Origin of the sequence: Mesorhizobium abyssinicae (assembly GCF_049887195.1) — a bacterium.
Lineage (GTDB): Bacteria > Pseudomonadota > Alphaproteobacteria > Rhizobiales > Rhizobiaceae > Mesorhizobium > Mesorhizobium abyssinicae.
On sequence record NZ_JARAKC010000012.1, the window covers coordinates 1 to 56902 of the forward strand.

51 protein-coding genes and 1 tRNA gene (1 of these 52 cut by a window edge) are annotated in these 56902 nt (G+C 66.2%); 26 read left to right on the forward strand and 26 right to left on the reverse strand.

What is annotated here, in order from left to right; all coding sequences use genetic code 11:
* Positions 1-316 precede the first annotated feature (316 nt).
* Together PU724_RS22970 and PU724_RS22975 are read left to right on the forward strand one after the other, a co-directional pair.
* Entirely contained in the window at positions 317-1192 is an 876-nt protein-coding gene (locus tag PU724_RS22970) for an HpcH/HpaI aldolase/citrate lyase family protein (RefSeq protein ID WP_354423822.1), read from the forward strand.
* A gap of 37 nt (positions 1193-1229) precedes the next feature.
* Entirely contained in the window at positions 1230-1436 is a 207-nt protein-coding gene (locus tag PU724_RS22975) for a DUF1737 domain-containing protein (RefSeq protein WP_127286464.1), read from the forward strand.
* Between the two features lie 267 nt (positions 1437-1703).
* Here PU724_RS22975 and PU724_RS22980 read toward each other — a convergent pair whose 3' ends face one another.
* Entirely contained in the window at positions 1704-2135 is a 432-nt protein-coding gene (locus PU724_RS22980) for a metallopeptidase family protein (protein ID WP_127286465.1), read from the reverse strand.
* Between the two features lie 135 nt (positions 2136-2270).
* Between PU724_RS22980 and PU724_RS22985 the strand changes: the two genes are divergently transcribed.
* From PU724_RS22985 to PU724_RS23000, 4 genes are all read left to right on the forward strand, one after another.
* Positions 2271-2903, forward strand: coding sequence for a LysE family translocator (locus PU724_RS22985; protein ID WP_135859456.1), 633 nt, complete (start codon positions 2271-2273; stop codon positions 2901-2903).
* A gap of 164 nt (positions 2904-3067) precedes the next feature.
* Positions 3068-4078: an ImuA family protein gene (locus tag PU724_RS22990; protein ID WP_292351546.1), complete on the forward strand. Its 1011-nt coding sequence runs from the start codon at positions 3068-3070 to the stop codon at positions 4076-4078.
* Complete coding sequence (locus tag PU724_RS22995) at positions 4038-5495, forward strand: DUF6504 family protein (protein WP_354423825.1); 1458 nt, start codon at positions 4038-4040, stop codon at positions 5493-5495. The genes PU724_RS22990 and PU724_RS22995 overlap by 41 nt, the downstream gene beginning before the upstream one ends.
* A complete protein-coding gene (locus PU724_RS23000; RefSeq protein WP_354423826.1) occupies positions 5492-8770 on the forward strand; it encodes an error-prone DNA polymerase in 3279 nt (1092 codons plus the stop codon). The genes PU724_RS22995 and PU724_RS23000 overlap by 4 nt, the downstream gene beginning before the upstream one ends.
* A 251-nt stretch (positions 8771-9021) precedes the next feature.
* Here the strand turns inward: PU724_RS23000 and PU724_RS23005 are convergent, their stop codons facing one another.
* The 4 genes from PU724_RS23005 to PU724_RS23020 form a co-directional block, all read right to left on the reverse strand.
* Positions 9022-9264, reverse strand: a complete 243-nt coding sequence (locus tag PU724_RS23005; protein ID WP_354423828.1) for a Trm112 family protein — start codon at positions 9262-9264, stop codon at positions 9022-9024.
* A gap of 169 nt (positions 9265-9433) precedes the next feature.
* The gene (locus PU724_RS23010; RefSeq protein ID WP_127309153.1) at positions 9434-10105 is read right to left on the reverse strand and encodes an LON peptidase substrate-binding domain-containing protein; all 672 of its coding nucleotides are present in this window, start codon (positions 10103-10105) and stop codon (positions 9434-9436) included.
* Positions 10106-10294: 189 nt separating this feature from the next.
* Positions 10295-11266 carry a thioredoxin gene (gene trxA, locus PU724_RS23015; RefSeq protein ID WP_354423830.1) on the reverse strand — a complete coding sequence of 324 codons (972 nt, stop codon included), beginning with the start codon at positions 11264-11266 and terminating at the stop codon, positions 10295-10297.
* Between the two features lie 85 nt (positions 11267-11351).
* Positions 11352-11849 (reverse strand): prolyl-tRNA synthetase associated domain-containing protein, encoded by a 498-nt coding sequence (locus PU724_RS23020; RefSeq protein ID WP_127309151.1) that lies wholly within the window; start codon positions 11847-11849, stop codon positions 11352-11354.
* Between the two features lie 226 nt (positions 11850-12075).
* Between PU724_RS23020 and PU724_RS23025 the strand changes: the two genes are divergently transcribed.
* Positions 12076-12150: transfer RNA gene (locus tag PU724_RS23025), tRNA-Gly, on the forward strand.
* A 68-nt stretch (positions 12151-12218) separates the two neighbouring features.
* Here the strand turns inward: PU724_RS23025 and PU724_RS23030 are convergent.
* Complete coding sequence (locus PU724_RS23030) at positions 12219-12512, reverse strand: hypothetical protein (RefSeq protein ID WP_127309150.1); 294 nt, start codon at positions 12510-12512, stop codon at positions 12219-12221.
* A gap of 108 nt (positions 12513-12620) precedes the next feature.
* Positions 12621-13061, reverse strand: coding sequence for an Lrp/AsnC family transcriptional regulator (locus PU724_RS23035; protein ID WP_127284788.1), 441 nt, complete (start codon positions 13059-13061; stop codon positions 12621-12623).
* 131 nt (positions 13062-13192) lie between these two features.
* On the opposite strand from PU724_RS23035, the gene rocF reads away from it, so the two are divergent.
* Both rocF and PU724_RS23045 read left to right on the forward strand, forming a co-directional pair.
* Entirely contained in the window at positions 13193-14125 is a 933-nt protein-coding gene (gene rocF, locus PU724_RS23040) for an arginase (protein WP_127284789.1), read from the forward strand.
* 2 nt (positions 14126-14127) lie between these two features.
* The gene (locus PU724_RS23045) at positions 14128-15186 is read left to right on the forward strand and encodes an ornithine cyclodeaminase (RefSeq protein ID WP_354423833.1); all 1059 of its coding nucleotides are present in this window, start codon (positions 14128-14130) and stop codon (positions 15184-15186) included.
* A gap of 169 nt (positions 15187-15355) precedes the next feature.
* Here the strand turns inward: PU724_RS23045 and PU724_RS23050 are convergent, their stop codons facing one another.
* From PU724_RS23050 to PU724_RS23085, 8 genes are all read right to left on the reverse strand, one after another.
* Entirely contained in the window at positions 15356-16357 is a 1002-nt protein-coding gene (locus PU724_RS23050) for a LacI family DNA-binding transcriptional regulator (protein ID WP_354423834.1), read from the reverse strand.
* 52 nt (positions 16358-16409) lie between these two features.
* Positions 16410-17426 (reverse strand): ABC transporter permease, encoded by a 1017-nt coding sequence (locus PU724_RS23055; RefSeq protein WP_354423836.1) that lies wholly within the window; start codon positions 17424-17426, stop codon positions 16410-16412.
* Positions 17423-18925, reverse strand: a complete 1503-nt coding sequence (locus PU724_RS23060; RefSeq protein ID WP_354423838.1) for a sugar ABC transporter ATP-binding protein — start codon at positions 18923-18925, stop codon at positions 17423-17425. The genes PU724_RS23055 and PU724_RS23060 overlap by 4 nt, the downstream gene beginning before the upstream one ends.
* 142 nt (positions 18926-19067) lie before the next feature.
* Positions 19068-20039 carry a sugar ABC transporter substrate-binding protein gene (locus PU724_RS23065; protein WP_354423840.1) on the reverse strand — a complete coding sequence of 324 codons (972 nt, stop codon included), beginning with the start codon at positions 20037-20039 and terminating at the stop codon, positions 19068-19070.
* 194 nt (positions 20040-20233) lie between these two features.
* Positions 20234-21328, reverse strand: coding sequence for an alcohol dehydrogenase family protein (locus PU724_RS23070; RefSeq protein ID WP_127392512.1), 1095 nt, complete (start codon positions 21326-21328; stop codon positions 20234-20236).
* A gap of 165 nt (positions 21329-21493) precedes the next feature.
* On the reverse strand, positions 21494-22873 hold the full coding sequence (locus PU724_RS23075) for an aspartate aminotransferase family protein (protein ID WP_354423842.1): 1380 nt from the start codon (positions 22871-22873) through the stop codon (positions 21494-21496).
* Between the two features lie 179 nt (positions 22874-23052).
* The gene (locus PU724_RS23080; protein ID WP_127284797.1) at positions 23053-24546 is read right to left on the reverse strand and encodes an NAD-dependent succinate-semialdehyde dehydrogenase; all 1494 of its coding nucleotides are present in this window, start codon (positions 24544-24546) and stop codon (positions 23053-23055) included.
* Between the two features lie 246 nt (positions 24547-24792).
* Positions 24793-25284, reverse strand: coding sequence for an Lrp/AsnC family transcriptional regulator (locus PU724_RS23085; protein ID WP_127392355.1), 492 nt, complete (start codon positions 25282-25284; stop codon positions 24793-24795).
* Between the two features lie 82 nt (positions 25285-25366).
* Here PU724_RS23085 and ehuR point away from each other — a divergent pair, with 82 nt between their 5' ends.
* The 10 genes from ehuR to doeB all read left to right on the forward strand — a co-directional run bounded on the left by ehuR (position 25367) and on the right by doeB (position 35208).
* Positions 25367-26752 (forward strand): MocR-like ectoine utilization transcription factor EhuR, encoded by a 1386-nt coding sequence (gene ehuR, locus PU724_RS23090; protein WP_354423844.1) that lies wholly within the window; start codon positions 25367-25369, stop codon positions 26750-26752.
* Between the two features lie 136 nt (positions 26753-26888).
* On the forward strand, positions 26889-27674 hold the full coding sequence (ehuA, locus tag PU724_RS23095; protein WP_135859474.1) for an ectoine/hydroxyectoine ABC transporter ATP-binding protein EhuA: 786 nt from the start codon (positions 26889-26891) through the stop codon (positions 27672-27674).
* A gap of 137 nt (positions 27675-27811) precedes the next feature.
* Positions 27812-28663 carry an ectoine/hydroxyectoine ABC transporter substrate-binding protein EhuB gene (gene ehuB, locus PU724_RS23100; RefSeq protein ID WP_354423846.1) on the forward strand — a complete coding sequence of 284 codons (852 nt, stop codon included), beginning with the start codon at positions 27812-27814 and terminating at the stop codon, positions 28661-28663.
* Between the two features lie 191 nt (positions 28664-28854).
* Entirely contained in the window at positions 28855-29514 is a 660-nt protein-coding gene (gene ehuC / locus PU724_RS23105; protein WP_354423848.1) for an ectoine/hydroxyectoine ABC transporter permease subunit EhuC, read from the forward strand.
* Entirely contained in the window at positions 29514-30173 is a 660-nt protein-coding gene (gene ehuD, locus PU724_RS23110; RefSeq protein WP_127286487.1) for an ectoine/hydroxyectoine ABC transporter permease subunit EhuD, read from the forward strand. The genes ehuC and ehuD overlap by 1 nt, the downstream gene beginning before the upstream one ends.
* A gap of 5 nt (positions 30174-30178) precedes the next feature.
* Positions 30179-30958, forward strand: coding sequence for an ectoine utilization protein EutA (gene eutA / locus PU724_RS23115; RefSeq protein WP_354423850.1), 780 nt, complete (start codon positions 30179-30181; stop codon positions 30956-30958).
* On the forward strand, positions 30955-31950 hold the full coding sequence (gene eutB, locus PU724_RS23120; protein ID WP_354423852.1) for a hydroxyectoine utilization dehydratase EutB: 996 nt from the start codon (positions 30955-30957) through the stop codon (positions 31948-31950). Before eutA ends, eutB begins: the two co-directional genes overlap by 4 nt.
* Positions 31947-32939 carry a cyclodeaminase gene (locus tag PU724_RS23125; RefSeq protein WP_354423854.1) on the forward strand — a complete coding sequence of 331 codons (993 nt, stop codon included), beginning with the start codon at positions 31947-31949 and terminating at the stop codon, positions 32937-32939. Before eutB ends, PU724_RS23125 begins: the two co-directional genes overlap by 4 nt.
* Before the next feature lie 83 nt (positions 32940-33022).
* Positions 33023-34201 carry an ectoine hydrolase DoeA gene (gene doeA / locus PU724_RS23130; protein ID WP_354423856.1) on the forward strand — a complete coding sequence of 393 codons (1179 nt, stop codon included), beginning with the start codon at positions 33023-33025 and terminating at the stop codon, positions 34199-34201.
* Between the two features lie 5 nt (positions 34202-34206).
* Positions 34207-35208, forward strand: a complete 1002-nt coding sequence (doeB, locus tag PU724_RS23135) for a N(2)-acetyl-L-2,4-diaminobutanoate deacetylase DoeB (protein ID WP_354423858.1) — start codon at positions 34207-34209, stop codon at positions 35206-35208.
* Positions 35209-35240: 32 nt separating this feature from the next.
* Here the strand turns inward: doeB and PU724_RS23140 are convergent, their stop codons facing one another.
* The gene (locus PU724_RS23140) at positions 35241-36107 is read right to left on the reverse strand and encodes a helix-turn-helix domain-containing protein (protein WP_126057347.1); all 867 of its coding nucleotides are present in this window, start codon (positions 36105-36107) and stop codon (positions 35241-35243) included.
* Positions 36108-36213: 106 nt separating this feature from the next.
* Here PU724_RS23140 and PU724_RS23145 point away from each other — a divergent pair, with 106 nt between their 5' ends.
* The 5 genes from PU724_RS23145 to PU724_RS23165 all read left to right on the forward strand — a co-directional run bounded on the left by PU724_RS23145 (position 36214) and on the right by PU724_RS23165 (position 42689).
* Positions 36214-37482: an ABC transporter substrate-binding protein gene (locus tag PU724_RS23145; RefSeq protein WP_135859479.1), complete on the forward strand. Its 1269-nt coding sequence runs from the start codon at positions 36214-36216 to the stop codon at positions 37480-37482.
* Positions 37483-37800: 318 nt separating this feature from the next.
* Entirely contained in the window at positions 37801-38661 is an 861-nt protein-coding gene (locus PU724_RS23150; protein ID WP_126057345.1) for a carbohydrate ABC transporter permease, read from the forward strand.
* Positions 38658-39494 (forward strand): carbohydrate ABC transporter permease, encoded by an 837-nt coding sequence (locus PU724_RS23155; protein WP_127286634.1) that lies wholly within the window; start codon positions 38658-38660, stop codon positions 39492-39494. The genes PU724_RS23150 and PU724_RS23155 overlap by 4 nt, the downstream gene beginning before the upstream one ends.
* Before the next feature lie 10 nt (positions 39495-39504).
* Positions 39505-40590: an ABC transporter ATP-binding protein gene (locus tag PU724_RS23160; protein ID WP_354423861.1), complete on the forward strand. Its 1086-nt coding sequence runs from the start codon at positions 39505-39507 to the stop codon at positions 40588-40590.
* Positions 40591-40655: 65 nt separating this feature from the next.
* A complete protein-coding gene (locus tag PU724_RS23165; RefSeq protein WP_354423863.1) occupies positions 40656-42689 on the forward strand; it encodes an aldo/keto reductase in 2034 nt (677 codons plus the stop codon).
* A 431-nt stretch (positions 42690-43120) separates the two neighbouring features.
* On the opposite strand, the gene PU724_RS23170 is transcribed toward PU724_RS23165, so the two are convergent.
* Positions 43121-43549 carry an Lrp/AsnC family transcriptional regulator gene (locus tag PU724_RS23170; RefSeq protein ID WP_292174821.1) on the reverse strand — a complete coding sequence of 143 codons (429 nt, stop codon included), beginning with the start codon at positions 43547-43549 and terminating at the stop codon, positions 43121-43123.
* Positions 43550-43671: 122 nt separating this feature from the next.
* On the opposite strand from PU724_RS23170, the gene PU724_RS23175 reads away from it, so the two are divergent.
* On the forward strand, positions 43672-44778 hold the full coding sequence (locus tag PU724_RS23175; RefSeq protein ID WP_354423865.1) for a saccharopine dehydrogenase family protein: 1107 nt from the start codon (positions 43672-43674) through the stop codon (positions 44776-44778).
* Between the two features lie 168 nt (positions 44779-44946).
* Here the strand turns inward: PU724_RS23175 and lpdA are convergent, their stop codons facing one another.
* The 4 genes from lpdA to PU724_RS23195 form a co-directional block, all read right to left on the reverse strand.
* Entirely contained in the window at positions 44947-46344 is a 1398-nt protein-coding gene (gene lpdA / locus PU724_RS23180; protein ID WP_354423867.1) for a dihydrolipoyl dehydrogenase, read from the reverse strand.
* Positions 46345-46580: 236 nt separating this feature from the next.
* Complete coding sequence (locus PU724_RS23185) at positions 46581-47897, reverse strand: dihydrolipoamide acetyltransferase family protein (RefSeq protein ID WP_354423869.1); 1317 nt, start codon at positions 47895-47897, stop codon at positions 46581-46583.
* 17 nt (positions 47898-47914) lie between these two features.
* On the reverse strand, positions 47915-48928 hold the full coding sequence (locus tag PU724_RS23190) for an alpha-ketoacid dehydrogenase subunit beta (RefSeq protein WP_135859483.1): 1014 nt from the start codon (positions 48926-48928) through the stop codon (positions 47915-47917).
* Positions 48929-48930: 2 nt separating this feature from the next.
* Positions 48931-50163 carry a 3-methyl-2-oxobutanoate dehydrogenase (2-methylpropanoyl-transferring) subunit alpha gene (locus PU724_RS23195; RefSeq protein ID WP_127284088.1) on the reverse strand — a complete coding sequence of 411 codons (1233 nt, stop codon included), beginning with the start codon at positions 50161-50163 and terminating at the stop codon, positions 48931-48933.
* A 554-nt stretch (positions 50164-50717) separates the two neighbouring features.
* Here PU724_RS23195 and holA point away from each other — a divergent pair.
* Positions 50718-51764, forward strand: coding sequence for a DNA polymerase III subunit delta (gene holA, locus PU724_RS23200; protein ID WP_354423871.1), 1047 nt, complete (start codon positions 50718-50720; stop codon positions 51762-51764).
* 419 nt (positions 51765-52183) lie between these two features.
* Here the strand turns inward: holA and PU724_RS23205 are convergent, their stop codons facing one another.
* The 5 genes from PU724_RS23205 to mnmE form a co-directional block, all read right to left on the reverse strand.
* Positions 52184-53068: a ParB/RepB/Spo0J family partition protein gene (locus tag PU724_RS23205; protein ID WP_354423872.1), complete on the reverse strand. Its 885-nt coding sequence runs from the start codon at positions 53066-53068 to the stop codon at positions 52184-52186.
* A 45-nt stretch (positions 53069-53113) separates the two neighbouring features.
* The gene (locus tag PU724_RS23210; protein ID WP_127392197.1) at positions 53114-53911 is read right to left on the reverse strand and encodes a ParA family protein; all 798 of its coding nucleotides are present in this window, start codon (positions 53909-53911) and stop codon (positions 53114-53116) included.
* 17 nt (positions 53912-53928) lie between these two features.
* Positions 53929-54570: a 16S rRNA (guanine(527)-N(7))-methyltransferase RsmG gene (gene rsmG / locus PU724_RS23215; protein WP_354423875.1), complete on the reverse strand. Its 642-nt coding sequence runs from the start codon at positions 54568-54570 to the stop codon at positions 53929-53931.
* A complete protein-coding gene (gene mnmG / locus PU724_RS23220; protein WP_354423877.1) occupies positions 54567-56441 on the reverse strand; it encodes a tRNA uridine-5-carboxymethylaminomethyl(34) synthesis enzyme MnmG in 1875 nt (624 codons plus the stop codon). The genes rsmG and mnmG overlap by 4 nt, the downstream gene beginning before the upstream one ends.
* Before the next feature lie 172 nt (positions 56442-56613).
* A protein-coding gene (mnmE, locus tag PU724_RS23225) for a tRNA uridine-5-carboxymethylaminomethyl(34) synthesis GTPase MnmE (RefSeq protein WP_292351482.1) crosses the window boundary here: on the reverse strand, positions 56614-56902 show its final stretch. 1043 nt of this gene lie beyond the right edge of the window; only the last 289 of its 1332 coding nucleotides appear in the window; the start codon falls outside the window, past its right edge — the gene reads right to left on this strand; it ends in the stop codon at positions 56614-56616.

The window sequence follows — 56902 nt, forward strand, 5'->3', positions numbered from 1 at the left end:
TAGCTTTCAAGGCTCGAAATGGCAGTCTCTCCCTCGTTAAGACTGCCTGCTCACAGAATCCCTTCTCAGCCCAACTTCAAGTCCCAAAAAGCCATATGCGATTCCCCTGCCGTTCACGGGGAGAAGGACGTAGTCACGCGGATCTTCGCCAATCGCCAGCGTTGCAGGAAAAGCGCTGGGGCCGCGGCCAGCCCCTTCTCCCCGTCACTATACGGGGAGAAGTGCCCGGCAGGGCGATGAGGGGCGGCGCCGACTTCCGACGATTGGCTGCGCCGCACGGCTTGCCTCCATTGTCCACAGGCGGCATAGATCGCGGATGCAAACCTACCGCCCGCGCCGTTCGGTGCTCTACATCCCGGCCTCCAATGACAGGGCGCTGGCCAAGATCGCGACGCTTGCCTGCGATGCCGTGATCATCGACCTGGAAGACGCCGTGCCGCCCGCCGACAAGGTCGCGGTGCGCGAAAAACTGGCGGGCATCCTGACCGAACGTCCGAACCGGCGCTGCGAGATGATCGTGCGCGTCAACGCGCTGGGAACCGAATGGGGCATCGACGACGTGCTGGCGGCGGCGAAAGGCGAGGCCGACGGCATCCTTTTGTCCAAGGTCGTCACGCCGCGCGAGGTGCTGGAGGCCGGCGACCTGCTCGACGACAATTTCGCGCCGGACACGGTGAAACTATGGGCGATGGTGGAGACGCCGAAGGCCCTGCTCAACATCGGCGCGCTTGCCGAACTCGGCCGCGACCCGGCCTCGCGGTTTACTTGTTTCGTTGCCGGAACGAACGATCTGGTCAAAGAGACCGGCGTCCTGGCGACGCCGGACCGGCGCTATCTCATGCCCTGGCTGATGCAGTTGGTGCTGGCCGCGCGTGCCGGCGGTCTCGATGTGCTGGACGGTGTCTTCAATGATTTTCGCGATGCCGATGGCTTTGCCCGCGAATGCGTGGAAGCCGCCGCCATGGGCTTCGACGGCAAGTCGCTGATCCATCCGGCGCAGATCGAGGCGGCGAACCGCGCCTTCGTGCCGGCGCCCGAGGCTCTTGCCCAGGCGCGCGCGGTGAAGGCGGCCTTCGCGCTTCCCGAAAATGCCGGCAAGGGCGTCATCGCGCTCGATGGCAAGATGGTCGAGCGGCTGCATCTCGCCCAGGCCGAGAAACTGCTGGCGAAGGCCGCCGCCATCGGCGCATGATGGTCCTAAACGAAATCACCCACCACAGAGACGAACCATGAAACTCTACCGCTTCCTGTCCGCTCCCGACGATTCCAGCTTCTGCCACAAGGTGACGGCGGCGCTGAACAAGGGCTGGCACCTGTTCGGCTCGCCGACCTACGCCTATGACAAGAAGACCAAGTCGATGCGCTGCGGTCAGGCCGTGGTGAAGGATGTCGAGGGCCACGACTACACGCCCGACACCAAGCTGAGCGATTGGTAGACGCGGGATTCCAGCCGGCACCCTTCCTCTCCCTCCGGAGGGGGGAGAGGTGGCGCTGCGAAGCAGCGACGGAGTGGGGGAAGCCGGTCCTCAAAATGCGGCGTCGCCGTCAATTCACCACAGCGCCTCAGTCAAGGCGCGACACCGCCCAGGCTTGAATAGCAACGCTCGGCAGAGTCGACCCCCACTCCGTCGAGCTTCGCTCGACACCTCCTCCCCCGATCGACGGGGGAGAGGAAAGGCGCGATGCGATTTCGCGAAAAGGCTCTAGGCCGTCTGCTCCGCCGCTTCCTCGATCCGCTCCATGTCGTCGTCCGACAGGCCGAAATGGTGGCCGATCTCGTGGATCAGCACATGGGTGACGATGTCTCCCAGCGTCTCCTCGTTCTCGGCCCAGTAGTCGAGGATGGCGCGGCGGTAGAGCGTGATGCGGTTCGGGCCCTCGCCGGTCTGCGGGTTCCAGCGCTCGGCGATGCCGCGCCCCTCGAACAGGCCGAGCAGGTCGAACGGCGTTTCCAGCGACAGATCGTCCATGATCTCGTCGGTCGGGAAGTCGGCGATCTGGATGACGATCTCGCCGGTCAGCTTGCGGAAATCCTCCGGCAAATGAGCGTAAGTCTCCAGCGCCAGGAACTCCATTTCCTCCATCGACGGCGAAAGCTGGTCGTGCCAGGTGCGGGTCTTGTAGATGCGGGCCATTCTTTGTCCTTTGATCCCGGCATATAGGCTTTCGCGCCGGTCGAGGCAAATGATGCGGCAATTCCGTTGCATATCCTTTGCCGCTGCCGGGGAATCGGCTATCCGTCGGTTCCGGCCATGTATCAGGAGCTCCTCATGCCGGACCTTTCCACCCTTGGACTTTTCGCCATTGCCTGCCTCGCTTTGACCGCGACGCCGGGGCCGGACATGCTGTTGATCGCTTCCCGCAGCGCCAGCCAGGGGCGCGCGGCTGGCCTGGCGACCTATGTCGGCATCGCCGCCGGCACCTATTGCCATGCGCTGGCCGCTGCCTTCGGCCTGTCGCAACTGTTTCTTGCCGCGCCCATCGCTTACGACATCGTGCGTTACGCCGGCGCTGCCTATCTGGCCTATCTCGCCTGGAAAGCGTTCCGCTCCGACGGGGCAGCGCTTGCGCCGGTCGCCGGCCTTGCACGCCACTCGCAAGGACGCATCGTCCGGCAGGGGCTGTTGACCAATCTCCTCAACCCGAAGATGGCGCTGTTCGTGCTGGCGCTGTTCCCGCAGTTCGTGCAGCCGCAGGCCGGGTCCGTGGCGGGGCAGATACTGGTGCTGGCAACCGTGCTCAACCTGATCGGGCTGGTCGTCAACGGTCTGGTCATCCTGACCGCCAGCCGGATCGGCGCGGCACTCTCGAGACGGACGCGGTTTCAGCGGGCCCCGCAGCTGTTGCTGGGAACCGTCTTTGCCGGGCTTGCGGCCCGGCTGGCCTTCGGTGGCCAGCGCTAAAGCAATTCCAGGAAAACTGTGAAGCGGTTTTCCATCCGGATTGCGTCAAACGAAAGCGTACAATGACAGAGGAATAAATTCACAATGACTCTGCTTGACTCTTCCGGACCGCTCTGGAATCTATAGGAACATAACAGGAACAATGCTGCTGAGAGTTGACCGTCATGGCGATGACCGCCGTGGCGCGGGAGACTGTTTTTGCCCTGCGCCGCCAGATCGCGAAGATCGAGGGAACGCTGCCCGAGCGCCTGGCGGCGCCGGCCGGCGCGTCGCCTGATGACCGCGACATCGCCGATGTCACGGTGGTCCGGCGCGGCCTTGCCGTTGCCGCGCCGGATGCCTTCCTGCGCACCGGCATCGCGCCGCTCGACGCCGCCCTCGGCGGCGGCCTGCCGAAGGCGGCGCTGAGCGAGATCCATGGCACTGAAACCCGCGACGCCGGAGCCGTCGCCGGCTTTGCCCTGTCGCTTGCCGGCCTGATCCTGACGCGGCAGCCGGGACTGCCGGTGCTGTGGGTCGGCACCTCGGAAATCTTCCGCGAGGCCGGCTTCCCCTATGCCGGCGGACTTCGGAGCCTGTTCGGCATCGCGCCCGAGCAATTGCTGTTTTCCGAGACGCCGAGGCTGCTCGACGCGCTGTGGATCGCCGAGGAAGCCGCCCGCATGACGACGCTCGCCGCCGTCATCCTCGAAATCCGCGGCAGCCCGCGGCCTCTCGACCTCACCGCGACGCGGCGTTTGCACGCCCGCGCCCAGGACGCCGGCCGGCCGGTGTTGCTGCTGCGCCAGGCTGGCGAGGCCGAGCCGACCGCCGCGCCCGTGCGCCTCATCGTGTCGGCCGCGCCCTCGGCAAGCCGCGCGACGATCGCCGGGCCGCTGGCCGGCTCGATCGGCCGTCCCGCCTTCACCGTCAACATCGGCAAGAGCCGCACCGCGCTCCCCGGACAATTCACACTGGAGTGGAACCCCGATGAACATGTTTTCGAGGAAAGAAGGACCCAGGAAGAACGGGCAACGAATCCTGTCGCTGTGGTTTCCGCATCTCGCCGCCGACCGCATCCTGCGCCAGCGACTGGGGCGGTCCTGGCGTTCCCGGCCGTCGCAGCACCTGCCTCTGGTGATAAGCCACCGAGACATGAACGCCCAGCGCATCGCCGCCCTCGACGAGCGGGCTGAGGCGCTCAGGCTGAAGCGCGGCATGGGCATCGCCGACGCGCGCGCCATGCACCCGACGATCGACATCGTCGAGGCCGATCCAGAGGCCGACCGCCGCCTGCTCGAAGGCCTCGCCGACTGGTGCGACCGCTACACGCCTTTGGTGGCGATCGACGGCGCCGACGGCCTGTTCCTCGACGTCACCGGCTGCACCCATCTGTTCGGCGGCGAACGCGCCATGCAGGACGAGATCCTGTCGCGCTTCCTTGAGCAGGGTTTCGATGTCCGCGCCGGGCTCGCCTCGACCCCGGGCGCCGCCTGGGCGGCGGCGCATTTTCACGGCGACCGGATCGTCGCCGGCGGCGAGGAGGAGACGCTGCTGGCGCCCTTGCCGCTCTCGGCGCTGCGCATCGAGCCGGAAACGCGCGCCAGCCTGGAAAGCGTCGGCCTGCGCACGGCGGGCGCGGTGATGGCGGCGCCCCGCGCCCCGCTTGCCCGCCGCTTCGGCGCCTCTTTGCTGCTGCGCCTCGACCAGGCGCTCGGCCGCCTCGACGAGGCGGTGTCGCCGCGCCTGCCAGTGGCGCCGCTTTCGGTCGAGCGCCACCTGGCCGAGTCGGTCGTGCTGACCGACGACATCGAGCGGCTGGTGAGCCGGCTGGCCACGGCGCTGAAGGGCGACCTCGAGCGGCGCGGCGAGGGCGCGAGGGCGCTCGCTCTGCTGCTCTTCCGCGTCGACGGCGCCGTCAGCCGCATCGCCGTCGGCACCTCGCGCCCGCTGCGCGAGCCATCGCTGATCCGCAGGCTGTTCCACGAGCGGCTTGCCGCACTCGAGCAGGACATCGACGCCGGCTACGGCTTCGACCTCGTACGCCTCTCGGTACTGTCGGCGGCGGCCTTCGACATGCAGCAGGCCGATCTCACCGGCGAGGCCAACGACGATGACGCCGATATCGCTTTATTCGCCGACCGCGTCCGCGCGCGGCTCGGCGAGGCCGCGGTGCTGCGGCCGGTTGCCGTCGAGAGCCATTTGCCGGAGCGCGCCGTCGCCATCGTCCCCTTCTCCGAGGCGCCGCAAAGGCGCGCGCCGCTCAAGCGGCCGGAGCGCGCCGTTCCGCCGGTGACCATCTATCCACCGGAACGGCCGATCCGCCTGTTCCGTTCGCCCGAGCCGATCGAGGTGCCGGCCACCGAGATGCCCGAGGGCCCGCCGATGAATTTCCGCTGGCGGCGCGCGCTCTACCGCGTCGCCCGCGCCGAAGGACCGGAACGCATCGCCGCGGAATGGTGGCGAAGGCTTCCCGGCGAGGAGGAAGCGCCGACCCGCGACTATTTCCGTATCGAGGACAGCGATGGCCGCCGCTACTGGCTCTACCGCCAGGGCCTCTACGGCGCGTCGGAGGCGCCGCCGCGCTGGTTCATGCACGGGGTCTTCGCATGAACGCGCTCGCCGCCACCGCCTATGCCGAATTCGGCATCCAGTCGAATTTCTCCTTCCTGCGCGGCGCCTCCAAGCCCGAGGAACTGGTGGTCGCGGCGAAATACCTCGGCTTCGCCGCGATCGGGCTTGCCGACCGCAACACGGTGGCCGGCGTCGTGCGCGCCTGGCAGCAGGCCAGGGTGGAGACGCTTGCCTATCATCCCGGCTGCCGCCTGGTGTTCGGCGACGGCACGCCCGACATCCTCGCCTATCCGCGCGACCGCGCCGGCTGGGGGCATCTGTGCCGCATGCTGACGCAGGCCAATCTGCGCGACGAGAACGAGAAGGGGGCGACGCTGCTGAAACTGAGCGACCTCCTCGAATGGGGGGATCTGATGTCGCTGGCGGTGCTGCCCGAATTGTCGTCGGACCCGGATGGCAATCTCGCAATGATTAGCCGGCTTAAGGATCGCTTTGGCGCGGCGCTGCGGCTTGCCGTGGCGCCCGACTATCGCGGCAATGACCGTTTCCGCGTCGAGCAGTCGGCGGCGATGGCAGACCGGCTGGGCGTGCCGCTGATGGCGACCAACGACGTCCTCTATCACAGCCCCGGCCGCCGCTCGCTGCAGGACGTGCTGACGGCGATCCGCCTCAACACGCCCGTTTCCCAGGTCGGGCTGGAGCTGGCGGCCAATGCCGAGCGCCATCTGAAGCCGCCGCAGGAAATGGCCAGGCTTTTCCGGCGCCACTCGCAAGCGCTGGCGGAGACGCTGCGCTTCGCCGGCGAGCTGACCTTCTCGCTCAGCGACCTCGAATACAACTATCCGGACGAGCCGACCGAATCCGGCCTGGGGCCGCAGGCCGAGCTCGAGCGCCTGGCCAGGGAAGGGGCGGCGACGCGCTATCCAGCCGGCGTCCCCGCCGCCGTGATGAAACGCATCGGGGAAGAACTCGCCCTGATCGAGCGGCTGAACTATGCGCGCTACTTCCTCACCGTTTACGACATCGTCAAATATGCCCGCAGCCAGCATATCCTGTGCCAGGGCCGCGGCTCCGCCGCCAATTCCATCGTCTGCTTCTGCATCGGCATCACCGAGGTCGGCCCCGACCGGATCGACACGCTGTTCGAGCGCTTCATCTCCGAGGAGCGCAACGAGCCGCCCGACATCGACGTCGACTTCGAGCATGAAAGGCGTGACGAAGTCATCGCCTATATCTACCAGAAATACAGCGCCAAGCGCACCGCGCTCGCCGCCGCCGTCATCAGCTATCGCGGCCGCTCGGCATTGCGCGAGGTGGCCAAGGCCATGGGCCTGTCCGAGGATGTCCGCACCGCCTTGACCAGCTCGATCTGGGGTTGGTCGACCTCCGAGCTCGGCGAGAAGGAGGCAGCCGCCGGCGGCATCGACCGCAGCGATCCGCTGGCCAGGCAGGTGATCGAACACGCCAACGAGATCATGGGCTTTCCCCGGCATCTGTCCCAGCATGTCGGCGGCTTCGTCATCACCAGGGACCGCCTCGACGAGGTCGTCCCCATCGTCAAGACGGCGATGGACGAGCGCAAGATGGTCGAATGGGACAAGGACGACCTCGACGCGGTGAAGATCCTCAAGGTCGACGTGCTGGCGCTCGGCATGCTGACCTGCCTGAAGCGCGCCTTCACACTTCTCACGCAGCATTATCCGGACGCCCGGGACGCCTATGGCCGGCCCTATGTGCTGGCTTCCCTTCCGGAGGAGGATCACCGTGTCTATGACATGATCTGCCGCGCCGACACGCTCGGCGTCTTCCAGATCGAGTCGCGCGCCCAGATGTCGATGCTGCCGCGCCTCAGGCCGCGCGCGTTCTATGACCTGGTCATCGAGGTGGCGATCGTGCGGCCGGGTCCGATCCAGGGCGACATGGTGCACCCCTATCTGCGCCGCCGGCAGGGCAAGGAGCAGGCCGAATATCCCAAGCCGGAGCTGGAGGAGATCCTCGGCAAGACGCTGGGCGTGCCGCTGTTCCAGGAACAGGCGATGAAGATCGCCATCGTCGCCGGCGGCTTCCGGCCGGGCGAGGCCGACGAATTGCGCCGCGCCATGGCCACCTTCAAGCGCACCGGCACGATCGGCAACTACCGCCAGCGCATGATCGACGGCATGGTCGGCAAGGGCTACGAGCAGGCCTTCGCCGAGCGCTGCTTCAAGCAGATCGAAGGCTTTGGCGAATACGGCTTTCCCGAAAGCCATGCCGCCTCCTTCGCGCTGCTGGTCTACGCCTCCTGCTGGTTCAAGACCTTCTACCCGGATGTCTTCTGCGCCGCGATCCTGAATTCGCAGCCGATGGGTTTTTATCAGCCGGCACAGCTCGTGCGCGACGCCCGCGACCACGGCGTCGAGGTGCGCGAGGTCGACATCAACTTCTCCGTCTGGGACTGCACGCTGGAGCAGACCGCCTTCGATCCGGCTCGCGTGCTTGCCCGCCATGCCGAAATGCGCGGCGTGATCGAAACCGGCCATGCCGTCCGCCTCGGCTTTCGCCAGATCAAGGGCCTGTCGGAGGAGCGCATGACGCTGTTCGTCGAGCGGCGCGGCGCCGGCTACGAGACCGTGCGCGACGTCTGGCTGCGCTCCGGCCTCGATGTCGGCGAGATCGAACGATTGGCCGAGGCCGACGCCTTCCGCTCGATCGGCCTCGACCGCCGCGCCGCGCTCTGGGCGGTGCGCGCGCTCGACGGCAAGAGCGCCGCCGAGAGATTGCCGCTGTTCGACCAGCCGAGGGTCCGCCTGCGCGAGCTGGAGCCGGAGACCAGGCTGCCGACAATGCCGCTCGGCGAGCATGTCATCCACGACTACCGCTCGCTCGGCCTGTCCTTGAAGGCGCATCCGGTGGCCTTCCTGCGCGAGCGGCTCGACCGCGCCGGCGTCATACCCAATGCGCGCCTCCCGTCCGTCAAGGACGGCCGGCGCGTCTCCGTCGCCGGCCTCGTGCTGGTGCGCCAGCGCCCCGGCAAGGGCAACGCGATCTTCCTGACGCTGGAGGACGAGAATTCCGTCGCCAATGTCATTTTCTGGGAGAGGACCTTCACCCGCTTCCGCCCCATCGTCATGGGCGCCCGCTTCGTGCGCGTCACCGGCAAGCTGCAGCAGGAATCAGGCGTCATCCACATCGTCGCCGAGAAGATCGAGGACCTGACGCCGTGGCTGACCATGCTTTTGGAGGAGGTGACCCCGGCTCTGCCCCCCCCGCCGGACATCGCCGTGCTATCGGACAAGGCGGAAAGCGTCATGCCCAGGGGGCGGAATTTTCAGTAGGCGGCCTACGCCTTCGCTCGTTGCCACGGTGCAGGCCTTCAATGCCGGCGGGACAGCGCCCCCCTCTGTCCTGCCGGACATCTCCCCCACTTGGGGGGAGATCAGACGTCACCCTGGCTTTCGCCAATCGCCAGCGTTGCAGAATGAGCGGAGCGCCGATGCTGCCAATCTCCCCCCTCGAGGGGGAGATGGCCGGCAGGCCAGAGGGGGTCGGTTCGACCGGATGCGACCCCTCTATTCGCCGTACCCACTCACGCCGACCCGCCGAGCCGCGGCGGCGACAGCAGGTCCTCGGCCGAAATCGTCCGCGCCTCCGAGGGCAGCATGATCGGGATGCCGTCGCGCACCGGATAGGCAAGTTTGGCCACGCGCGAGATCAGCTCGCCGCGCTCCGCATCCCAGGTCAGCGGACCCTTGGTCAGCGGGCACGCCAGCAGCTCCAGCAGCTTCGGATCGACACTGGCCTTCTGTCCGTCACGTCCTTCCGCAGCCATTGCACTTTTCCCTGTCCGACTGGTGCCTAAGGTGTGTTGAGATACAGGTCAGGCCCAGTCGAGAATGGTGGCTTCCGAGAACCGGGGCGGAGCGTACTTGAAGTACGTGAGCACCGGAAGCGCAGGAAGCCGCCGTTTGCAGGCCGGCCTCACCTGAATATCGATACACCTACTGCAGGCTCGAGCCAAAATCCTCACCCTCGCGCGCCAGCGCCATCTCGGTGATGGCGATCAGCGTTTCGGCGCGCGTTTTCAGGTCCGCCGCCTCGAGCAGCGCCTGTTTCTCGGCCGGCCCATAGGGCGCCATCATCGACAGCGCGTTGACCAGCATGGCGTTCTCGGCGCGGCTGACGCTCTCCCAGTCGGCTTCGAGATCGTTGGCCTGCAGATAGGCCCGAAACGCCTTCAGCAGCGACGGCCGGTCGACCTCGGCGCCGGCGCGGTCTTCGTCGAGATCGGCGAGGAAGGGCGCGATCCGGCATTGCCGGAACGGCGTCTTGGTGGCGGCCTCATGCGTGATGCGGAAGCGGCAGACGCCTTGCAGCGAGATCAGGTAGCGGCCGTCGCCGCTCTCGGCCAGCGAGATGATGCGCCCGGCGCAGCCGACGCTGCACAGTTCCGGCTCGCCGTCGTCGCGCAGGGCGCCGTCGAGGCTGGGCTGGATGATGCCGATCAGCCGCGCGCCGCCGACCGCCTCGTCGACCATCTGCAGATAGCGCGGCTCGAAAATGTTGAGCGGCATGCGCCCGCCCGGCAACAGCAGCGCGCCGGCAAGCGGAAACACCGGGATCGTCGCCGGCAGATCGGCGCCACGCCGGTAATGCGCGTTTCCCGCCTGCAATCAGCCCTCCGATCGCCTGAAGCGTGTCAAAGCCGCGATCTCCTCCTCGCCGCCAAAAGGCTACTCGTGCCTCCAAGCTGTGTCGAGATTCAGGTCAGGCCGGCCTCACCTGCAAAATCAACGCAGCTTAATCTGGCGCATTCGCGACAGGCCGCAAGCCCATGCGGCAAAAACAGCCGGCGAACCGCCTCAGGAAAACAGCAGCGACGACAGTTTGCGCCGTGCGCCAAGCGTCGCCTCGTCGGTCATGCCCCAGGCTTCGAAGAATTTTAACAGCTGCGCCTTGGCGCCGTCGTCGTTCCAGCTCCGGTCGGCCTTGATGATCGCCAGCAGATTGTCGGCGGCTTGCGTCCGCTCGCCGCGGGCATTCTGGATCATCGCCAGGTCGAAGCGCGCCTGGTGGTCGCCGGGATTGGCGGCAAGGCGGCGCTCGAACTCGGCCGGATTGCCGAGCGAGGCGGCCTGCGCGGCGAGCGCGATCCTGGCGCGCAGCGCGGCAAGTGGCGGCGCGTCCTTCTTGTCTTCCGGCGCCCGCGCCAGAATGGCCTCGGCGCCTTCCGTGTCGCCGGCCTCGAACAGCAGTTCGCCGAGCCCGGCGATCGCCTCGATCGTTTCCGGCGCCTGCTCGAGAATGGCGTCGTAGATGTCGGCCGCGGTCTGCGCGTCACCGGCGCCGCGCGCTTCCGCCGCCGCCGCCAGCGCCTCCGCCACCTGGTTGCCGGCGCCGTTCTTGCCGCCGACCTTCTTGATGAACTCTGCGATCTGGCTTTCGGGAATGGCGCCCATGAAGCCGTCCACCGGCTGGCCGTTCTTGAAGGCGATGACCGCCGGGATCGACTGGATGCCTAGCTGGCCGGCGATCGAGGGGTGGTCGTCGATGTTCATCTTAACCAGCTTGACCGAGCCGCCGGCGGCCTTGACCGCCTTTTCGAGCTGCGGCGTCAATTGCTTGCAGGGGCCGCACCACGGCGCCCAGAAGTCGACCAGCACCGGCTGGCGGCGCGATTCCTGGACGACGTCGGCGGCGAAGCCGGCCGTCGTCGTGTCCTTGATCAGGTCGGCCGGCGCCTCGCCGAGCGAGAGCTTGGGCTCGCCGCCGCCATATTGCACGGTCGTGGCATACTGGCCGCCACTGTTGCCGAATGGATTGTTGTCGCTCATGTCATTGCCCTTCCGGTCGCGCCGCCGGCCAGCGGGAGGCGCGACAATTCTTGCTGGAGGTCAGTTTTCGCCATCCATGTGGCGATCATGACGTGACTTTCAAGATAACAGCATCGTGTCCGGTTGCCTCGACGAATCTGACGAGATCGGCCGATGCGATCGAAGTTGTCGCCTCGTTGGTCAGCGGATGCGCGTTGATGACGGCATGGCTCATCAACTCCTGGTCGAGAAAGACCTTGACCCGCCGCTCGCTGTCGTTGATCAGCCCGAAGACGGTGACTGCGCCCGGAATGACGCCGAGCAGTTCCATCAGCATTTCCGGCTTGCCGAACGAGACGCGGCCGGCGGCGCCGATCAGATGATGGATCTGCTTGAGATCGACCTCCGCCTCCTCATCCACTGTGACGAGAAAGAAATTGTCCTTCTTGTCCTTGAGGAACAGGTTCTTGGTGTGGCCGCCGGCGATCTCGCCGCGCAGCGCCTGCGAATCGGCGACCGTGTAGAGCGGCGGATGGCGGATCGTCGACACGCCGATGCCGAGGTCGGCAAGAAAGGCATTGAGCTCGGCTTCGGTCTTCGGCATCGGTCCTCACTTCTGTCGCGCTTGGTCTCGGCTCCGGCTACGCCGTTTACGGCCAATCACCGCACCGAGACAAGACCGTCGCCTGGGCAAGCCGACGAATCCCCGCATCTGCCGTAACGGAGCTTCTAGCCCTGTCGAGCTAGGTGAAAAAAGCCCGTCATTTCCCTGTTGCAATCGCCGCGCTCTTCAGCCATATAGGCCCGGCTTGCGGCCCAAAGCCGCGTGAGCGGGTGTAGCTCAGGGGTAGAGCACAACCTTGCCAAGGTTGGGGTCGAGCGTTCGAATCGCTTCACCCGCTCCAGTTTCCCTCCGGGGATCAAGCAAACGAAAAGCCGCGGTTCGCCGCGGCTTTTTCGCGTTTTGGGCCCTTCAGAACAAGATACCGTTGCGCGCCATTCCCCATACCGCGGCGACGCAATGAAGGATCCCGATGGGCAGCGCAAGCAGCGGCCTGAAGCGGATCAGCGCAACATAGATCGTGAATTGGACGCAGGCGCTGAGCAACCCGGGCAAGGCGCCAGCGCCTGCCATCATCAGCAGCATCACCCAGGGGACCACGATGAACCCCGGGACATTCGTTCCGTGCCCGGCCCCCATGGTGAAAATCGCGACGAGGAACCCGACAAGGCCGAGGCCGACCCCGGCCGCGATTATCTTCAGCATCGCGCTGGTTCCCACGATTTATGGCTCGGCTCATACCCCGGAGAATAGGGGAAAGTCGCGACGCAAAGGAAGCGCGTCGCCGTCCACTCCTGACGTCTGCCGCCTTTATTACGCCAGCCTCGCCCGCGTCGTCCTCGGCGTCGCCAGCAGCAAACTCGTCTCGCTCCCCGTTATCCCCGGGATCAGCCGGATCCGCCGCAGCACCGCGTCGAAATCGGTCAGCGACGCGGTGCCGAGCTCGACCACCAGGTCCCATCGGCCGTTGGTGGTGTGGATGGTCGACACCTCGGGAAAGCCTCCGAGCGCCCGGATGACGCGGTCGGCGGCATGGCCCTCGATCTCGATCATCATCACGCCGCGCATGCGCTGGTCGACCGCGTCGGCGCGCAGCACCACCGTGTAGCCGATGATATCGCCCGACTTTTCCAGCCGCGCCATGCGCGATCGAACCGTGGCGCGCGACACGCCGAGGTCGACCGCGAGATCGGAGACGCTGCGCCGCGCATCGTGCCTCAGGAGTGTCACCAGCCTTTCGTCAAGCGCATCCATGATTGCCCATTTCGATCAAGCCATTTGTCCAATATGATAGATCAGCCTTCTCGAAATGCCAATTTCGCCTGTTCAAACCGCCACCGGATGATGGTTCATTCCTGCGATCAATCGCAAGGACGGAAAGAATCATGCGCTGCAGGATCGTTGGCGCGCCGGTGCAGGACGGTGCGGGCAGGATGGGATGCGAGATGGGGCCGAGCGCGCTGCGCACGGCCGGGCTGGTCTCGGTGCTGTCGGAACTCGGCCATCAGGTCGAGGACTGGGGCGCGGTCGAGAAGGCCGAGGCGCGCGCGGTTGTCCACGGCAATCTTGCGCTGAAAGCGCTGCCGGAGATTTCCGCCTGGACGGCGGCGATCGCCGACACCGCCTACGCGGCGTCCCGCGAAGCGATGCCGATCTTCCTCGGCGGCGACCATTCGATCTCCGCCGGCACGGTATCCGGGGTCGCGCGCCGGGCGGCGGAACTCGGCCGGCCGCTCTTCGTGCTGTGGCTCGACGCGCATCCGGATTTCCATACGCTCGACACCACCACCAGCGGCAATCTGCACGGTGTGCCGCTCGCCTATGCGAGCGGGCAGGCCGGCTTCAAGGGCTATTTCCCGGATCTACCTGTGACCGTCGACCCAGCCCGCATCTGCGCCATGGGCCTGCGCAGCGTCGATCCGGCCGAGCGCCGCGCGCTGAACGAGGCGGGCGTCACCGTGCATGACATGCGCACCATCGACGAGCATGGCATTGCGCCCTTGCTGCGCGCCTTCCTGGCCAAGGTCGAGCAGGAAAACGGCCTGCTGCATGTCAGCCTCGATGTCGATTTCCTCGACCCGTCGATCGCCCCGGCCGTCGGCACCACCGTGCCCGGCGGCGCCACCTTCCGCGAGGCGCATCTGGTGATGGAGATGCTGTCCGACAGCGGCCTGGTCACCAGCCTCGACCTCGTCGAGCTCAACCCGTTCCTCGACGAGCGCGGCCGCACCGCCACCCTGATGGTCGACCTCACCGCCAGCCTGATGGGCCGCCGCATCATGGACCGCCCGACCCGCAGCCATTCCGGAAGCCTCTGATCATGACCCAGCCGTCCCGCCTTGCCATCGTCCCTTTCGTCAGCGTCGACCGCATGATGAAGCTGGTGCTCGCCATCGGCGTCGAGCGCTTCCTCACCGAGCTTGCCGCCTATGTCGAGGAGGATTTCCGCCGCTGGGAGCTGTTCGACAAGACGCCGCGCATCGCCTCGCACAGCCATGACGGCGTCATCGAGCTGATGCCGACCAGCGACGGCAAGATGTACGGCTTCAAATATGTCAACGGCCATCCGAAGAACATGCGCGAGGGCCGCCAGACGGTCACCGCCTTCGGCGTGCTGGCCGATGTCGGCTCCGGCTATCCGATGCTGCTGACCGAAATGACCATCCTGACGGCGCTGCGCACCGCCGCCACTTCCGCCGTCGCGGCCAAATATCTGGCGCCGAAGGGTTCGCGCGCCATGGCCATCATCGGCAACGGCGCCCAGTCCGAGTTCCAGGCCATCGCCTTCAAGGCGCTGCTCGGCATCGACAGGCTGCGGCTCTACGACATCGACCGTTCGGCTTCTGAAAAGTGCGCCCGCAACCTCGCCGGCAAGGGTTTCGACATCACCATCTGCGCGACCGGCCAGGACGCGGTCGAAGGCGTCGACATCATCACCACGGTAACCGCCGACAAGCAGTACGCCACCATCCTCACCGACAACATGGTCGGCTCCGGCGTTCACATCAACGCCGTCGGCGGCGACTGCCCCGGCAAGACGGAGCTGCATCGCGACATCCTGCTGCGCTCCGACATCTTCGTCGAATTCCCGCCGCAGACGCGCATCGAAGGCGAGATCCAGCAGCTCGACGCCGACCATCCGGTGACCGAGCTGTGGCAGGTGATGACCGGCAAGGCCATAGGGCGCAAGGCCCCGGAGCAGATCACGCTGTTCGATTCCGTCGGCTTCGCCACCGAAGACTTTTCCGCGCTGCGCTATGTCCGCGACCAGCTCCAGGCCACCGGCCTCTATGAGGAGCTCGACCTGCTCGCCGACCCCGACGAGCCGCGCGACCTGTTCGGCATGCTGCTGAGAGCAGGTTTGCAGCCGGCGGCTTGAGGGAATGAGCACGTATCTCCCCCCTTGAGGGGGAGATGGCCGGCAGGCCAGAGGGGGTCGGTTCGACTGGGCTCGGCCTGCTTGTGCAGATGGAGGTTGGCGCTTCATACGCAGCGACCCCCTCTGTCGCCTTCGGCGACATCTCCCCCTCAAAGGGGGAGATTACGCTTTACCCGCGCAATGGCGCGCAGCTTTCCCTCTCGACCAGGACCGGCATCAGGATCTCGCGGCGCGAATGCGCGGCCGGCTCGGCGACGCGCTCCAGCAGCAGGCTGACCGCGCGCGTTCCGATCTTCTCCACCGGCTGCGCGATCGTCGTCAGCGGCGGCCAGGTGGTGACGGCATAGGGGATGTCGTCGAAGCCGATCATCGACATGTCGTCGGGAACCCGCAATCCGCGTGAGCGCAGCGCCGTGACCGCGCCCATCGCCATCAGATCGTTGCAGGCGAACACCGCCGTGATGTCGGGCGCCTGCGTCAGCAGCCGCTCCATCGCCAGGCGGCCGCCGGCGAAATGGTAGTCGGAATCGACCACTGCAGAGGCCGGCAGGTCGACGCCTGCTTCCTGCAGCGCCCGGGTAAAGCCGCGCAGGCGCGCCGGGCTGGAGCTCGAATCGCGCGGGCCGCCGATGACGCCGATCCGCTTGTGCCCGAGCCCGACCAGATACCGGCCGGCGAGATAGCCGCCGTGATCGTGGTCGACCAGCACGGAATCGACATGGACGGAATGGATCTCGCGGTCGAGCAGCACCGCCGGCACGTCGGGCGCGAGGCGCGAAAACACCCCCGCATGGTCGGACGAGCCGGCGAAGATCAGCCCGTCGATCTGCTTGGCCATCAGCACCGACAGATAGCGCTCCTCCTTCTCGGCGCTGCCGTCGGAGTTGCACAGGATCACCGTATAGCCGGCGACGAACCCGGCATCCTCGATCTGGCGCGCGACGCTGGCGAAGAACGGGTTGGAATTGTCGGGGAGCAGCAGGCCGATGGTTTTGGTCTCGCCGCGCCTGAGACTCCGCGCCAGCGAATTCGGGCTGTAGCGCAGGGCGGCGATCGCCGCGCGCACGCGCTCGGCCGTCTCCGGCTCGACATGGCGCGTGCGGTTCATCACATGCGAGACCGTTGCGACGGACACCCCCGCGTAACGCGCGACATCGGCGATCGTTGTCATGGCCCCTGGTCCCAGCGCTCCTACATGTCCCACGCAAGTCCGGACGGAAAACCTAGCGTATCTTGCGCAACAGCCTCTCCCTATATGCGTCTAGGATGACGGCGAGCACGATGACAAGCCCAATCACGATCGGCTTGAAATTGTCGCCGACGCCCAGAAGCTGCAGGCCGGTGCTCAGCACCTGCAAAATGCAGGCGCCGACCAGCGTACCGATGATCGAGCCCTTGCCGCCGCTGAGGCTGGTGCCGCCGATGATGACCGCGGCGATCGCGTTGAGCTCGTAGCCGACGCCGGCGATCGGGCTGCCGATGTTGAGACGCAACAGATAGACCATCGCCGCGATGCCGGCGGTCAGGCCGCTGATGGTGAAGGCCGCGACCTTGTAGAAATCCGGATTGTGGCCGGAGAGCCGCACCGCCTCGTCATTGGTGCCGACGGCGAAGATCATGCGGCCGAAGACGGTGAAGCGCAGCACGAACCAGCCGAGCGCGATCACCAGCACCGCGACCAGGAAGATCGAGGGCAGGAAACCCCCGATGATCAGATTGCCGAAATCGACGAAGCTCTGCGGCAGGCCGGTGATGGTCGAATTGTCGCTGACCACGCGCGCCGCGCCCGCGGCCATGTTGAGCATGCCGAGCGTGACGATGAAGGAGGGTATCTTCCAGCGCGTCGAGATCCAGCCGTTGAGCAGTCCGCAGGCGGCACCCGTCGCCATGCAGGCCAGCAGGGCCAGCGTGATCGCCACCGCCGGCGACAGGCTCTCGTTGATCATGATGGTGGCGCCCACCACCGTGCACAGCGCCAGCACCGAGCCGACCGACAGGTCGATGCCGCCGGTGAGGATGACGAAGGTCATGCCGGCCGCCAGCACCGTGTTGATGGCGATCTGCACGAAGATCTTCAGCGCGTTGCCGGGCGTCGCGAAATGGGGCGCGCTGGCCGAGAAGAACACGGTGATCAGCACCAGCGCCAGGAGCACGCCGGCATCGCGGATGAGGAAGCGCAGGAATTTCGCCCGGCCGGGGGAAACAGGCGCCGACACGGTTGCTTCGGACGTCTCGCTCATGGTCGCACATACTCCTGATAGGCGAGCGACAGGATGCGCTCCTGGTCGAATTCGGCGCGCGGCACCTCGCCGACAATTCTGTTTTTGGAAAAGACGACGATGCGGTGGCACATGCCCATCAGCTCGGGCAGGTCGGACGACACCATGATGATGCCCTTCTTAGCCGCCGCCAGCATCCACAAGAGCTGGTAGATCTCGCGCCGCGCGCCGATGTCGACGCCGCGTGTCGGCTCGTCGAGGATCAGCGTCGAGGTGCCGCGGAACAGCCATTTGGCCAACACCACCTTCTGCTGGTTGCCGCCGGACAGGTTGCGCACCGCCTGCTCGATCGAGCTTGCCTTGACGCGCAGCTGGCCGACCAGGTCGGTCGCCGCCGCCGCCTCCGCCTTGCGGTTGACCAGCCCGTGGCGCGACACCTTGCCGAGGTCGGTGATGGTGATGTTCTTGTCCACCGGCAGGTCGAGCAGCAGGCCCTGCCCCTTGCGGTCCTCGGTCAGCAGGCTCAAGCCATGCCGGACCGCGTCCTTGGGCGCCGTGATCGCCACCGGCTTGCCGTCGATGGCGACGACGCCATCGAGTTTCGGATCGGCCCCGAACAGGGCGCGCATGGCTTCCGTCCGGCCGCTGCCGACCAGCCCGGCGACGCCGAGGATCTCGCCATGCCGCACATCGAAGGAAATCGCCGGTGTCGTGGCGTCGCGCTTCAGGTTCGCCACGCTGAGCGCGACCTCGCCCGGCACGATCGAAGTGTCGAAACCGTATTCGTCGGCGATGTCGCGGCCGATCATCATCCGCACCAGGTCGGGCACGGTGAGGCCGTGCAGGTCGCGGGTGGCGACCAGCCTGCCGTTGCGCAGGACCGTCACCCGGTCGCCGATCTCGAACACCTCGTGCAGGCGGTGCGAGATGTAGATGATGGTGACGCCTTTGGCCTTCAGCCGCTTGATGATGGCGAACAGGCGCTCGATCTCGGGCGGCGTCAGCGTCGCCGTCGGCTCGTCGAGCACCAGAAGCTTGCTGTCGTAGCTCAGCGCCTTGGCGATCTCGACCAGCTGCATCTGGGCAACGCCGAGCGCCTCGACGCGCGTCCGCGGATCGATGTCGAGCCCGACCTCCTTCAGCAGCGCCAGGGCGCGCCGGTTGAGCGCCTTGCCGTCGACGATGCCGAAACTGCGGCGCGGCAGGCTTTCCAGCATCAGATTCTCGGCGATGCTGAGATAGGGGAGCAGGTTTAGCTCCTGATGCACGATGCGGATGCCGGTCTGATGCGCGTCATGCGGCGTCTTGGGCTGGTAGGGCTGGCCGTTGAAGGCGATCGCGCCGCTGTCCGGCTGGTGGATCCCGGCGAGCAGCTTGATCAGCGTCGACTTGCCGGCGCCGTTCTCGCCGAGCACGATATGGGTTTCGCCGCGCGCGATCGACAGCGAGACGTCGCTCAGCGCGACGGCGCCGGGAAAGATCTTCCCGACCCCTTGAAGGGAAAGAATCGCGTCATCCATGCAGCAAAATCCTGGATTGCGCCGTTCGGCCGCCAAGGCGGCGTCGGCGCGCCGTCACCGCCGCCGGAATTGCCGGCGGCGATGATGAGGTAAGCGCAGCGATGGCACCAGCCATTAAATGCCCGGTGCCTCTTCGCCCGCCTCAGCCGGTGACCAGCTTGATGTCGGTCTTGACCCAGCCGGTGAACTTCTCGCCGGCGAGCTCGCGCAGGCCGTAGTCGATGCCGAGCGCGGCCATCTGCGCGCCATACTGCTCGACGGTGGCCAGCATCTTGCCTTCCTTCAGCAGCGGCCGGACCGCCGGGATGTTGTCGAAGCCGACCACCTTGATCTGGCCGGACTTGCCGGCCGCGTCGATCGCCTTGACGACGCCGAGCGCCATCGAATCATTGGCCGCCATCACGCCCTGGATGTCGGGGTGCTGGGTCATGAAGTTGGTCATCAGCGTGTTGGCTTCCTCGGTCTCCCAATGCGCGGTCTTCGAATCGAGCAGGTCGAGGCCGTGTTCCTTCACCGCATCGTCGAAGCCGAGCTTGCGTTCCTTGGCGTTGTCGGCCTCGGGATTGCCCTCGAGGATGACGACCTTGCCGCCTTTGCCCAGCGCCTTGCCGAGCGCATCGCCGGCGAGCTTGGCGCCGGCGCGGTTGTCCGGACCGAAGAAGGCGAGGTCGATGCCGGCCTTCTTCTTGGCCTCGGTATCGAGCGAGACGTCGATGTTGATGACCTTGATGCCAGCCTTCAGCGCCTTGGCGATCGGCGTCACCATGGCCTTCGAATCGGCCGGCGCGACCACGATGACGTTGAAGTTCTGGGTGATGAAGTTCTCGATGGCGTCGACCTGCGCGGCAAAGTCGCGCTCGTCCTTCATGCCGACGGCGGCGAAATCGAACTTGTCCTTGTTCTTGGCCGCGTACTCTTCGGCGCCGGCCTGCATCTGCTTGAAGAACTCGTTGGCGAGCGACTTCATGACCAGGCCGACCTTCGGCTTGTCGGCGGCGAGCGCCCGCCCGAACGGCAGCGCCAGGGCGCCGGCCGCCAATGCGCTGGTCTTGAGGAACTGACGGCGCGAGAACTGGCCTAGATCGAGACCGGACGCGTTTGGATCCTTGCTCATGCTTTCCTCCACTTGATTGATCCGTAATCGGTTACGTAACCGATTACGCAGCAAGGTTTAGTGTGCAACTTTGACCGATGTCAATATCAGCATGGAGGCTTGAGGCATCTCTTGCCGGCCGCCCCCGTAGCTAGGGGCGGCATCTAGGGCGCGCCTATGCGCCGGCAAGCGGTCGGGCGACGGGCGGCTCGCGCTCAGCGAGCCCACATCGCGTCCGGCACCACCACCAGCTTGCCGACGAAATCCTTGGCGATGAAATCGGCTTGGGCGCGGTGGAAGTCCGACAGCCTGTAGACACCGCCGACCAGCGGCTTGATCTTCCTGTCCTCGATGTAGCGCACGATGCGGCGGAAGTCCGCCCGCGTGCCCTGGCTGGAGCCGTTGAGCTGCAACTGCTTGAGGTACATCGTCCGGAGGTCGAGCTGCACCACCGGCCCGGCGATGGCGCCCGCCGTCGTGTAGCGCCCTTCCGGCCGAAGAATGCGCAGCAAATCGTTGAAGATCGCGCCGCCGACCAGGTCGGCGACGACATCGATGGGTTGCCCGCCGGTCGCCTCGGTGACGGCGGCCGGCAGATCCGCGACGCCGCGCGTAATCACCCTCTCGGCGCCGATATCGAGCACCGCTTGCTCCTTGCCCTTGCCGACAATGGCATAGGGGATGGCGCCGCGCGCCCGCGCCAGCTGCACGATGCCCGAGCCGACGCCGCCCGAAGCGCCGGTGACCAGCACCCGCTCCCCGGCCTTCAAAGCCGCGCGCTCCAGCATCTGCTCGCCGGTGAGATAGGCGCAGCAGAAGGTGGCGAGCTCGACGTCGCTCATATCGGTGTCGACGACATGCGCGTTCTCGGCCGGCAGGGTCTGATACTCGGCGTACCCGCCATCGCGGCCGTGGCCCATATAGTCGATGTCGGCCAGCGAATCGTCGTCGCGGTTGTAGATCGAAAAGTCGACCATCACCCGCTCGCCGATACGGTCGGCAGACACGCCGTCGCCGACGGCGGCGATCGTCCCCACCGTGTCGGTGCCCTGGATGCGCGGGAAGACAAGCGTGTTGCCTTGCCGGCGCCAGGTCGACACCGCCGCCGCATCCTCTTCCGTGCCATAGGCGCCCTGGCGCACCCAGACATCGGTGTTGTTCATGCCGCAGGCGCTGACCTTGACCAGCACTTCGCCGGCGGCCGGCGCGGGCACCTTCACATCGGTGCGGTAGACGAGCTTTTCCGGACCGCCATGGCCGGTGAGCTGCACGGCGGCCATGGTGGCTGGAATGGGGGGATGGGATGTCATGAATGTTGGCTCCAACTCAATATAGGTTGGCGCTGCCCCTCACCCTACCCTCTCCCCGTGAAGGACGGGGAGAGGGGCTCCAGCGTCGAAGCTTCTCCCTTCTCCCCGTCACTATACGGGGAGAAGGTGCCGGCAGGCGGATGAGGGGCGGCGCCGACGGTCAAATTAGAGTCCGGCGAACACGCTGTTCACCGCGTCCGCCGTCTTCGCCACCACCGTGTCGGCTTCCTCGCGCGTCAGGCAGAGCGGCGGCGCGAAGCCGAGAATGTCGCCCTGCGGCATGGCGCGGCCGAGGACGCCGCTGGCCGCGAGCGCCGTGGCGATCTGCGGCCCCACCTTCAGCGCCGGATCGAAGAACACGCGGTCGTCGCGATCCTTGACGAACTCGACCGCCGCCAGCATGCCGTCACCGCGCACCTCGCCGACATGTCTGTGGCCGCCGACGGCCTTGGCCAGCTCGGCGCGGAAATAGGCGCCGGTCTCGCCGGCGTTCGTGACCAGGTCCATCTCGTCGATCAGCTCAAGGTTGGCCACACCCGCGGCAACGCAGATCGGATGCGCCGAATAGGTCCAGCCATGGCCGAGCGAGCCGAGCTTGTCGGAGCCGTTGACCAGCACCTGCCAGACCTTGTCGGAGACGATGACGCCGGAAAGCGGCGCATAGGCCGAGGTCAGCCCCTTGGCGATGGTGATCAGGTCCGGCTTGATGCCGTAATGGTCGGAGCCGAACATGGTGCCGAGACGGCCGAAGCCGGTCACCACCTCGTCGGCGACCAGCAGCACATCGTATTTCCTCAGCACGCCTTGAATCTTTTCCCAATAGCCGGCCGGCGGCGGCACGATGCCGCCGGTGCCCAGGATCGGCTCGCCGATGAAGGCGGCGACCGTGTCCGGCCCTTCGGCGAGGATCATCTCTTCCAGCCTGTCGGCGCAATGTTGCGAGAACTGCTCCTCGCTCTGCGAGCGGTCGGCGCGGCGGAAATAGAAGGGCGCCTCGGTGTGAAGGATCGGCGCGCGCGGCAGGTCGAAGGCGTTGTGGAACAGGTCGAGCCCGGTCAGTGAGCCCGTCATCACGCCGGACCCGTGATAGCCGCGCCAGCGCGAGATGATCTTCTTCTTCTCCGGCCGGCCGAGCACGTTGTTGTAGTACCAGATCAGCTTGATGTTGGTCTCGTTGGCGTCCGAGCCGGAGAGTCCGAAATAGACCCTCGACATGCCCTCGGGCGCACGGTCGACGATCATCTTGGCGAGCGTGATCGAGGCCTCGGTGCCATGCCCGACATAGGCGTGGTAGTAGGCGAGGTTCTTCGCCTGCTCGGCGATCGCATCCGATATCTTCTGGCGGCCGTAACCGACATTGACGCAATAGAGGCCGGCGAAGGCATCGATGCTCTTCCTGCCGGTATTGTCCCAGACGGTGACGCCCTCACCGCCGGCCATGACGCGCGCCGGCGACTCGCCCCGCGCATGGGTGCCCATATGCGTCGAGGGATGGAAGAAGTGGTCGCGATCCCAGGCGGCAAGTTCGTTGGACTGTTCAAGCATTTTTTGACTCCTTGAGAAAGATCGCCTTGCGCGGCCCAAGGTGCGTCGAGATTCAGGTCAGGCCGAGTCGAAAATGGTGGATTCCGAGAACCGGAGCGGAGCGTACTTTTGGTACGTGAGCACCGGAAGCGCAGGAAGCCGCCATTTGCAGGCCGGCATCACCTGAATATCGACGCGCCTTACGCCACGTCCAGGCAAAGATATTTGAGGTCCGTAAAGGCTTCGAGCCCGTGGCGCGAACCTTCGCGGCCGATCCCGGATTGCTTGACGCCGCCGAACGGGATCGGCGCGCCGGTGATCTTCACCCGGTTGATGGCGACCATGCCGTAGTCCAGTGCGCGGCCCATGCGCGCCTGCCGGGCGCCATTTTCGGTCACGACATAGGCGACCAGGCCGTATTCGGTGGCGTTGGCGCGGGCGACAACCTCCGCCTCGTCGTCGAAGGGCGTCACCGCCGCGACCGGGCCAAACGTCTCCTCGCGCATGATCAGCGCTTCGTCGGGCACATCGACGAGCAGCGTCGGCTGATAGAACAGCGGCCCGGCGGCATGGCGCCCGCCGCCGCCCAGGCAGCGCGCGCCGCGGGCGAGCGCGTCGGCGACCTGCTCCTCCACCTTCTGGACGGCGCGCTCGTGCATCAGCGGCCCGATGTCGGCATCGCCGGAAAGCCCATTGCCGGTTTTCAGCGCCTCGATGCGGCGGGCAAAGGCGGCGCAGAACCGCTCGTAGATCGGCCGCTGCACATAGATGCGGTTGGCGGCGAGGCAATCCTGGCCTGAGGTGGCGAATTTGGCGTCGAGCGCAATCGTCACAGCCCTGTCGATGTCGGCATCGTCGAACACGATCAGCGGCGCATGGCCGCCGAGCTCCATCACCAGCCGCTTCATCGTCGGCGCGCTCTGCGCCGCGATCAGCCGGCCGACTTCGGTCGAGCCGGTGAAGCTCATGGCGCGGACGCGGGCATCCGCGCACATCGCGCCGACGATTTTGCGCGCCTCGCCGGTGACGACGTTGAACACGCCGGTGGGAAGCCCGGCGCGCTCGCCGAGCTCGGCCAGCGCCAGCGCCGAGAGCGGCGTTTCCGAGGATGGATGCGCGACGATGGTGCAGCCGGCGGCAAGCGCCGCCGCCGCCTTGCGGGTCAGCATCGCCGAGGGAAAATTCCACGGCGTGACGACGCCGACGACCCCGAGCGGCTCGCGCCGCACGGTCATCTCGGCATTCGGCAGATGGCTGCTGACGCTCTCGGCGTTGAGGCGTTTGGCTTCTTCGGCATACCATTCGACGAAGGATGCGGCGTAGTCGATCTCACCCAGCGATTCCTTCAGCGGCTTGCCCTGCTCCAGCGTCATCAGCAGCGCCAGATCGTCCTTGGCGGCGATGATCAGCTCGAACCATTTTCGCAAGATCTTCGAGCGCTCCTGCGGCAGCAGCGCCCGCCACGCCGGAAAGGCGCGGGACGCGGCATCGATCGCCTTCGTGGTCTGCCCTGCATCGAGCGCGGCAACGAAGGCGATCGCTGAGCCGGTCGCCGGATCGGTGACCGCGAAACTTTCCGCCGCCTCGCTCGCCGTCCAGTGGCTGTCGACATAGGCGAGCGCCCGCAGCAGCCGGCGGTCGGAAAGGCCGTCGAGGGCTTCATGGCGGTTCGTGCGGGCAAGATGCGCGGACATCGATCAGGTCTCCCGGTGCCGAGGCGATACGGAGAGACTAGCCGCGCGGTCGAGACAGAGAGGCTGTTTCGGCAGCCGCAGGTAGAGAGATTGTCTCTAATGACCCTTGGGCGCAGATGATCTCTCTAGCGCGACGGCCGGCGGTGAGTACCGAACCGTGAAAACTGGCCGAGCCTCCTCCGCTTCGTCACCCTGGGGCGAAGCAGCGGACGTTCGGCCAATCTCCAAGCTGATCGCGAGACCGACTCAACCTTGCCCCGGCAGCAGATCCGCCACCGGTAGCACCGTCTCCTCCTTCACCGTCTTGGTGACGATGTAGGTGAAGTAGCGGTCGATGCCGATCTCGCGCTCGAGCAGGCTGTCGACCAGCCGCTGATAGGCGTCGATGTCACGCGCCATCACCTTCAGCACATAGTCGACGCCGCCACCCACCGACCAGCAGGCGACGATCTCGCGGATGTCGCGGACGACGCGCTCGAAACGGTCGAAATCGGCCTGGCGGTGGCTGGCCAGCGTCACCTCCACCAGCACGGTCGCCACCGGCGCCACCGCTCGCATGGCGACCGAGGCATGATAGCCCGAGACGATGCCCGCCTTCTCCAGCTTGCGCAGCCGCATCCAGCACGGCGTCGGCGACAGGCCGACCTTGTCGGCCAGCGCCAGCTTGGTGATGCGCCCGTCGCGCTGGATCGCGTCGAGGATCTTGAGGTCGATCGGGTCGAGTTTCACCGCGGTCATGGGCGTCCACTTTTTGCTGCCGCCACCATGGGGGCGCATGATTTCGATTGTCAATTGCACTGATTTCGATCTCTAATAAGTCATGACATTGTGGCAGCCAGATCCCACCCTCATTCGCCGCCCGGCCTACCAGTCGCTGGCCGACCAGTTCGCCCGCGCCATCCATGACGGGCGGCTCGCCAATGGCGCCCGGCTGCCGACGCACCGCAGGCTCGCCGAGGACCTGAATTTGTCGGTGCAGACGGTGAGCCGCGCCTATGAGGAGCTGATCCGCCGCGGCCTGATTTCCGGCGAGATCGGCCGCGGCAGCTTCGTCCAGACGCAGCGCCGCGAGGAGGATCCGCCTTACATTCCCGAGCGCCTGGGCGAGGTCATCGACCTCTCGATCCTGAAGCCGGTCTGCGAGCCGATGCATCTGGAGAAACTGAAGCAGGCGCTGGGCTGGCTGGCCGAGAACCTCCCGTCGAGCTCGGCGCTGTCCTTCCGCCCGAACATGGTGTTTCCGCGCCACCGCGCCGTTGCGGTCGAATGGCTGCGGCTTTGCGGCCTCGACGCCTCGCCGCAGAACATCAGCCTGACCAACGGCGCCACCGCCGGCATGACGGTGGCGCTGATGAGCGTGGCGCCGCCCGGCTCGACGGTCGCCACCGAGGCCATCGGCCACCACACGCTGGTGCCGCTCGCCCGCTATCTCGGCTTCAACCTCGAAGGCCTGCCGATCGACGAGAACGGCCTGATCCCGGAAGCGCTCGACGAGGCCTGCCGGCACTCCGACATCCGCGCCGTCTTCGTGCAGCCCTCGGTGATCAACCCGACGGCGACGCTGATGGACGCGCGGCGGCGCGAGGAGATCGCGGCCGTGGCGCGCAAGCACGACATCGCCATCATCGAGAACGACGTGCTCGGCCCGCTGGTCGAGGATCGGCCGCCGCCAGTCGCCGCCTTCGCGCCAGAGCGCACGCTCTACGTCACCTCCTTCACCAAGATCACCGTGCCCGGCCTGCGCATCGGCTACCTCGCCGCGCCCGACCGCTATGTCGCGGCGGTGGCCAACCGCCACCTCGTCTCGAACTGGATGGCGACGCCGATGGTGGCCGAGATCGCCACGCGCTGGGTCACCGACGGCACGGCGATGGAGCTGGTCCACTGGCAGCGCGCCGCGCTGAGGCGGCGCCAGGACATCGCCGCGGAAGTGCTGGCCGGCATCGACTACCGCGTCCACCGCGACGGGCTGCACCTGTGGCTCGAGCTTCCCGGCGACCGCGCCGAGGAGAGTTTTGTGTCGCAGGCCCGCCTGCGCGGCGTGGCGATCGCGCCCGGCAGCTCCTTCCGCATCGCCGAGGCTCCCTGGCATCCCGCCGTGCGCATTTCGCTGGGTTCGACCGCCGAGGCGGAACTGCGCGCCGGCTTGAGCGTTGTCGCCAAGCTGCTGCTTGGCGATCCGGAGCATCTCCTGCTCGCCATCTGATGCACAAGCGGAGTTCAGATTGCCCTGAAATTGTGCCGCGTCGGAAATATTGTCATGATATTATTTTCCTAATTGACATGATTTAGCGCGTTCCGCATCGTTAAGGGCATAGGCTTCTCCAGAACGGGGAAATTGATTGCCCACGCCCATCATCAAGGTCGACGCCATTTCGAAAAGCTTCGGCGCCTTCAAGGTGCTGGACGGCCTGTCGATGCAGGTCATGCCCGGCGAGAAGCTGGCGCTGATCGGCCCGTCCGGCTCCGGCAAGACGACGATCCTGCGCATCCTGATGACGCTGGAGAAGATCGACGGCGGCCACATCCAGGTTGATGGCGAGCATCTCTACCACATGGAGCGCAATGGCCAGCTCCTGCCCGCCGACGAGCGCCACCTCGCAAAAATGCGCCAGAAGATCGGCATGGTCTTCCAGCTGTTCAATCTGTTTCCGCACAAATGCGTCATGGACAACGTCACCCTGGCGCCGATGCTGACCAAGGGCGTGGCGCGCGCCGCGGCGGAAAAGCGGGCGATGGAACTGCTCGACATGGTCGGCATGGCCGACAAGGCCAAGGCGATGCCGGCGCAGCTTTCCGGCGGCCAGAAGCAGCGTGTCGCGATCGCCCGGGCACTCGCTTTGTCGCCGAAGATCATGCTGTTCGACGAGGTCACCTCGGCGCTCGACCCGGAGCTGGTCGAGGAGGTGCTCAACGTCATGCGCAAGCTCGCCGCCGAGACCGACATGACGATGCTGCTCGTCACCCACGAGATGGGCTTCGCCCACGATTTCGCCGATCGCGTGCTGTTCTTCGACCGCGGCCGCATCGTCGAGGAAGGCAAGCCCGACGAGATTTTCCGCCACCCCAAGCAGGAGCGCACGCAAGGCTTCCTGAAGAAGATCATCGCGGCCGGACACCGCGTCTAACGGGCGACGAAGTCGTCCCGCGAGCGACGAAGTCGTCCCGCGGGCGACGAAGCCCGAAGCGGCGAGACCATCCTAGACGGGCGACGCAGTCGTCCTGAAACAACGCAAACCAGGACAACAACAAGGAGTTGGGAACAATGAAGAAACTTGCCATTCTGGCCGGCGTCGCCGGCCTCGCGGTGACCACGATGCTGCTTGCCTCCGGCGCGCGCTCGGCCGACGACGCCAAGCTCGAGCAATTGAAGGGGCAGGGCTTCGCCCGCGTCGCCATCGCCAACGAGCCGCCCTACACGGCGGTTGCCGCCGACGGCAAGGTCTCGGGCGCCGCGCCCGACGTGGCGCGCGAGATCTTCAAGCGCCTGGGTGTCAATGACATCGTCGCCTCGATCTCCGAATATGGCGCCATGATCCCCGGCCTGCAGGCCGGCCGCTTCGACGTCGTCACCGCCGGCCTGTTCATGAAGCCGGAGCGCTGCGCCGCGGTCGCCTATTCCGAGCCGGTGCTCTGCGACGCCGAGGCGATGCTGGTCAAGAAGGGCAATCCGAAGGGTTTCAAGAGCTATGAGGACGTCGCCAAGGATAGCTCCGCCACCATCGGCGCGCCGGGCGGCGGCACCGAGGAGAAGCTGGCGCTCAATGCCGGCGTGCCGCGCGAACGCGTCATCGTCGTGCCGGACGGCCAGAGCGGCCTGAAGATGCTGCAGGATGGCCGCATCGACGCCTATTCGCTGCCCGTGCTGTCGATCAACGACCTGGTCAAGAAGGCCAACGACCCAAATCTCGAAGTCATCGCCCCGGTGATGGGCGCGCCGGTCTATTGCGACGGCGCCGCCTTCAAGAAGGGCGACGAGGCGCTGCGCGACGCCTACGATGTCGAGCTCGCCAAGCTGAAGAAGTCGGGCGAGTTCGCCAAGATCATCGAGCCCTACGGCTTCTCGGCCGCCGCCGCGATGTCGACGACGCGCGACAAGCTCTGCGCGGCGAAGTAGGGCGCTTCTTCCTTCTCCCCGTTCACGGGGAGAAGGTGTCACGAAGTGACGGATGAGGGGCAGCGCCAAGGTATCAGAAGGCGGCTCTGCCCCTCATCTGCCTGCCGGCATCTTCTCCCCGTAGAACGGGGAGAAGGGGCTGTCGCGACTGCCCCGCATAACCGCAAACGATTGGAAATCTTGGAACCCAGATGACCCAGTGGTCCGGCTATCTCGGCCTGATATTGCAGGGAGCGCTTGTCACCATCGAGCTGACGCTGATGGGGTCGGTGCTGGCGCTGATCATGGCCTTCCTGGCCGGCATGGGGCGGCTGTCCCGCTTCTTCGTCGTGCGCGCGCTGGCCACCGCCTATATCGAGTTCTTCCGCGGCACCTCGATCTTCGTGCAGCTGTTCTGGGCCTACTTCGTGCTGCCCCTTGCCGGCATTTCGCTGACGCCGCTGCAGGCCGGCGTGCTGGCGCTGGGCCTGAATGTCGGCGCCTATGCGGCGGAAGTTGTGCGCGGCGCCATCCAGTCGATCGGCCGCGAGCAGTACGAGGCCTGCATCGCGCTCAATCTCGGCCGCTGGCAAGGCATGCGCCATGTCATCCTGCCGCAGGCGCTGCTGGTCATGCTGCCGACCTTCGGCAACAACGCCATCGAGCTGCTCAAGGCGACCTCGGTGGTCTCGCTGATCTCGCTCGCCGATCTCACCTTCCAGGCGCAGGTGGTGCGCTCGCAGACCGGCAACACGCTGATGCCATTCACCACCATCCTGGTCATCTATTTCGTGCTTGCGCTGGTCATCTCCTGGGGCGTGCGCTCGCTGGAACGCCGCATGGCTCGCGGCATCGACGGAGTGCGCGTCTGATGGACTGGGATTGGAATTTCGTCAGGGAGATCCTGCCGACGCTGATCCAGGGGGTGAAGATCACCATCCTGGCGACGCTGCTCGGCTCGGTGCTGGCGGCGATCGTCGGCCTGGCCATCGCGCTGGCGCGGCGCTCGGAGAACCGGGCCGTGTCGCGCACCGTCGGCTTCCTCGCCGAATTCATCCGCGGCACGCCGCTGCTGGTGCAGCTCTATTTCATCTTCTACGTGCTGCCCGACTTCGGCATCCTGTTGCCGCCGCTGGTGGCCGGCGTCATCGGGCTCGGCCTGCACTACGGCACCTACACGGCAGAGGTCTACCGCGCCGGCATCGACAACGTGCCGCGCGGCCAGTGGGAAGCCGCCAAGGCCTGCAATCTCGGCGCCGGCCAGACCTGGACGCACATCATCCTGCCGCAGGCGATCCCGCCGATGATCCCGGCCTTGGCCAATTACTTCATCGCCATGTTCAAGGAGACGCCGCTGCTCTCGGCGATCACCGTGCTGGAGCTGATGAACCAGGCCAAGAGCGTCGCCAACACCTATTACCGTTACGTCGAGCCGATGACACTGGTCGGCGCCTTCTTCCTGATCATCAGCCTTTTCTCGGTCGTGCTGCTGCGCTGGCTGGAACACCGCTACGGCAAGATCGAAAGGTAGTTTTGATGCAACCGCTGCCCGAAATCAGGCTGTTGCCGACAAGGCCGGCCCTCGATGCGCGCCCGCTGGAAAAGCGCGTTGGGCTGATCATCCTTGCCACCGACCACACCAGCGAGCCGGATTTCCGCCGCATGGTGGCGAGCGAGCGGATCGGCGTCTATGTCGCCCGCATCCCCTACAAGAACCCGACCACGCCGGAGAATCTGCGCAGGATGCAGCCTGAGCTTGAGGCCGCCGCCGCGCTCATCCTGCCGGACGAGCCGCTCGACGCCATCTGCTATTCCTGCACCTCGGCCTCGGTGGTGATCGGCGACGCCGAGATCGAGGCGGCGATCCAGGCCGCCAGGCCCGACGTTGCCGTGGTGACGCCGCCGATGGCCGGTGTGCGCGGGCTGAAGGCGCTGGGCGCGAGACGGATCAGCATCCTCACCCCCTACACGGTCGAGACCAGCCGGCCGATGGCGGCCTATTTCGCCGAGCGCGGCTTCGAGATCGTGAGCTTCACTTGCCTCGGCTTCGAGGACGACCGCGAGATGGCGCGCATCCCGCCGGCCGCACTCCTCGAACTGGCCGGCAAGGCAACCGATGCCGAGGCTGATGCGCTGTTCGTGTCCTGCACCGCGCTGCGCTCGGCGCTCGCGGTCGCCGGCATGGAACAGGCGATCGGCCGCCCGGTCGTCACCAGCAACCAGGCCACCGCCTGGAATTGCCTGCGGCTGTGCGGCGACGACACGGCGCGGCCTCAGTTCGGCCGGCTGATGACGAAGTCGCTGAGCCAATCATGACGAGCGCCACCACCCTCGCCGACATCCGCGCCGCCCGCGAGCGAATTGCCGGCAAGGTCGAGCGCACGCCAACCGTGCAGTCGCAAAGCCTTACGGATCGCATCGGCCACCCCGTCCACCTCAAGCTCGAACACCGCCAGACCACCGGCGCCTTCAAATTACGTGGCGCCTCGAACGCGATCGCTTCACTAAGCCCTGAGGATAAGACGCGCGGCGTGGTCGCCGCCTCGACCGGCAATCACGGCCGCGCGCTGGCGCATGCGGCGCGGCTCGACGGCATCCGCGCCGTGATCTGCATGTCGCGGCTGGTGCCCGAGAACAAGCTCGACGCGATCCGTCGGCTCGGCGCCGAGATCCGCATCGTCGGCAACAGCCAGGACGATGCGCAGAAGGAGGTCGAGAAACTGGTCGCCGAACAGGGCCTGGTCATGCTGCCGCCCTTCGACCACCCCGACATCATTGCCGGCCAGGGCACGCTCGGTCTGGAGATCATCGAGCAGGTGCCGGAGGCGGCGAGCGTGGTGGTGCCGCTGTCCGGCGGCGGGCTGGCTGCCGGCGTCGCCGCCGCCGTCAAGGGCGTCAGCCCGAACACCAAGGTCATCGGCATCTCCATGGCGCGGGGCGCGGCGATGAAGGCGAGCCTCGATGCCGGCCGGCCAGTCGAGGTGGAGGAACTGCCGACGCTGGCGGATTCGCTCGGCGGCGGCATCGGCCTCGACAACCGGCTGACCTTTGGCATGTGCCGCGACCTGCTCGACGATGTTATCCTGCTTTCCGAGGGCGAGATCGCCGCCGGCATCCGTCATGCCTATGAAGAGGAGCGCGAGATCGTCGAGGGCGCCGGCGCGGTCGGCATCGCCGCGCTGCTTGCCGGCAAGGTCAAGACGGCCGGGCCTGCCGTGCTCATCCTGTCCGGCCGCAACATCGACATGGCGCTGCACAGGCAGATCGTCTGCGGCGAGGCGCCATCAACCGTGGAGCGTGCCGCATGAGCCGGATGATGATCCTCACCGAGGCTGAACTGCGCCAGATCGTTGCGCTGAACCTCGATGCCGTCGCCTGCGTCGAGAACGCTTTTCGCGCGCTGGCCACGCTGCCGGTGGCGATGCCGCCGATCCTGCGCCTCGACATTCCCGAGCATCACGGCGAGGTCGACGTCAAATCCGCCTATGTGCCTGGCATCGACGGCTTCGCCGTCAAGATCAGCTCCGGCTTCTTCGACAATCCGAAGCTCGGCCTGCCCAGCGGCGGCGGCATGATGGTGCTGCTCTCGGCCAAAACCGGACAGGTCGAGGCGCTGTTGCTCGACAATGGCTATCTGACCGACATCCGCACCGCCGCTGCCGGCGCGGTCGCCGCCAGACACCTGTCGCGGCCGGACTCCGCCGTCGCCGCGATCTTCGGCGCCGGCCTCCAGGCCGGACTGCAGCTCGAGGCGCTGCGCCTGGTGCGGCCGATCGGGGAAGCCCGCATCTGGGCGCGCGATGCCGCCAAGGCAGACGCCACCGCCGCCCGTTTGCGCGAGAAGCTCGGCATCATGGTGCGCGCCGAGCCGGACGCGGCGAAGGCGGCCGCCGGCGCCGACGTCATCGTCACCACGACGCCGTCGACCGAACCGCTGATCAAGGCCGGCTTCGTCGTGGCCGGCCAGCACATCACCGCCATGGGCTCGGATGCCGAGCACAAGAACGAGATCGCGCCGGCGATCCTGCGCATGGCCGATCTCTATGTCGCCGACAGCGCCAGGCAAACCAGGCGGCTCGGCGAACTGCATCATGCCATCGCGACCGGGGTGATGACGGCCGACGCCGACGTTACCGAACTCGGCCAGATCATCGCCGGCGAGAAACACGGACGGCGCTCGGACAGCGACATCACCATCGCCGATCTCACCGGCACCGGCGTGCAGGACACGGCGATCGCCACCTTGGCCCGTGACCGCGCCCAAGCGGCCAATGCCGGGACCATTTTCGAAAGCTGATGCCTGGCCAAGGCGTGATCCGGAAAGGTGGAAACCTGCTTCCCGAAAAGGCCGCAAGGCCCAACAAACGAGGACCAAGAACAATGCAGCCCAACTTGAAATTCTCGCGCGGCGAATATGCGGAGCGCCTCGCCAAGACGCGGAAGGCCATGGCGGCCAAGGGGGTCGATCTGCTGATCGTCAGCGATCCCTCCAACATGGCTTGGCTGACCGGCTATGACGGCTGGTCGTTCTATGTCCACCAGGCGGTCATCGTGCCGCCTTCAGGCGAGCCGGTCTGGTACGGCCGCGGCCAGGACGCCAACGGCGCCAAACGCACTGCCTATCTCGCGCATGAAAACATCATCGGCTACGCCGACCACTACGTGCAGTCGACCGAGCGCCACCCGATGGACTTCTTGTCCAGCGTACTTTCCGATCGCGGCTGGGGCAAGCTCGCCATCGGCGTCGAGATGGACAATTACTGGTTCTCCGCCGCCGCCTTCGCCGCCCTGCAGAAGCATCTGCCCAATGCCCGGTTCGTCGACGCCACCGCGCTGGTCAACTGGCAGCGGGCGGTGAAGAGCCCGACCGAGATCGACTATATGCGCAAGGCCGCCCGCATCGTCGAGGCCATGCACCAGCGCATCGTCGACAAAATAGAGGTCGGCATGCGCAAATGCGATCTGGTCGCCGAGATCTACGATGCCGGCACGCGCGGCGTCGACGGCATCGGCGGCGACTATCCGGCGATCGTGCCGCTGCTGCCGTCGGGCGCCGACGCCTCGGCGCCGCATCTGACCTGGGACGACCGGCCGATGAAGGCGGGCGAGGGCACCTTCTTCGAGATCGCCGGCTGCTACAACCGTTACCACTGCCCGCTCTCGCGCACCGTCTTCCTCGGCAAGCCGACGCAGGCCTTCCTCGATGCCGAGAAGGCGACGCTGGAAGGCATGGAGGCAGGCCTTGCCGCCGCCAGGCCCGGCAACACATGCGAGGACATCGCCAACGCCTTCTTCGCCGTCTTGAAGAAATACGGCATCGTCAAGGACAACCGCACCGGCTATCCGATCGGCATCTCCTATCCGCCGGACTGGGGCGAGCGCACCATGAGCCTGCGCCCCGGCGACCGCACCGAGCTGAAACCCGGCATGACCTTCCATTTCATGACCGGCCTCTGGCTGGAGACGATGGGGCTGGAGATCACCGAATCCATTTTGATCACCGAGACCGGCGTCGAGTGCCTGGCCAATGTGCCGCGCAAGCTGGTCGCGAAGGATTGATCGCGATGCCGGCCTTGCGTCCCTCACCGATCGCCCCGACCGTCGATTTCGATAAGGACGGCGTCCAGCATGGCTTCCTGCGCCTGCCCTACAGCCGCGACGATTCGGCCTGGGGTTCGGTGATGATCCCGGTCTGCGTCATCCGCAACGGCAACGGCCCGACGGCGCTTCTCACCGGCGGCAACCATGGCGACGAGTACGAGGGGCCGCTGGCGCTCTACGACCTTGCCCGCACGCTCGATCCCAGGGACGTCTCTGGCACGGTCATCATCGTGCCGGCGATGAACTACCCGGCCTTCCGCGCCGGCACCCGCACCTCGCCGATCGACAAGGGCAATCTCAACCGCAGCTTCCCCGGCCGCCCCGACGGCACGGTGACGGAAAAGATAGCCGACTATTTCCAGCGTGAGCTCCTGCCGCGCACCGACATCGCGCTCGACTTCCACTCCGGCGGCAGGACGCTCGACTTCGTGCCGTTCTGCGCCGCCCACATAAGGCCGGACAAGGACCTGGAAGCGAAGGGCTTCGACGCGGTCGAGGCGTTCTCGGCGCCGTGGTCGATGAAAATGCTGGAGATCGACGCCGTCGGCATGTTCGACACCGCTGCAGAGGAGATGGGCAAGCTGTTCATCACCACCGAGCTCGGCGGCGGCGGCACTTCCCGCGCCGAGACGGTGCGCATCGCGCGCCGCGGCGTGCGCAACGTGCTCAAGCATGCCGGCATCGTTGCCGGTGCGGTCGAGAAGACTCGAACGCGCTGGCTCGACATGCCTTCCGGCGACTGCTTCGCCTTCGCCGAGGACGACGGCATGATCGAGACGATGGTCGATCTCGGCGAGCCCATCGAGGAGGGACAGGTCGTCGCCCGTATACATGGCATCGGCCGCACCGGCGTCGCGCCGCAGGAGATCGGGGCGAAAATGTCGGGCCTGCTCGCGGCGCGGCATTTTCCAGGCCTGGTCAAGGCCGGCGACTGCGTTTCGGTGGTGGCGGTCGAGGTGGGGTGACCCGACGCGCGCACCCATGAAGTGATCCTCGGCTATTTGACGCCGGCCCGGCGGAAGTCGGAGGGCGACATGCCGGCAAGCTTGCGGAACGACTTGTTGAAGGCGCTGAGCGAGCCGAAGCCCGAATCCATGGCGACGCGCAGCACGTTGGCGTCTTCATGCATCAAGAGCGCCTGCGCATAGCTCAGCCGCAGCAGGTTGACATACTCGTTGAGCGTCATCCCGGTCGACTTCTTGAAGATGCTCATGGCGTATTTCGGGTGGATGTCGACGACAGCCGCTATGTCGACGCAGTCGATCTCATAGAGGAAATTCTCGGCGATGAAGTCGCACATGCGCCCGACATTGCGCGAGGACTGCTGGTCGAAGGGGCTGCCCGCCGAATGTGCGGCGGGAACCCTCGAAACAAGCCGGTAGGGTTCGAACCGCACCCGCTCCAGCCGAAGCAGCAGCTCGTTCACCGCATGCTCGGCTTTGGCCGCGTCGCCCGAGCGGGCGTAGCTGTTCCAGCGCTCGAAATTGTGGTTGTCGGCCTGGTCGGTGGCCGACGTCACCAGCGTGGCGCCCGTCATCAGCCGGTGCCGGACATCGGTGGGTAGATGCAACCGGAAGAAATGCACCAGCGGCAAATGCGCCCCGGCATAGACCGCATCGTCACTGAGATCGTCCATCTGGTGCGGCAGGCCGCCCCAGAACAGGCACATCTCGCCGGCCGACAGCGAGATCTCGTGATCATTCATCAAATAGTGCACGCTGCCGCGCACGATGAAATTGACTTCCACCTGCGCGTGCCAATGCGGCTTGAGCATAACCAGCGGCTGTGTGTGGAACATCTGCAGCATCAGCGGCATGCCTTCCACGCTGCTGGCGCCAGGCTGGTAGAACGGCCGTTCCGGCATCTTACTTTCCGCCAATTTTCTTTTCCCTTTGTCCGGGACAAGCCTTCCGCGCTGCATAATCTAGCCACGCTCACTGTGAGAGAGCAAATGAAATGGGAGGAGTTCAATGCGCACCACACTGACCTGCGCCGCGCTCGCGCTTGCCCTGGGCTCCGGCCCGGCCATGGCGCAATCCGGCGAAATCACGATCTGGAGCTGGAACATCGCGGCTTCGTCGCTGAAGGCCACCGTCGCCGGCTTCAACAAGAAATACCCCGACATCAAGGTGACCGTCGAGGATCTCGGCAACCAGCCAACCTATGACAAGTCGATTGCCGGCTGCGCCGCCGGGGGCGTCGGTCTGCCGGACATCGTTTCGATCGAGAATGGCGAGGCCGAGAACTACTGGAGCCAGTTCCCCGACTGCTTCGTCGACCTGCATACGCTGGGCTACACCGCCGAGGACCAGAAGAAATTCCCCGATTTCAAGCGCACCGAGCTCGAGGTCGGCGAGAAGGCCTATGCGATGCCTTGGGATTCCGGCCCGGTCGCCTCCTTCTACCGCCGCGACTTCTACGAGAAGGCCGGTGTCGACCCCGCCTCGATCAAGACCTGGGACGATTTCATCGCCGCCGGCAAGAAGATCCAGGCCGCCAATCCCGGCGTCACCATGACCAACGCCGATTTCAACGGCGACACCGAATTCTTCCGCATGATCGCCAACGAGCAGGGCTGCGGGTATTTCGCCGAGGACGGCCAGTCGATCACGGTCAACCAGCCGAAATGCGTCGACACGCTGACCAAGATCAAGGAGATGAAGGACGCCGGCATCATGGCCTCGGCCGACTGGGGCACCAAGATCACCAACAACACCGCCGGCGCTGTCGCCACCCAGGTCTATGGCGGCTGGTATGAGGGCACCATCCGCACCGAATCGGCCGGCGAAAACGGCAAGTGGGGCGTCTATCCGATGCCGAGCCTGACCGCCGACGGCCCGCGCGCCGCCAATCTCGGCGGCTCGTCGCTGGCCATCACCTCGGCCTCGAAAAACAAGGAAGCGGCCTACGCCTATCTGAAATACACGCTGGAGACCAATGAAGGCCAGATCACCATGCTGAAGGATTTCGGCCTGGTGCCGTCGCTGATCTCGGCGCTCGACGACCCCTATGTCTCGCAAGGCCTGCCCTACTGGGGCGGCCAGGCGGTGTGGAAGGATATCCTGGCCACCCTGCCCAAGGTCGTGCCGAGCCGCGGCACGCAGTTCCAGAGCGATGCCGAGCTCATCATGCGCGCCGTGCAGACCAAATATCTGGGCGGCGGCTATCCGGACGCCAAGGCGGCGCTCGACGACGCCGCCAACCAGATCGCCTCGGCGACCGGGTTGCCGGTGAAGTGAAGGCAGAGATGCTGGTGGGCCAAATATAGGGCACCTTGCCGGACTGTTGGCGCTGCCCCTCGCCTGCCTGCCGGCATCCTCTCCCCGTATAGTGACGGGAGAGGGACGCTGCCGCCAGCGATTTCGCCAATCGCCTGCGTTGCGAGGCAGGATGCCAAGGCCGCGGCCAGCCCCTTCTCCCCGTCACTATACGGGGAGAAGGTCCCGGCAGGGGGATGAGGGGCGGCGCTGACCTGGCCAAATCGTGCTGCCCCACCGGCCGCATCCATATCAACACTGCCCGCCACAACAGGCGGCAACCGATCGAAGGAGGAAACGATGCGCCATCAGAACGCCACGGCCTATCGTTTCCTCACGCCCTATCTGCTGATCTTTTCCATCTTCTGGGTCTGGCCGATCATCAGCTCGTTCCTGATCTCCTTCCAGGCGACGCGCACCGTGCCCTGGCGCTTCGCGCCGACCTTCAACTGGGGCCGGCTGATCGGCGACCCGGCCTTCTACAACGCGCTGAAGAACACGCTGCTCATCCTCGTCATCCAGGTGCCGGTGATGATCTCGCTGGCCATCGTCATGGCGGTGCTGTTGAACTCGCCGCTGCTGAAAGTCCGCGGCCTCTACCGCTTTGCCTTCTTCGCCCCGGTGGTGGTCGGCGAGGTTGCCTATTCGGCGGTGTTCCGGCTGATGTTCAATCTGAACTTCGGCATCATCAACAAGCTCTTGAACAGCGTCGGCCTGCCCAGCGTCGACTGGTTCTCCAACGTCACGCCGGCCATGGCGCTGATCATGATCGCGGTGACCTGGCGCTGGGCCGGCTACAACGCCATCATCCTGCTCGCCGGCCTGCAATCCATCCCGGACGACGTCTATGAGGCGGCCACGCTCGACCGCGTCAGCAAGGTCAAGCAGTTCTTCTACATCACCCTGCCGCTGTTGAAGCCGATCATCGTCTTCTGCGCCGTGCTGTCGATCATCGGCACCATGCAGCTGTTCACCGAGCCGTTCCTGATCACCGAACGCGGCGGCCCCGGCGGCGGCACCGAGACGCTCGGCCTGCTGCTCTACCGCCAGGGCTTCCGCTCGCTCAATTTCGGCTATGCCTCGGCCGTCGCCTACACCATGGCGGGGCTGGCGATCGCCATCACCCTGGTGCAGCTCTGGCTGACGAGGGACCCGAAATGACCTCGCGCTCGCAAAGCCGGCTCGGCCGCGCAATCGCGCTGCATCTCTTCCTGACTCCGCTGGCGGTGATCTGGCTGTTTCCGCTGTGGATGATGGTGGTGTTCTCGACCATGCCCGACAACGGCATCTTCAGCCCCGGCATCGAGCTTCTGCCGCACGACAATTTCGTCGACAATTTCAACAATCTGCAGCGCGACACCAATTTCGTCGGCGCCATCGGCATCTCGGTTTCGGTGGCGGTGACCTACACCTTCCTGTCGGTGCTGCTCACCTCGATGGCCGGCTGGGCGCTGGCGCGCTATCAGTTCGTCGGCAAGGGCGCGGTGGTGGCGATCATCCTCGGCACCATCACGCTGCCCTATTCGGTGGTGCTGATCCCGCAGTTCATCATGGTGGCGCGCGACTTCCAGCTCGCCAACACCTGGATCGCGCTGATCGTGCCGCCGCTGTTCAATTCGCTCGGCGTGCTTTTCATGCGGCAGGCCTTCTCGATGATGCCGGCCGACCTGTTCGACGCCGCCCGCGTCGAGGGCGTCAAGGAGTGGCGCATCTTCCTGTTCGTCGCGCTGCCTTTGGCACGGCCGATGCTGGCCGCGCTCGCCATCATCCTCTTCCTCGCCTCGTGGAACAATTATCTCTGGCCGCTGCTGATCAACAGCCAGCCCGGTTCGATGACCGCGCCGGTGGCGCTCGGCACGCTGATCGGCCTGACCAAGGTCTCCTGGGGCGGCATCATGGCCGGCGCCGTCATGCTGACCGTGCCGATGCTCGTCGTCTTCGTGCTCCTGCAGCGTCATTTCATTGCCGGCATCGCCGCCGGCGCGGTCAAGTAGGAAAGGCGATATGGCAGCGGTCACACTCACCAATGTCGTCAAGCGCTTCGGCGGCTTCGGCGTCGTCCATGGCGCCAACATCGACATCGCCGATGGCGAGTTCGTCGTCTTCGTCGGCCCGTCCGGCTGCGGCAAGTCCACGCTGCTGCGCATGATCGCCGGGCTGGAGGACATCAGCGCCGGCGAGATCGCCATCGGCGGCAAGGTGGTGAACGATGTCGAGGCGGCCGAGCGCGGCATCGCCATGGTGTTCCAGTCCTACGCGCTCTACCCGCACATGACGGTGGAGCAGAATCTGAGCTTCGGCCTGCGCATGAACGGCAATCCGAAGCCCGACACCGAGCGGCGGGTGAGGCGCGCCGCCGAGATTCTCCGCATCGACGAGCTGATGCACCGGCGGCCGAAGCAATTGTCGGGCGGCCAGCGCCAGCGCGTCGCCATCGGCCGCGCCATCGTGCGCGAGCCGCAAGTGTTCCTGTTCGACGAGCCGCTCAGCAATCTCGATGCGGAGCTGCGCGTCCAGATGCGGGTCGAGATATCCAGGCTGCACAAGGAGCTCGGCGTCACCATGATCTATGTGACGCACGACCAGACCGAAGCGATGACGCTGGCCGACCGGATCGTCGTGCTCAAGGCCGGCAATGTCGAGCAGATCGGCGCGCCGCTCGATCTCTATGACGACCCGGCCAACCGCTTCGTTGCCGGCTTCATCGGCTCGCCGAAGATGAATTTCATGCCGGCGAGGGTGGTCGAGACCGGGCCGGGCGCGGCGACGGTCGAGCTTGTCAACCACGCCGGCGCGCGGCTGAGCAAGCCGCTCCATAGCACGCCTCCGGCTGTCGGCGCCGAGGTCGTGCTCGGGGTCAGGCCGGAACACTTCTTCGATGCCGGCAAAGGCGATTGCGACATCGCCGTCAAGGCCGATGTCGCCGAGCATCTCGGATCGGTGAGCTACGTCTACGCCGGTGCCGGAGACGACGAACTGATTATCGAGCGCGAGGCATCCAGGCAGCGGGCGAGCGGCGACCATCTGACGGTGGCGATCAAAGCCGACAAGGCGCTGCTCTTCGACACCAAGGGCGCGCGGATACGCTAGAGCAATTCCAATGGTCCATTCTTGCCAGATCGCGGATGCGTGGCGGCGACCCCAGGAGATTTGACATGACATCCAGACCGCAAAAGATTCGTTGGGGCATTCTCGGGCCCGGCAGCATCGCCAAATCCTTTGCCGGCGGCGTGGCGCAGTCGCGCACCGGCGAACTGGTAGCGCTCGGCGCCCGCAACCCCGGCAAGCCGGGCCTCGCCGAGACCTTCCCCGGCGCGCGCATCCTCGACGGCTATGAGGCGCTGCTCGCCGACGATGGCGTCGACGCCGTCTATATCTCGATCCCGCATCCCGGCCATGCCGAATGGGCGATCAAGGCCGCTGAAGCCGGCAAGCATGTGCTGTGCGAAAAGCCGCTGGCGCTCACCGCTTTCGAGGCCGACGCCATGATCCATGCCGCGCGCAAGGCCGGCACTTTCCTCGGCGAAGCCTTCATGTACCGGCTGCACCCGCAGACGTTGAAGCTGGTCGAATTGATCAAGTCGGGCGTCATCGGCGAAGTCCGCATGATCAAATCGAGCTTCGGCTTCGCCATGCCGGGCTTCATGCCGGAGCACCGGCTCTATGCTAACGACCTCGCCGGCGGCGGCATCCTCGATGTCGGCGGCTATCCTGTATCGATGGCGCGGCTGCTTGCAGGCGCTGCGGTCGGGCAACCCTTCGCTGAGCCCGACAAGGTTGTGGGCGCTGCCCATCTCGGCCAGTCCGGCGTCGACGAATGGGCCTCGGCGCTGCTGCAGTTTGCCGACGGCATCGTCGCCGAGGTTTCCTGCAGCATCTCGCTCAACCAGGACAATGTGCTGCGCATCCTTGGCACCAAGGGCCAGATCGAGGTGCCTGACTTCTGGTTCGCCGGTGGCAACCGCGACGTCGGGCCGGGCAGGATCGACCTGATCCGGCCCGACGGGAGCCGCGAGACCATCAGCGTCAACGAGACCCGCCATGTTTATTCCTTCGAGGTCGACGGCGCCGGCGAGGCGATCCTGGCCGGTCGGCAGGAATTCGCCTGGCCGGGCATGTCCTGGGCCGACAGCCTCGGCACGCTGCGCGCGCTCGACAAATGGCGCGCCGCGGTCGGGCTGGAGTACGAGATCGAAAAGCCGGCTAAGCGCGCCAACACCCTCTCCGGCCGGCCGCTGCGCAAGGATGGCAAGGCGATTGCCAAGCGCGCCATTCCCGGCCTGCCGAAGCCGGCGTCCGTGGTGGCGCTCGGCTTCGAGGACTTCCGGACGTTCTCCTCGGGCTCGATCCTGCTCGACGCCTTCTTCGAGGCCGGCGGCAATCTGTTCGACACCGGCTATGTCTATGGCGCCGGCTACACCGAGACGCTGCTCGGACAATGGCTGCGGAGCCGCGGCGTGCGCGAACAGTCGGTCGTCATCGGCAAGGGCGCGCATTCGCCGCTCTGCTACCCCGACGTGATCGGCAAGCAGCTCGCCCAGTCGCTCGACCGGCTGCAGACCGACCATGTCGACATCTATTTCATGCACCGCGACAATCCGGACGTGCCGGTCGGCGAGTTCGTCGACGCCATGGACGCAGAGGTCAAGGCCGGCCGCATCCGCGGCCCGTTCGGCGGCTCGAACTGGACCATGGAGCGCATGGACGAGGCGATCGCCTATGCCGAGCGCACCGGCAAGCAGAGGCCCGGCGCGCTTTCCAACAATTTCTCGCTGGCCGAGATGCTGGAGCCGATCTGGGCCGGCTGCGTCACCTCGTCCACCGACGACTGGAAGGCCTGGCTGACCGCCAGGCAGATGCCGAACTTCGCCTGGTCGAGCCAGGGCCGCGGCTTCTTCACCGACCGCGCTGGCCGCGACAAGCATGACAGCGAGGAGCTGGTCAGGGTCTGGTATTCCGAAAAGAATTTCGGCCGCCGCGACCGCGCCATCGAGCTCGCCAACCGCCTCGGCAAGAGCCCGATCCATGTCGCGCTCGCCTATGTGCTGGCGCAGCCCTTCCCGTCGGTGCCGCTGATCGGCCCGCGCACGCTTGACGAGCTGGAGGACAGTCTCAGGGCGCTGGATATCAAGCTGTCGGCGGAAGATGTCGCCTGGCTGGACAACGGGCCGGAGCGGCGCAGGGCGTAGGCTGCCTCGGGCGTTGAAAAGGAAGCGCAGCGTTCCTTCGCCCCCCTCTCTGCACTGCCGGGCATCTTCCCCTCAAGGGGGGAGATTGGCAGCTTCGATCCCGGCGCCTTTTCTGCAACATCGGCGATTGGCGAAAGCCGGCGTGACATCTGATCTCCCCCCATCGAGGGGGAGATGTCGCCGAAGGCGACAGAGGGGGTCGGTCCGACCGGGCGCGGCCTGTTCCTTTCCTCTCCCTCCGGAGGGGGGAGAGGTGGCGCTGCGAAGCAGCGACGGAGTGGGGGAAGCCGGTCCTCGAATGCGCTGCCGCTGACAATTCACCGCAGGCTTGAAATAGCAACTCGACCCCCACTCCGTCGAGCTTCGCTCGACACCTCTCCCCCGTTCGACGGGGGAGAGGACAGGTGCCGTTCACTCGCCTGCCGGCAGTTTCACCGATCGATCCGCGTCGACAGAATAATCGACGACGACGTCCGCTCGACCCCGTCCATAGCCCCGATCTGGTCGAGCAGCGCGTCGAGATCGCGGATCGACGGCGCGTCGACGATGACGATCATGTCGAAATTGCCGCTGACCGAGTGCAGCGTCCTGACCGGCGGCAGCGCCGCCAAGGCGCGCACCACCTTGTCGGCGAGCTTGGGCGTGACGGTAAGCAGCACATGCGCCCTGACCAGCCCTTGCTCATAGTCGGGCGACAACCGCACGCCGTAGCCCGCAATGATGCCGCGCTGCTCCAGCCGCTCGATCCGGCTCTGCACCGTGGTGCGCGACACGCCGAGCTGGCGGGCGAGCTCGGCGGTCGAGGCGCGCGCGTTGGCGCGCAGCAGCGAAAGCAGGGCTTGTTCGGCATCGCTGATCATTTCGACGATCCTTGTCGGCATATTGTTCTAAATGGCATTTCGCTTCGTACAATTCCACGCTTCCTTTCGACAGGCAAGCTGCGATGATCCCCGCCAATTTCGAAATGGCAGGGGTATTGATCATGAAAAAGAACATCGTTGTCGTCGGCGCCGGCAAGATCGGCTCGACCATCGCCGAGATGCTCGCCTCCACCGGCGACTATGGCGTGACGCTCGTCGACCGCTCGGCGGCGCAGCTTGCCGCGGCCGAATTGCCCGCCGGTGTCGAGACGCTTGAGATCGACATCGCCGCGCCGGGCGTGCTCGAGGCGGCGCTTGCCAGCAAGTTCGCGGTGCTGAGCGCCGCGCCCTTCCATCTCACCACGCGCATCGCCGAGGCGGCCGCCGCTGCCGGCGTGCACTATCTCGACCTCACCGAGGATGTCGTCTCGACCCGCCGGGTGAAGGAGCTGGCGCGCGACGCCGGGAGCGCCTTCATTCCGCAATGCGGGCTGGCGCCGGGCTTCATCTCGATCGTCGCCAACGATCTCGCCAGCCGCTTCGACACGCTGGAGAGCGTGCGCATGCGGGTCGGCGCGCTGCCGCAATATCCGTCCAACGCGCTGAACTACAATTTGACCTGGAGCACCGACGGCGTCATCAACGAATACTGCGAGCCCTGCGAGGCGATCGTCGAGGGCGAGCTGATCGAGGTACCGCCGCTGGAGGAGCGCGAGGAGTTCTCGCTCGACGGCGTCACCTACGAGGCCTTCAACACTTCGGGCGGGCTGGGCACGCTGGCCGAAACGCTGAAGGGCAAGGTGCGCACGCTGAATTACCGCACCATCCGCTATCCCGGCCACGCCGCGATCATGAAGGCGCTGCTCAACGATCTCGGACTTCGCCACCGCCGCGACGTGCTGAAGGACATTTTCGAGAGCGCGCTGCCGTCGACGCTGCAGGACGTCGTCATCGTCTTCGTCACCGTCTCGGGCCGCAAGAACGGCCGCCTGCTGCAAGAGACCTACGCCAACAAGATCTACTCGAAGCGCGTCGGCACCCTGGTGCGCAGCGCCATCCAGATCACCACCGCCTCCGGCATCTGCGCCGTGCTCGACATGCTGGCCGACGGCTCGCTGCCGGCCAGGGGCTTCGTGCGCCAGGAAGACATCGCGCTCGACGCCTTCCTCGCCAACCGCTTCGGCCGCGCCTACGCCCAGCACGAGATGGAAAGCCGACTGGCGGGGTGAGCTGTGCAATCTCCCCCCTTGAGGGGGAGATGTCGCCGAAGGCGACAGAGGGGGTCGCTTCGCGTGGAGCGCTAACCTCCATCTGTCGCAAGGGAGGTCGCGTCCGGTCGCACCGACCCCCTCTGGCCTGCCGGCCATCTCCCCCTCAAGGAGGGAGATCACACCTTTTCAAATATGCAGCGCCTGACCCAGCGCCTTGAGCGCCGCTTCCTGGAAACCTTCGCCTTGCGTCGGATGGGCGTGGATCGTTCCCGCGATGTCCTCCAGCCGCGCCCCCATTTCCAGAGCCAGGCCGAACGCGGCCGACAGTTCCGAGACACCTTGGCCAACCGCCTGGATGCCCAGCACCAGATGGTTGTCGGCGCGGGCGACGACGCGCACGAAGCCATCTTCGCCGAGCCTGGTCATGGCCCGGCCGTTGGCGGCGAACGGGAACTGGCCGATCTTGATCTCGCCGGCCAGCGCCTTCGCCTCGTCCGGCGACAGACCGGCGGTGACCAGCTCCGGGTCGGTGAAGCAGATTGCCGGGATCGAGCGCTTGTCCCAGCTTCTTTTGTGGCCGGCGACGATCTCGGCCACCATCTCGCCCTGCGCCATCGCCCGGTGCGCCAGCATCGGCTCGCCGGTGACGTCGCCGATGGCGAAGATGCCGCGCATCGAGGTGCGGCACTGCTCGTCGATGCGGATGAATTTGCCGGCCATGTCGAGGTCGATCTGGTCCAGCCCCCAGCCTTCGGTGAGCGGCTTGCGCCCGACGGTGACGAGGATCTTGTCGGCGGCGACCTTGGCGTTCTTGCCGTCTGCCGTCTCGAGCAGCAGCGCATCGCCTTTGGTCGGCACCCCCTTGGCCTTGGCGCCTGTCATCACCTCGATGCCGAGCTCGCCGAGCCGCTTCACCACCGGCCGGGTCAGTTCGGCGTCATATTGCGCCAGCACGCGCGGCAGCGCCTCGACCACGGTGACCTTGGCGCCCATTTTTGCGAAGGCCATGCCAAGCTCCAGCCCGATATAGCCGCCGCCGACCACGGCGAGCTTCTTCGGCACCTCGCTCAACGCCAGCGCGTCCGTCGACGAGATCACCGGGCCGCCGAACGGCAGGAACGGCAGTTCGACCGGCGCCGATCCGGTCGCGATCACCACCGTCTCGGCGCGGATCACCTGGGTGCCGGTCTCGGTCTCGACCTCGACGGTCTTGCCGTCGCGGAACGTCGCCCAGCCCTGCACGGTCTTCACCCTGGCCTTCTTCAGCAGTCCGGCGACGCCGCTGTTCAGCCGGCTAACGATGCCGTCCTTCCAGGCGATTGCCCTGACCAGATCGAGCGTCGGCACGGCGACCGAAATGCCGAGCGGGCTCTTGCCGCCGGCCATATGCGCCACCTTCTCGAACTCCTCCGCGGCATGGATCAGCGCCTTGGAGGGAATGCAGCCGACATTGAGGCAGGTGCCGCCCGGCTTGCCCGCCTCGACGATCACCGTATCGACGCCGAGCTGGCCGGCGCGGATCGCGCACACATAGCCGCCGGGCCCGGCGCCGATGACGAGCAGCTTGCAGGATATTTCTTTCATGACGTGGTCCTTCGATCCGAGGGAACGTTCCGTCGCGATCCTTCGCGCCCCCCTCTGTCCTGCCGGACATCTCCCCCACAAGGGGGGAGATCAGCAGCTTCGTCGTTTCGTTCATCCCTGCAACGGTGGAGATTGGCGAAGCCCGGCATGACATCCAATCTCTCCCCTTGTGGGGGAGATGCCTGGTAAGGCAGAGGGGGGCGCTGTCCCGCCGTCATCTCAATCGTCCCGCCCCACTAATCCACGAAAATCAGCGCCGGCGTCTCCAGCAGTGCCTTGATGCGCTGGACGAACACGGCGGCATCCCAGCCGTCGATGACGCGATGGTCGAAGCTGGACGACAGGTTCATCATTTTGCGCGGGATGAACTGGGTGCCGTCCCACACCGGCCGCACCATCATCTTGTTGACGCCGACGATCGCCACCTCCGGATAGTTGATGACCGGCGTCGTCGCCACGCCGCCCATGGCGCCGAGCGAGGTGATGGTGATGGTCGAGCCTGACAGCTCGTCGCGGCTCGCCGTGCCCGACTTCGCCGCCTCGGCCAGCCGGCTGACCTCGGCGCCGCACTCCCACAGGTCGCGCGCCTCGGCATGCTTGACCACCGGCACCACCAGCCCGGACGGCGTCTGCGCGGCGATGCCGATATGGACGCCGCCATGCTGGTGGATGATGCCGGCCTCGTCGTCGAAGATCGCATTGATGCTCGGCTGGTCGGCGATCGCCTTGACCATCGCCCGCATTAGGAACGGCAGCAGCGTCAGCTTTGGCCGGTCCTGCCGCTTCTCCTTGTTCAGCGTCGCCCGCAGCTCCTCCAGTGAAGTGACATCGATCTCCTCGACATAGGTGATGTGCGGGATGCGCGATTTGGCGAGCGCCATCTTCTCGGCGATCTTGCGCCGCAGCCCGATGACCTTGATGTCCTCGACAGTGTCCTTGCGGGCAAGCCCGGAGGTTTTCGCGACCTGCGGCCCGCGCGCCAGGAACGCCTCGATATCCTCATGGCCGATGCGGCCGGCCGGGCCGGAACCCGCGACCTGCCTGAGGTCGATGCCGGCTTCCCTGGCGCGCAGCCGGACGGCGGGCGAGGCCAAAGGCTTCTCGCCTTCGGGACGCGGCGCGCCGGAAACCAAGGCCCGTGCCGCCCCATTTGCGGGAGCTGGCGCCGGCTTGGCTTTCGGCTCGGCGACCTTTGACTGCGCCTTCGGGCTCGCCGGAGCGGCCTCGGGTTTCGGGGTTGGGAGCTTGGCCGGCGGTTCGGCCTTGATGGCCTCTTCCGCCGCATCGCCCTGCGGCTTCACATTGCCTTCGCCGGCAACCTTCAGCCGCACGATCGGCGAGCCGATCGCCACCGTGTCGCCGATCTCGGCGCCCAGCCACAGGATCTCGCCATCGACCGGCGAGGGAATCTCGACGGTTGCCTTGTCGGTCATGACGGCGGCCAGCACCATGTCCTCGCGCACGAGGTCGCCGACCTTCACATGCCATTCGACCAGCTCGGCCTCGGCGACGCCTTCACCGACATCCGGCAGCTTGATGACGTGCTCGCCCATGGTCAGGCCTCCCCTCTTCAAGCTTCCAGCGTTTCGACGAGCGCGCGGCCGACCCGGGCCGGGCCGGGAAAGTAGTCCCACTCCTGCGCGTGCGGATAGGGCGTGTCCCAGCCGGCGACGCGCACAACCGGTGCTTCCAGATGGTAGAAGCAGTGCTCCTGCACCAGCGCCGAGAGCTCGGCGCCGAAACCGGAGGTCAGCGTCGCCTCGTGCACCACCACGCAGCGTCCCGTCTTCGTCACCGAGGCGACGATCGTCTCGAGATCGAGCGGCAGCAAGGTCCTCAGATCGATGATCTCGGCGTCTATGCCGGTCTCCGCGGCCGCCGCCTCGGCGACATAGACCATCGTGCCATAGGCGAGCACCGTGACCGCGGCGCCCTGCCTGCGGATCGCCGCCTTGCCGAGCGGGACGGTGTAGTGGCCGTCGGCGACCTCGCCAAGATCATGTTTCGACCACGGCGTCACCGGACGGTCGTGATGGCCGTCGAACGGACCGTTGTAGAGCCGCTTCGGCTCGAGGAAGATCACCGGATCGGGATCCTCGATCGCCGCGATCAGCAGCCCCTTGGCGTCGGCAGGGTTGGACGGCACGATCACCTTCAGGCCGGAGACGTGGGTGAACAGCGCCTCCGGGCTCTGGCTGTGCGTCTGGCCGCCGAAGATGCCGCCGCCAGTTGGCATGCGGACCACGATCGGGCAGGTGAAATCGCCGTTGGAGCGATAGCGCAGCCGCGCCGCCTCCGAGACGATCTGGTCGTAGGCCGGATAGACATAGTCGGCAAACTGCACCTCGACGCAGGGCTTAAGCCCATAGGCGGCCATGCCGATGGCGGCGCCGACGATGCCGGCTTCGCTGATCGGCGCATCGAAACAGCGGCTCTTGCCGTATTTGGCCTGCAGGCCTTGCGTGCAGCGGAAGACGCCGCCGAAGAAGCCGACATCCTCGCCGAACACGACGACGCGCTCATCGCGCCCCATCGACACGTCCATGGCGTCGCGGATCGCCTCGATCATGGTCCGTCTCGGCATGGTCAGACCCCCGCCTGCTGGCGCTGTCGCCTGAGATGCGGCGGCATCTCGGCATAGACGCCCTCGAACATGTCGCGCGTCGACGGCTTGCCGCCCGCATGCAGCGTGCCGTGGCTCTCGGCCTCCTTCTGCGCCGCGATCACCGTCTCGAGGATTTCGGCTTCCGCCTGGGCATGGCGCTCGTCCGACCAGACGCCGCGCAGGATGAGATGGTTCTTCAGCCGCACGATCGGGTCGCCGAGCGGCCAGGCATCGGACTCCGCCTTCGGCCGGTAGGCGGACGGGTCGTCCGAGCTCGAATGCGCGCCGACGCGGTAGGTGACATATTCGACCAGCGTCGGCCCGAGATTACGGCGCGCCCGCTCGATCGCCCATTTCGCCACCGCATGGACGGCGAGATAGTCGTTGCCGTCGACGCGCAGCGAAGGGATGCCGAAACCGAGGCCGCGCGCCGCGAAAGTGCCGGAGCCACCACGCGCAATGCCCTGGAAGGTCGAGATCGCCCACTGATTGTTGACGACATTGAGCACCACCGGCGCCTTGTAGGTCGAGGCGAACACGAGTGCTGCATGAAAATCGGACTCCGCCGTCGAGCCGTCGCCGATCCAGGCGGCAGCGATGCGCGAATCGTTGGAGATCGCCGAAGCCATCGCCCAGCCCACGGCCTGGATGTACTGCGTCGCCAGATTGCCGGAGATCGAGAAGAAGCCGTGCTCCTTCGACGAATACATGATCGGCAACTGCCGGCCCTTCAGCGGGTCGGCCTCGTTGGAATAGATCTGGTTCATCATCGTGACCATCGGATAGCCGTCGGCGATGAGCAGGCCGGCCTGCCGATAGGTCGGGAAGTTCATGTCCCCCTTGGCCAGCGCCTTGCGGAAGGCGCAGCTCACCGCCTCCTCGCCGAGATGCTGCATGTAGAAGGAGGTCTTGCCCTGGCGCTGCGCCATCTGCATGCGCTGGTCGAAGCTGCGCAGCGTCATCATGTGGCGCAGGCCTTCGAGCAATTCCTGGTCGGAAAGCAACCCGGCCCACGGCCCGACCGCCTCGCCATCGCGGTTGAGCACGCGGATGATCGAGAACGCCATGTCTCGGATGGTGCGCGGATCGACATCGATCTCGGGGCGCGGCGCCGATCCGGCCTTGGGAATGGTCACATTGGAGAAATCAGGCGTGCCACCCGGCCGCACCTCGGGCTCGGGAACATGGAACCGCAACATTCCAGCATCGGCCATGACCTACGTCCTCCAATGTTGCCGGTGCGATACTTGCACATCCGCGCCGCTAATTCATCGGCCAGATGACTGGCCGTCCCCCGGCTTCTCGGCTGATCAAGGCCGATACGGCGCGCTGGCGACAAGATGCAGATATGACGGCGAAATTTCTTGTCGATGTTTTCGCCCGCCGCGCAATTTGGCGAATGGCTGTGACCGGTCTGGCGCAAGAGCCTGAAATGCCCGGACCACGTAGGCGTTCGGGTAACTGTCGAGGCCAGTGCTGCCCCTCACCTGCCTGCCGGCATCCTCTCACGGCATAGTGACGGGGAGAGGGGCGCTGTGTCCCCCGTTTCGCCAATCATCAACGTCGCAAGAAGGGCGCCAACGTCGCGGCCATCCCCCTTCTCCCGTCACTATGTGGGGAGAAGGTGCCGGCAGGCGGATGAGGGGCGGCGCCGGCGGTCAGCTATGAATCATCCGACATCGAAACAATCGCCGCGCGAGCCAGATAGGCCTCTGCAAGTTGCCGAAACTCTGGTTCACCCGCCCCGCCTCATGCTAACTCACCCCGCATGGCACAGAAGAAGGGATACGAGGTCGATTCGTGGCTGGCGCGGCCGGACGCGGCCATGTCGATCGTCCTGCTTTACGGACCCGATCGCGGGCTCGTCGCCGAGCGCGCCCGGGCTTTTGCCGGCAAGACCGGCCTGCCGCTCGACGATCCGTTCTCGGTCGTCAGGCTGGACGGCGCGGAAGTCGACCGCGACCAGGGCCGCCTGCTCGACGAGGCGCGCACCGTGCCGATGTTTTCCGACCGGCGGCTGCTCTGGGTGCGCAACGCCAGCGGCCAGAAGGCGCTGGCCGACGACGTCAAGGCGCTGACATCGGAGCCTGCGCGCGACGCGATCATCCTCATCGAGGCCGGCGACCTGAAGAAGGGCACCGGCCTGCGCGCCATCGTCGAGGCCGCCGGCAACGCCATCGCCCTGCCCTGCTATGCCGACGAGGCGAGGGACATCGACACCGTCATCGACGACGAACTGCGCAAGGCCGGCATGTCGATGACGCTGGAGGCGCGCCAGGCGCTGCGCCGCAATCTCGGCGGCGACCGGCTGGCGTCGCGCGGCGAGATCGAGAAGCTGGTGCTCTACGCCCACGGCCAGAAGGAGATCGGCTTGGACGATGTCCGGGCGACCTCCGGCGACGTGTCGGGCGCGTCCTTCGACGATGCCGTGGATGCGCTGCTGGACGGCAAGATCGCCGATTTCGACACCGCTTTCACCCGCCACTGCCAGGGCGGCGGCCACCCCTTCCTGGTGCTGTCGGCGGCGATGCGGCAATTGCAGGCGATCCAGGCGATGCGCAGCCAGATGGAAGGCGGCGGCCGCAACGCCGCCTCCGTCGTCGCGGCCGCGCGCCCGCCGGTCTTCTTCTCGCGGCGCAAGCTGGTGGAAAAGACGCTGGAGCGCTGGAACGTCGAGGCGCTCGGCCGGGCGCTCAACCGGCTGCAGACAGCGGTGCTGCAGACCCGCAAGCGGCCGGACCTATCGGAAGCCCTGGCGCGCCAGGCGCTGCTCGGCATTGCGGTCGAAAGCGCGCGGCTGGCGCAGAGGGGCTAGCGACTTGGCTGCCGTGATCGCAGCCCCGCCGATTGGCGAAAGCCGCGGCCCCGCCAATCTCCCCCCTCGTCGGGGAGATGTCCGGCAGGACAGAGGGGGACGATGTCCCGCCGGCCTCTCTTCGTCATCCTCGGGCTTGACCCGGGGATCCATGCCGTGACCTCGACCGGAGAGCGCAACGGTCCAGCATTCCGTAACCGCAGCAAGGCCTTAGCGTCACGGCATGGACCGAACCCTTCGGCTTTCTTCACGTCCACCGTCTTGGCGGGTGTATCCCCACCCGCGTTGACAGCCGCACCGCCAATAAAAAGGGGGCCGGCACGGCGACCGACCCTCTAGTATATCACAGATATATCAGGCATATCCACCCTTAAGCCGAAACCTCAACAGCCGGCCGAATACGCCGCCGCCCCAGTCGGCTAACGCTCGTCCTTCAGCCGCCGGCAGAGCTCGTCGAGCTGGTCCAGCGTCCGGTAGTTGACGCGAATTGTGCCGCCGCGATTCTTGTGCTCGATCGAGACGATCATGCCGATCGTGTCGGTGAGCAGCTTTTCCAGCGCCAGCGTGTCGGGATCCTTTTCCACCGGCTCGGCCTTTTTCGCCTTGGCCGGCGTCGGACCGGCCGGCATCTGCGCCAGTGCTTCGGCCTGGCGCACCGAAAGTCCCTCCTCGACGATCCGCTTGGCGAGGCCCGCCGGGTCCTCGGCCGTCACCAGCGTGCGGGCGTGGCCCGCCGACAGCGCGCCGTCGACCAGCATGTCGTGGATGACATTGGGCAGCTTCAGGAGCCGCAGTGTGTTGGCGACATGGCTTCGGCTCTTGCCGATCACCTGGCCGAGGTCGGCCTGGGTGTAGCCGTGCTCGTCGATCAATTGCTGATAGCCTTGCGCCTCCTCGACCGGGTTGAGGTCGGCGCGCTGCACGTTCTCGATGATCGCCAGCTCCAGCGCCGTGCGGTCGTTGACCTCGCGCAGGATAATCGGCAGCTCGGTCAGGCCGGCGCGCTGCGCCGCCCGCCAGCGCCGCTCGCCGGCGATGATCTCGTAGCGGCCGGGCTGCGTTGGCGACGGCCGCGCCACCACCGGCTGCACGACGCCGTGCTCGCGGATCGACTGTGCCAGATCGGTCAGCTCGGCATCGCCGAAATGCCGGCGCGGGTTCTTCGGATTGGGGCTGACGAATTCGATCGGCACCTTGCCGTCCGCCGCCGGGCTCAGCTTTTCCGGGATCGCCGGGCGGTCGATCTCGCCGATCAGCGCCGCCAGGCCGCGGCCAAGTCTTTTTCTCGAAAGGTCTTCACTCATAATCTGTCCAGATCGTTTCGGTATCGAATCGGCGTTTGGCCGGCATCAGGCGGCGCGCAATTTGCGCTCGCGGCGGATCACTTCGGAAGCGAGCTGCAGATAGGCCTGGCTGCCCGAGCATTTGAGGTCGTAGAGGATCGCCGGCTTGCCGTAGGAGGGCGCTTCGGAAACGCGGACATTGCGCGGGATGATCGTCTCGTAGACCTTGTCGCCCATATGGGTGCGCACGTCCTGCACCACCTGGTTGGCCAGGTTGTTGCGGCCATCGTACATGGTAAGCACGATGCCCTGGATGGTAAGATCCGGGTTGATCGTGCGGCGCACCTGCTCGACCGTCTCGAGCAGCTGGCTGAGACCTTCGAGCGCGAAGAACTCGCACTGCAGCGGCACGAGAACGGAATCGGCTGCCGCCATTGAATTCAAGGTCAAAAGGTTGAGCGACGGCGGGCAGTCGATCAGCACATAGCCGAAAGGCGCCGAACGCTCGGCCGCCGCGCGCAGGGCGTTGCGCAGCCGCAGCACCCGGTCCGGCGCCGAGGCGATCTCCATCTCGATGCCGAGCAAATCGAGCGTCGACGGGACGATCGAGAGGCCCGGCACCGCCGTCGGCACCGCCGCCGCTTCGAGATCGAGCTCGCCGGTCAGCACGTCGTAGGAGGAGACGGTGCGGTCCTTGCGGTCGATGCCGAGCCCGGTGCTGGCATTGCCTTGCGGATCGAGGTCGACGATCAGCACCTGTTCGCCGATCGCCGCCAGCGCCGTCGCCAGGTTGATGGCGGTCGTCGTCTTGCCGACGCCGCCCTTCTGGTTGGCTACGGTGATGATTCGAGGTCCAGTTTTCATGGGTCTATGCCAGTGATTCATTGCGGGGTCGCCGGGCGCAGATGGGTGACTTCGAGGATGACGCCATGAGGGTCGGTCATGCTTGGATGTTCTACCAGATCGAATGCCCAGCGGTGAGTGCTTTCTTCCACCTCGGCCCGGTAATCCCGGCCTTTGTGGAAAAGCGCGCGCGCCCCTTTGGTAAGCCACGGGGCCGCCAGGTCGAGCAGCGCCGGCAAAGCCGCAAGCGCTCGCGCCGTGACGATTTCCGGTGCCGCAACAAGCGGATAGCTGTCGTCGATGCGCCGCGCGACGACTCGCGCCGGCAGGCCGAACTGGCCGACGACCGCCTGCAGGAACGACGCCTTCTTGCGGTTGCTTTCGACCAGGTCGATCGACGCGCCGTCCCGCTCGGCAAGCAGGAAGCCCAGCACCAGTCCGGGAAAGCCCCCGCCCGAGCCGAGGTCGACCCAGCGCTGGGCCTCGGGCTCGATTCGGGCAAGCTGCGCGCTATCCAGTATGTGCCTGCGCCAGACTTCGTCCAGGGTCGACGGCGCGGCGAGGTTGATGCTGCGATTCCATTTCAGGAACAGCTGTTCGAAGGCAACCAGACGCTCGAATGTTTCACGTGAAACCGGGCCCGCCGCTTCCTGCAGGCTCTCCCATGACGCAGCACTCACGCGACATGCCTCTGCGCGGCGGCTTCGGCGTTGCGGACATGGGCGACGATGATCGCCAGCGCCGCCGGCGTCATGCCCTCCATGCGCTGTGCATCGGCGATGGAGCGCGGCTGCCGCGTCTTCATCTTCTGCTTCAGCTCATTGGACAGGCCGGGGACGTCGGCGAAATCGAGCGATGCGGGGATCAATCGGCTTTCCTCGTGCCTGATCTGCGCGACATCAGCCTGCTGGCGGCCGAGATAGACCGAATATTTCGCTTCCGTTTCGAGGCGCTCGGCCGTCTTGGCATCGATTGAACCGAAGCTCGGCTCGATGCGCGCCAGCCAGGCAACATCGACACCGGGGTAGGCGAGCAGCTCATATGCGGAACGGCGCACGCCATCCCTGTTGATCTCCAGCCCATGCCCCGCCGCCTCGTTGGGCGTGAACAGCACGCTCGATGCCAGTTCCCGCGCGTTGGCAAGATCCTCGTTCATCCCGTTGAAGCGCCGCATCCGCTCCACTGACGTGATGCCCAGTCGGTCCGCCATCGGGGTCAGCCGCTCATCGGCATTGTCGGCTCTCAGCGACAGGCGGAACTCGGCACGCGAGGTGAACATGCGATAGGGCTCGGCAATGCCGCGACTGGTGAGGTCGTCGACCATCACGCCGATATAGGCTTCGGTGCGGCTGAGCACGATCTGCTCACTGCCGGATGCCTTGCGCGCGGCGTTGAGGCCGGCGAGCAGACCTTGCGCGCCGGCCTCCTCATAGCCGGTCGTGCCGTTGATCTGTCCGGCGAGGAACAGGCCGCCGATCCGCTTCGTCTCCAGCGTCGGCAACAACTCGCGCGGATCGACATGGTCGTATTCGATGGCATAGCCGGGCTGCAGCATGGTTGCCCGCGCCAGCCCCGGGATCGACTTCAATATGTCGAGTTGCACATCCTCCGGCAGCGAGGTCGAGATGCCGTTCGGGTAGACGGTGTCGTCATCGAGGCCTTCGGGCTCGAGGAAGATCTGGTGGCCTTCACGGTCGCCGAACTTGACGATCTTGTCCTCGATCGACGGGCAGTAGCGCGGCCCGACGCCTTCGATCGAGCCGGAATACATCGCCGAGCGGCCGAGATTGGCGCGGATCAGCTCGTGCGTGGCCGGCGTCGTGCGGGTGATGCCGCAATCGATCTGCGGGTTCTGGATCGCGTCGGTCAGCAGCGAGAACGGCACCGGTTCCTCGTCCGCCGCCTGGCTTTCCAGCGACGCCCAGTCGATGGTGCGGCCATCGAGGCGAGGGGGCGTCCCGGTCTTGAGGCGCCCAAGCGTGAATCCCGCGCGGCTCATCGTTGCCGACAGGCCAAGACTCGCCTGCTCGTTCATGCGGCCGGCGACGATCTTCTTCTCGCCGATATGGATCAATCCGCGCAGGAAGGTGCCGGTGGTCAGCACCACAGCGCCGCAAAGCAGGCGACGATCGCCCGAGATCTGAACGGCCGCGATCCGCCCTTCCGCGATTTCAAAGTCGAGAACTTCGCCCTCGACCACCTCGAGATCGTTCTGCTGCCGAATCGCTTCCTGCATGGCCAACCGATAGAGCTTGCGGTCGGCCTGCGTGCGCGGGCCGCGCACGGCCGGACCCTTGCGGCGGTTGAGCAAGCGGAACTGGATGCCTGCCGCATCGGCGATGCGGCCCATCAGCCCGTCCATGGCGTCGATCTCGCGCACCAGGTGACCCTTGCCGAGGCCGCCGATCGCCGGATTGCAGGACATGACACCGATTGTGTCGAAACGCAGCGTCACCAGCGCCGTCCTGGCGCCTGCGCGTGCGGCGGCGCTGGCCGCCTCGCAACCGGCATGGCCGCCGCCCACCACAACCACATCATAGTGATCGTTCATCTTTTTCGAGTCCAAAATCTGAAGTTGCCCGGAGAGATGTCCCCGCGAGGCTTCGCTGTCAAGGATGCAACACCGACTCGTTTCACGTGAAACAATGCGGCCGCCGCGCTAGATCTTGTGTTTCACGTGAATCATCCGCGCCAGGCCCAGCCCGCGCAATGTTTCACGTGAGTCATTTACCGATGCAGAACTGCGAAAAGATGACATCGAGCATGTCTTCCACATCGACCGCGCCGGTGATTCGTCCGAGCCGGTCCGAGGCCAGGCGAAGCTCTTCGGCGCGCAACTCCTGGCCTCGCTCCTGCCCGGCCAGCGCAGCTCGCAGGTGACCGCTTGCATCCTTGAGCAATTCGACGTGGCGCAAGCGCGATGGCAGGACGTCGCCGATATCGCCAACAGAGGCTGCGGCGCGACGGCCGACCTCCGTCAGCAGCTCCGACAGCCCGGTGCCAGTCCTGATC

Coding starts and splice junctions, on each gene's coding strand:
- PU724_RS23170 (WP_292174821.1), bottom strand. CDS start 43,549: ATGATCAGCGATGCCGAACAAGCCCTGCTTTCGCTGCTGCGCGCCAAC.
- PU724_RS23055 (WP_354423836.1), bottom strand. CDS start 17,426: ATGAGCGAGACGTCCGAAGCAACCGTGTCGGCGCCTGTTTCCCCCGGC.
- PU724_RS22985 (WP_135859456.1), top strand. CDS start 2,271: ATGCCGGACCTTTCCACCCTTGGACTTTTCGCCATTGCCTGCCTCGCT.
- PU724_RS23175 (WP_354423865.1), top strand. CDS start 43,672: ATGAAAAAGAACATCGTTGTCGTCGGCGCCGGCAAGATCGGCTCGACC.
- PU724_RS23155 (WP_127286634.1), top strand. CDS start 38,658: ATGACCTCGCGCTCGCAAAGCCGGCTCGGCCGCGCAATCGCGCTGCAT.
- PU724_RS23070 (WP_127392512.1), bottom strand. CDS start 21,328: ATGACATCCCATCCCCCCATTCCAGCCACCATGGCCGCCGTGCAGCTC.
- PU724_RS22995 (WP_354423825.1), top strand. CDS start 4,038: ATGAACGCCCAGCGCATCGCCGCCCTCGACGAGCGGGCTGAGGCGCTC.
- PU724_RS23145 (WP_135859479.1), top strand. CDS start 36,214: ATGCGCACCACACTGACCTGCGCCGCGCTCGCGCTTGCCCTGGGCTCC.
- ehuB (WP_354423846.1), top strand. CDS start 27,812: ATGAAGAAACTTGCCATTCTGGCCGGCGTCGCCGGCCTCGCGGTGACC.
- ehuC (WP_354423848.1), top strand. CDS start 28,855: ATGACCCAGTGGTCCGGCTATCTCGGCCTGATATTGCAGGGAGCGCTT.
- PU724_RS23160 (WP_354423861.1), top strand. CDS start 39,505: ATGGCAGCGGTCACACTCACCAATGTCGTCAAGCGCTTCGGCGGCTTC.
- PU724_RS23080 (WP_127284797.1), bottom strand. CDS start 24,546: ATGTCCGCGCATCTTGCCCGCACGAACCGCCATGAAGCCCTCGACGGC.
- PU724_RS23085 (WP_127392355.1), bottom strand. CDS start 25,284: ATGACCGCGGTGAAACTCGACCCGATCGACCTCAAGATCCTCGACGCG.
- PU724_RS22975 (WP_127286464.1), top strand. CDS start 1,230: ATGAAACTCTACCGCTTCCTGTCCGCTCCCGACGATTCCAGCTTCTGC.
- holA (WP_354423871.1), top strand. CDS start 50,718: ATGGCACAGAAGAAGGGATACGAGGTCGATTCGTGGCTGGCGCGGCCG.
- PU724_RS23060 (WP_354423838.1), bottom strand. CDS start 18,925: ATGGATGACGCGATTCTTTCCCTTCAAGGGGTCGGGAAGATCTTTCCC.
- PU724_RS23065 (WP_354423840.1), bottom strand. CDS start 20,039: ATGAGCAAGGATCCAAACGCGTCCGGTCTCGATCTAGGCCAGTTCTCG.
- PU724_RS23125 (WP_354423854.1), top strand. CDS start 31,947: ATGAGCCGGATGATGATCCTCACCGAGGCTGAACTGCGCCAGATCGTT.
- PU724_RS23150 (WP_126057345.1), top strand. CDS start 37,801: ATGCGCCATCAGAACGCCACGGCCTATCGTTTCCTCACGCCCTATCTG.
- eutA (WP_354423850.1), top strand. CDS start 30,179: ATGCAACCGCTGCCCGAAATCAGGCTGTTGCCGACAAGGCCGGCCCTC.
- ehuD (WP_127286487.1), top strand. CDS start 29,514: ATGGACTGGGATTGGAATTTCGTCAGGGAGATCCTGCCGACGCTGATC.
- doeA (WP_354423856.1), top strand. CDS start 33,023: ATGCAGCCCAACTTGAAATTCTCGCGCGGCGAATATGCGGAGCGCCTC.
- PU724_RS23075 (WP_354423842.1), bottom strand. CDS start 22,873: ATGCTTGAACAGTCCAACGAACTTGCCGCCTGGGATCGCGACCACTTC.
- PU724_RS22980 (WP_127286465.1), bottom strand. CDS start 2,135: ATGGCCCGCATCTACAAGACCCGCACCTGGCACGACCAGCTTTCGCCG.
- PU724_RS23020 (WP_127309151.1), bottom strand. CDS start 11,849: ATGCCGAAGACCGAAGCCGAGCTCAATGCCTTTCTTGCCGACCTCGGC.
- PU724_RS23165 (WP_354423863.1), top strand. CDS start 40,656: ATGACATCCAGACCGCAAAAGATTCGTTGGGGCATTCTCGGGCCCGGC.
- PU724_RS23205 (WP_354423872.1), bottom strand. CDS start 53,068: ATGAGTGAAGACCTTTCGAGAAAAAGACTTGGCCGCGGCCTGGCGGCG.
- PU724_RS23190 (WP_135859483.1), bottom strand. CDS start 48,928: ATGCCGAGACGGACCATGATCGAGGCGATCCGCGACGCCATGGACGTG.
- PU724_RS23035 (WP_127284788.1), bottom strand. CDS start 13,061: ATGGATGCGCTTGACGAAAGGCTGGTGACACTCCTGAGGCACGATGCG.
- mnmG (WP_354423877.1), bottom strand. CDS start 56,441: ATGAACGATCACTATGATGTGGTTGTGGTGGGCGGCGGCCATGCCGGT.
- trxA (WP_354423830.1), bottom strand. CDS start 11,266: ATGAGCGACAACAATCCATTCGGCAACAGTGGCGGCCAGTATGCCACG.
- PU724_RS23050 (WP_354423834.1), bottom strand. CDS start 16,357: ATGACAACGATCGCCGATGTCGCGCGTTACGCGGGGGTGTCCGTCGCA.
- PU724_RS23045 (WP_354423833.1), top strand. CDS start 14,128: ATGACCCAGCCGTCCCGCCTTGCCATCGTCCCTTTCGTCAGCGTCGAC.
- doeB (WP_354423858.1), top strand. CDS start 34,207: ATGCCGGCCTTGCGTCCCTCACCGATCGCCCCGACCGTCGATTTCGAT.
- PU724_RS23000 (WP_354423826.1), top strand. CDS start 5,492: ATGAACGCGCTCGCCGCCACCGCCTATGCCGAATTCGGCATCCAGTCG.
- PU724_RS23005 (WP_354423828.1), bottom strand. CDS start 9,264: ATGGCTGCGGAAGGACGTGACGGACAGAAGGCCAGTGTCGATCCGAAG.
- PU724_RS22990 (WP_292351546.1), top strand. CDS start 3,068: ATGGCGATGACCGCCGTGGCGCGGGAGACTGTTTTTGCCCTGCGCCGC.
- PU724_RS23185 (WP_354423869.1), bottom strand. CDS start 47,897: ATGGGCGAGCACGTCATCAAGCTGCCGGATGTCGGTGAAGGCGTCGCC.
- PU724_RS22970 (WP_354423822.1), top strand. CDS start 317: ATGCAAACCTACCGCCCGCGCCGTTCGGTGCTCTACATCCCGGCCTCC.
- ehuR (WP_354423844.1), top strand. CDS start 25,367: ATGACATTGTGGCAGCCAGATCCCACCCTCATTCGCCGCCCGGCCTAC.
- lpdA (WP_354423867.1), bottom strand. CDS start 46,344: ATGAAAGAAATATCCTGCAAGCTGCTCGTCATCGGCGCCGGGCCCGGC.
- eutB (WP_354423852.1), top strand. CDS start 30,955: ATGACGAGCGCCACCACCCTCGCCGACATCCGCGCCGCCCGCGAGCGA.
- PU724_RS23210 (WP_127392197.1), bottom strand. CDS start 53,911: ATGAAAACTGGACCTCGAATCATCACCGTAGCCAACCAGAAGGGCGGC.
- PU724_RS23195 (WP_127284088.1), bottom strand. CDS start 50,163: ATGGCCGATGCTGGAATGTTGCGGTTCCATGTTCCCGAGCCCGAGGTG.
- PU724_RS23030 (WP_127309150.1), bottom strand. CDS start 12,512: ATGCTGAAGATAATCGCGGCCGGGGTCGGCCTCGGCCTTGTCGGGTTC.
- rocF (WP_127284789.1), top strand. CDS start 13,193: ATGCGCTGCAGGATCGTTGGCGCGCCGGTGCAGGACGGTGCGGGCAGG.
- PU724_RS23140 (WP_126057347.1), bottom strand. CDS start 36,107: ATGCCGGAACGGCCGTTCTACCAGCCTGGCGCCAGCAGCGTGGAAGGC.